General features: G+C 62.4%; 52 protein-coding genes (2 of these 52 running past the window's edge). 19 read left to right on the top strand and 33 right to left on the bottom strand.

Going from position 1 to position 57,057, the window contains the following annotated elements; translation table 11 throughout:
* From HX803_RS08705 to HX803_RS08695, 3 genes are all read right to left on the bottom strand, one after another.
* Positions 1 to 340: the 5' end (the start) of a thiazole synthase gene (locus tag HX803_RS08705; protein WP_105521099.1), read on the bottom strand. It extends 455 nt beyond the left edge of the window; the window shows 340 of its 795 coding nt (coding positions 1-340); its start codon is at positions 338 to 340; the stop codon falls past the left edge of the window.
* A gap of 52 nt (positions 341 to 392) precedes the next feature.
* Positions 393 to 593, bottom strand: a complete 201-nt coding sequence (gene thiS / locus HX803_RS08700) for a sulfur carrier protein ThiS (protein WP_025859525.1) — start codon at positions 591 to 593, stop codon at positions 393 to 395.
* Positions 594 to 664: 71 nt separating this feature from the next.
* A complete protein-coding gene (locus HX803_RS08695) occupies positions 665 to 1,042 on the bottom strand; it encodes a DUF423 domain-containing protein (protein ID WP_178920034.1) in 378 nt (125 codons plus the stop codon).
* Positions 1,043 to 1,116: 74 nt separating this feature from the next.
* Between HX803_RS08695 and mtgA the strand changes: the two genes are divergently transcribed.
* Positions 1,117 to 1,839, top strand: a complete 723-nt coding sequence (mtgA, locus tag HX803_RS08690) for a monofunctional biosynthetic peptidoglycan transglycosylase (protein ID WP_176996775.1) — start codon at positions 1,117 to 1,119, stop codon at positions 1,837 to 1,839.
* Between the two features lie 179 nt (positions 1,840 to 2,018).
* Here mtgA and rpoH read toward each other — a convergent pair whose 3' ends face one another.
* The 4 genes from rpoH to ftsY all read right to left on the bottom strand — a co-directional run bounded on the left by rpoH (position 2,019) and on the right by ftsY (position 6,054).
* Complete coding sequence (gene rpoH, locus HX803_RS08685) at positions 2,019 to 2,873, bottom strand: RNA polymerase sigma factor RpoH (protein WP_016972967.1); 855 nt, start codon at positions 2,871 to 2,873, stop codon at positions 2,019 to 2,021.
* 129 nt (positions 2,874 to 3,002) lie between these two features.
* Positions 3,003 to 4,028, bottom strand: a complete 1,026-nt coding sequence (gene ftsX / locus HX803_RS08680) for a permease-like cell division protein FtsX (protein WP_178920033.1) — start codon at positions 4,026 to 4,028, stop codon at positions 3,003 to 3,005.
* Entirely contained in the window at positions 4,025 to 4,696 is a 672-nt protein-coding gene (gene ftsE / locus HX803_RS08675) for a cell division ATP-binding protein FtsE (RefSeq protein WP_003234627.1), read from the bottom strand. The genes ftsX and ftsE overlap by 4 nt, the downstream gene beginning before the upstream one ends.
* Complete coding sequence (gene ftsY, locus HX803_RS08670) at positions 4,693 to 6,054, bottom strand: signal recognition particle-docking protein FtsY (protein ID WP_178920032.1); 1,362 nt, start codon at positions 6,052 to 6,054, stop codon at positions 4,693 to 4,695. Before ftsY ends, ftsE begins: the two co-directional genes overlap by 4 nt.
* Before the next feature lie 232 nt (positions 6,055 to 6,286).
* Between ftsY and HX803_RS08665 the strand changes: the two genes are divergently transcribed.
* The 4 genes from HX803_RS08665 (at position 6,287) to HX803_RS08650 (ending at position 10,886) form a co-directional block, all read left to right on the top strand.
* Positions 6,287 to 7,642 (top strand): pitrilysin family protein, encoded by a 1,356-nt coding sequence (locus HX803_RS08665; protein WP_178920031.1) that lies wholly within the window; start codon positions 6,287 to 6,289, stop codon positions 7,640 to 7,642.
* Entirely contained in the window at positions 7,635 to 9,125 is a 1,491-nt protein-coding gene (locus HX803_RS08660) for a pitrilysin family protein (RefSeq protein WP_178920030.1), read from the top strand. The genes HX803_RS08665 and HX803_RS08660 overlap by 8 nt, the downstream gene beginning before the upstream one ends.
* Positions 9,125 to 9,730 (top strand): 16S rRNA (guanine(966)-N(2))-methyltransferase RsmD, encoded by a 606-nt coding sequence (gene rsmD, locus HX803_RS08655; protein WP_178920029.1) that lies wholly within the window; start codon positions 9,125 to 9,127, stop codon positions 9,728 to 9,730. Before HX803_RS08660 ends, rsmD begins: the two co-directional genes overlap by 1 nt.
* A gap of 160 nt (positions 9,731 to 9,890) precedes the next feature.
* Positions 9,891 to 10,886: a hydrolase gene (locus HX803_RS08650; RefSeq protein WP_178920028.1), complete on the top strand. Its 996-nt coding sequence runs from the start codon at positions 9,891 to 9,893 to the stop codon at positions 10,884 to 10,886.
* A gap of 120 nt (positions 10,887 to 11,006) precedes the next feature.
* On the opposite strand, the gene HX803_RS08645 is transcribed toward HX803_RS08650, so the two are convergent.
* On the bottom strand, positions 11,007 to 11,861 hold the full coding sequence (locus HX803_RS08645) for a sulfurtransferase (protein WP_178920027.1): 855 nt from the start codon (positions 11,859 to 11,861) through the stop codon (positions 11,007 to 11,009).
* A 33-nt stretch (positions 11,862 to 11,894) separates the two neighbouring features.
* Entirely contained in the window at positions 11,895 to 12,566 is a 672-nt protein-coding gene (locus tag HX803_RS08640; RefSeq protein ID WP_178920026.1) for a TetR/AcrR family transcriptional regulator, read from the bottom strand.
* A gap of 146 nt (positions 12,567 to 12,712) precedes the next feature.
* Here HX803_RS08640 and HX803_RS08635 point away from each other — a divergent pair, with 146 nt between their 5' ends.
* From HX803_RS08635 to HX803_RS08615, 5 genes are all read left to right on the top strand, one after another.
* Positions 12,713 to 14,140, top strand: coding sequence for a coniferyl aldehyde dehydrogenase (locus HX803_RS08635; protein ID WP_178920025.1), 1,428 nt, complete (start codon positions 12,713 to 12,715; stop codon positions 14,138 to 14,140).
* 28 nt (positions 14,141 to 14,168) lie between these two features.
* Positions 14,169 to 14,714 carry a twin-arginine translocation pathway signal protein gene (locus tag HX803_RS08630; RefSeq protein ID WP_178920024.1) on the top strand — a complete coding sequence of 182 codons (546 nt, stop codon included), beginning with the start codon at positions 14,169 to 14,171 and terminating at the stop codon, positions 14,712 to 14,714.
* 118 nt (positions 14,715 to 14,832) lie between these two features.
* Entirely contained in the window at positions 14,833 to 16,428 is a 1,596-nt protein-coding gene (locus tag HX803_RS08625; protein WP_178920023.1) for a GMC family oxidoreductase, read from the top strand.
* A 103-nt stretch (positions 16,429 to 16,531) separates the two neighbouring features.
* Positions 16,532 to 17,011, top strand: coding sequence for a pantetheine-phosphate adenylyltransferase (coaD, locus tag HX803_RS08620; protein ID WP_003176711.1), 480 nt, complete (start codon positions 16,532 to 16,534; stop codon positions 17,009 to 17,011).
* A 215-nt stretch (positions 17,012 to 17,226) separates the two neighbouring features.
* A complete protein-coding gene (locus tag HX803_RS08615) occupies positions 17,227 to 17,478 on the top strand; it encodes a YfhL family 4Fe-4S dicluster ferredoxin (protein ID WP_017139475.1) in 252 nt (83 codons plus the stop codon).
* Positions 17,479 to 17,610: 132 nt separating this feature from the next.
* Here HX803_RS08615 and mutM read toward each other — a convergent pair whose 3' ends face one another.
* A complete protein-coding gene (mutM, locus tag HX803_RS08610) occupies positions 17,611 to 18,423 on the bottom strand; it encodes a bifunctional DNA-formamidopyrimidine glycosylase/DNA-(apurinic or apyrimidinic site) lyase (RefSeq protein WP_178920022.1) in 813 nt (270 codons plus the stop codon).
* 21 nt (positions 18,424 to 18,444) lie between these two features.
* Positions 18,445 to 19,257 (bottom strand): HDOD domain-containing protein, encoded by an 813-nt coding sequence (locus HX803_RS08605; RefSeq protein WP_178920099.1) that lies wholly within the window; start codon positions 19,255 to 19,257, stop codon positions 18,445 to 18,447.
* A gap of 279 nt (positions 19,258 to 19,536) precedes the next feature.
* Here HX803_RS08605 and HX803_RS08600 point away from each other — a divergent pair, with 279 nt between their 5' ends.
* The 3 genes from HX803_RS08600 (at position 19,537) to ilvD (ending at position 24,242) form a co-directional block, all read left to right on the top strand.
* Positions 19,537 to 20,733 (top strand): class I SAM-dependent rRNA methyltransferase, encoded by a 1,197-nt coding sequence (locus HX803_RS08600; RefSeq protein ID WP_003195152.1) that lies wholly within the window; start codon positions 19,537 to 19,539, stop codon positions 20,731 to 20,733.
* A gap of 242 nt (positions 20,734 to 20,975) precedes the next feature.
* The gene (locus tag HX803_RS08595) at positions 20,976 to 22,163 is read left to right on the top strand and encodes a Bcr/CflA family efflux MFS transporter (RefSeq protein ID WP_178920021.1); all 1,188 of its coding nucleotides are present in this window, start codon (positions 20,976 to 20,978) and stop codon (positions 22,161 to 22,163) included.
* Positions 22,164 to 22,400: 237 nt separating this feature from the next.
* Positions 22,401 to 24,242, top strand: a complete 1,842-nt coding sequence (gene ilvD / locus HX803_RS08590; RefSeq protein WP_178920020.1) for a dihydroxy-acid dehydratase — start codon at positions 22,401 to 22,403, stop codon at positions 24,240 to 24,242.
* Between the two features lie 188 nt (positions 24,243 to 24,430).
* On the opposite strand, the gene HX803_RS08585 is transcribed toward ilvD, so the two are convergent.
* From HX803_RS08585 to HX803_RS08570, 4 genes are all read right to left on the bottom strand, one after another.
* Positions 24,431 to 26,878 carry a TonB-dependent siderophore receptor gene (locus tag HX803_RS08585; RefSeq protein ID WP_178920019.1) on the bottom strand — a complete coding sequence of 816 codons (2,448 nt, stop codon included), beginning with the start codon at positions 26,876 to 26,878 and terminating at the stop codon, positions 24,431 to 24,433.
* A gap of 132 nt (positions 26,879 to 27,010) precedes the next feature.
* Positions 27,011 to 27,958, bottom strand: coding sequence for a FecR family protein (locus HX803_RS08580; protein WP_178920018.1), 948 nt, complete (start codon positions 27,956 to 27,958; stop codon positions 27,011 to 27,013).
* Positions 27,955 to 28,488 (bottom strand): RNA polymerase sigma factor, encoded by a 534-nt coding sequence (locus HX803_RS08575; protein WP_178920017.1) that lies wholly within the window; start codon positions 28,486 to 28,488, stop codon positions 27,955 to 27,957. The genes HX803_RS08580 and HX803_RS08575 overlap by 4 nt, the downstream gene beginning before the upstream one ends.
* Positions 28,489 to 28,703: 215 nt before the next feature.
* The gene (locus HX803_RS08570; protein WP_256349846.1) at positions 28,704 to 29,765 is read right to left on the bottom strand and encodes a haloacid dehalogenase-like hydrolase; all 1,062 of its coding nucleotides are present in this window, start codon (positions 29,763 to 29,765) and stop codon (positions 28,704 to 28,706) included.
* Positions 29,766 to 30,006: 241 nt separating this feature from the next.
* Between HX803_RS08570 and HX803_RS08565 the strand changes: the two genes are divergently transcribed.
* Positions 30,007 to 31,398 carry an L-cystine transporter gene (locus HX803_RS08565; RefSeq protein ID WP_178920016.1) on the top strand — a complete coding sequence of 464 codons (1,392 nt, stop codon included), beginning with the start codon at positions 30,007 to 30,009 and terminating at the stop codon, positions 31,396 to 31,398.
* Between the two features lie 96 nt (positions 31,399 to 31,494).
* On the opposite strand, the gene HX803_RS08560 is transcribed toward HX803_RS08565, so the two are convergent.
* Entirely contained in the window at positions 31,495 to 32,007 is a 513-nt protein-coding gene (locus tag HX803_RS08560; protein ID WP_178920015.1) for a dihydrofolate reductase, read from the bottom strand.
* A gap of 69 nt (positions 32,008 to 32,076) precedes the next feature.
* Here HX803_RS08560 and HX803_RS08555 point away from each other — a divergent pair, with 69 nt between their 5' ends.
* The gene (locus tag HX803_RS08555; RefSeq protein ID WP_178920014.1) at positions 32,077 to 33,456 is read left to right on the top strand and encodes a DUF2868 domain-containing protein; all 1,380 of its coding nucleotides are present in this window, start codon (positions 32,077 to 32,079) and stop codon (positions 33,454 to 33,456) included.
* Positions 33,449 to 34,816, top strand: coding sequence for a DUF3482 domain-containing protein (locus tag HX803_RS08550; RefSeq protein ID WP_178920013.1), 1,368 nt, complete (start codon positions 33,449 to 33,451; stop codon positions 34,814 to 34,816). Before HX803_RS08555 ends, HX803_RS08550 begins: the two co-directional genes overlap by 8 nt.
* 5 nt (positions 34,817 to 34,821) lie before the next feature.
* Here the strand turns inward: HX803_RS08550 and HX803_RS08545 are convergent, their stop codons facing one another.
* From HX803_RS08545 to HX803_RS08510, 8 genes are all read right to left on the bottom strand, one after another.
* Positions 34,822 to 35,355, bottom strand: a complete 534-nt coding sequence (locus tag HX803_RS08545; RefSeq protein WP_178920012.1) for a hypothetical protein — start codon at positions 35,353 to 35,355, stop codon at positions 34,822 to 34,824.
* Between the two features lie 91 nt (positions 35,356 to 35,446).
* Positions 35,447 to 36,001 (bottom strand): phosphonate degradation HD-domain oxygenase, encoded by a 555-nt coding sequence (locus HX803_RS08540; RefSeq protein ID WP_178920011.1) that lies wholly within the window; start codon positions 35,999 to 36,001, stop codon positions 35,447 to 35,449.
* A complete protein-coding gene (locus HX803_RS08535; RefSeq protein ID WP_178920010.1) occupies positions 36,001 to 37,134 on the bottom strand; it encodes a TIGR03364 family FAD-dependent oxidoreductase in 1,134 nt (377 codons plus the stop codon). The genes HX803_RS08540 and HX803_RS08535 overlap by 1 nt, the downstream gene beginning before the upstream one ends.
* 127 nt (positions 37,135 to 37,261) lie before the next feature.
* Positions 37,262 to 38,284, bottom strand: a complete 1,023-nt coding sequence (locus tag HX803_RS08530; protein WP_178920009.1) for a putative 2-aminoethylphosphonate ABC transporter substrate-binding protein — start codon at positions 38,282 to 38,284, stop codon at positions 37,262 to 37,264.
* Positions 38,285 to 38,303: 19 nt separating this feature from the next.
* Positions 38,304 to 40,010, bottom strand: a complete 1,707-nt coding sequence (locus tag HX803_RS08525; protein WP_178920008.1) for a putative 2-aminoethylphosphonate ABC transporter permease subunit — start codon at positions 40,008 to 40,010, stop codon at positions 38,304 to 38,306.
* 1 nt (position 40,011) lies between these two features.
* Positions 40,012 to 41,076, bottom strand: a complete 1,065-nt coding sequence (locus tag HX803_RS08520) for a putative 2-aminoethylphosphonate ABC transporter ATP-binding protein (RefSeq protein ID WP_178920007.1) — start codon at positions 41,074 to 41,076, stop codon at positions 40,012 to 40,014.
* Positions 41,077 to 41,183: 107 nt separating this feature from the next.
* Positions 41,184 to 42,023 (bottom strand): LysR family transcriptional regulator, encoded by an 840-nt coding sequence (locus tag HX803_RS08515; protein ID WP_178920006.1) that lies wholly within the window; start codon positions 42,021 to 42,023, stop codon positions 41,184 to 41,186.
* Between the two features lie 16 nt (positions 42,024 to 42,039).
* Positions 42,040 to 44,304, bottom strand: coding sequence for a heavy metal translocating P-type ATPase (locus tag HX803_RS08510; protein ID WP_178920005.1), 2,265 nt, complete (start codon positions 44,302 to 44,304; stop codon positions 42,040 to 42,042).
* 85 nt (positions 44,305 to 44,389) lie between these two features.
* On the opposite strand from HX803_RS08510, the gene cadR reads away from it, so the two are divergent.
* Complete coding sequence (gene cadR, locus HX803_RS08505) at positions 44,390 to 44,830, top strand: Cd(II)/Pb(II)-responsive transcriptional regulator (RefSeq protein ID WP_178920004.1); 441 nt, start codon at positions 44,390 to 44,392, stop codon at positions 44,828 to 44,830.
* Between the two features lie 144 nt (positions 44,831 to 44,974).
* Here the strand turns inward: cadR and HX803_RS08500 are convergent, their stop codons facing one another.
* The 9 genes from HX803_RS08500 to HX803_RS08460 form a co-directional block, all read right to left on the bottom strand.
* Positions 44,975 to 46,495 carry an aldehyde dehydrogenase (NADP(+)) gene (locus HX803_RS08500; protein ID WP_178920003.1) on the bottom strand — a complete coding sequence of 507 codons (1,521 nt, stop codon included), beginning with the start codon at positions 46,493 to 46,495 and terminating at the stop codon, positions 44,975 to 44,977.
* A gap of 25 nt (positions 46,496 to 46,520) precedes the next feature.
* Complete coding sequence (locus HX803_RS08495) at positions 46,521 to 47,519, bottom strand: ABC transporter permease (protein WP_178920002.1); 999 nt, start codon at positions 47,517 to 47,519, stop codon at positions 46,521 to 46,523.
* A 26-nt stretch (positions 47,520 to 47,545) separates the two neighbouring features.
* On the bottom strand, positions 47,546 to 49,054 hold the full coding sequence (locus tag HX803_RS08490; RefSeq protein ID WP_256732829.1) for a sugar ABC transporter ATP-binding protein: 1,509 nt from the start codon (positions 49,052 to 49,054) through the stop codon (positions 47,546 to 47,548).
* A gap of 71 nt (positions 49,055 to 49,125) precedes the next feature.
* Entirely contained in the window at positions 49,126 to 50,214 is a 1,089-nt protein-coding gene (locus HX803_RS08485; protein ID WP_016972997.1) for a sugar ABC transporter substrate-binding protein, read from the bottom strand.
* An 88-nt stretch (positions 50,215 to 50,302) separates the two neighbouring features.
* On the bottom strand, positions 50,303 to 51,013 hold the full coding sequence (gene rpiA / locus HX803_RS08480) for a ribose 5-phosphate isomerase A (protein ID WP_178920000.1): 711 nt from the start codon (positions 51,011 to 51,013) through the stop codon (positions 50,303 to 50,305).
* Between the two features lie 22 nt (positions 51,014 to 51,035).
* Positions 51,036 to 51,875, bottom strand: coding sequence for a MurR/RpiR family transcriptional regulator (locus HX803_RS08475; protein WP_178919999.1), 840 nt, complete (start codon positions 51,873 to 51,875; stop codon positions 51,036 to 51,038).
* Positions 51,872 to 52,546, bottom strand: a complete 675-nt coding sequence (locus HX803_RS08470; RefSeq protein WP_178919998.1) for an HAD family hydrolase — start codon at positions 52,544 to 52,546, stop codon at positions 51,872 to 51,874. The genes HX803_RS08475 and HX803_RS08470 overlap by 4 nt, the downstream gene beginning before the upstream one ends.
* Positions 52,547 to 52,556: 10 nt before the next feature.
* Positions 52,557 to 54,056 (bottom strand): xylulokinase, encoded by a 1,500-nt coding sequence (gene xylB, locus HX803_RS08465; protein WP_178919997.1) that lies wholly within the window; start codon positions 54,054 to 54,056, stop codon positions 52,557 to 52,559.
* A gap of 3 nt (positions 54,057 to 54,059) precedes the next feature.
* Positions 54,060 to 55,544 carry an aldehyde dehydrogenase gene (locus HX803_RS08460; RefSeq protein ID WP_178919996.1) on the bottom strand — a complete coding sequence of 495 codons (1,485 nt, stop codon included), beginning with the start codon at positions 55,542 to 55,544 and terminating at the stop codon, positions 54,060 to 54,062.
* A gap of 288 nt (positions 55,545 to 55,832) precedes the next feature.
* Between HX803_RS08460 and HX803_RS08455 the strand changes: the two genes are divergently transcribed.
* Positions 55,833 to 56,975: a fumarylacetoacetate hydrolase family protein gene (locus tag HX803_RS08455; RefSeq protein WP_178919995.1), complete on the top strand. Its 1,143-nt coding sequence runs from the start codon at positions 55,833 to 55,835 to the stop codon at positions 56,973 to 56,975.
* A protein-coding gene (locus HX803_RS08450) for a C-terminal binding protein (protein ID WP_178919994.1) crosses the window boundary here: on the top strand, positions 56,972 to 57,057 show its 5' end (the start). Its footprint extends 871 nt past the window's final position; only the first 86 of its 957 coding nucleotides appear in the window; it begins with the start codon at positions 56,972 to 56,974; the stop codon falls past the right edge of the window. Before HX803_RS08455 ends, HX803_RS08450 begins: the two co-directional genes overlap by 4 nt.

The following is a 57,057-nucleotide window of genomic DNA, read 5'->3' as shown; positions in this document are numbered from 1 at the left end:
TCTGGTCGGCCAGCACTTCCAGCTTCACCAGGTTGTGGCCGTCGAGCAGCTCACGGGCCAGGCGGCAGGTACGCACGGCTTCGATGGCGTCATAGCAGCCGGCAGTGTTCGGCAGGAAGGTGTAGCGATCTGGCGACAGCACTTCGAGCAGGTTCGGCTCGCCTTCGATCTGGCCCAGGTTGGTGCGGCGCACGGCGAAGGTGACGATCTCGGCGCCGGAGGCCTCGATGGCCAGGCGGGTTTCTTCCATGTCGCGGTACTTGCCAGTGCCGACCAGCAAACGGGACTGGTAGGTACGACCGGCCAGGACGAAGGGCTTGTCGCTACGAACGATGCTCATGGGAAATCCTCGAAATGGGGTGAGGTTCTGCAGAATTCAGAAAGCTGCGCGACTAACCGCCGCCGATGGCGTGGACCACTTCGACCTGATCACCGTCGGTGAGCGCGGTCTCGGCGTGCTGGCTACGCGGGACGATATCCAGGTTGAGTTCCACTGCGACGCGACGCCCGGTCAGGTCCAGACGGGTCAGCAGGGCCGCAACGGTTTCACCGTCGGGCAGTTCAAAAGATTCGCCGTTCAACTGAATGCGCATGCCACGGGCCGCCATCGTTTTTAGGGGCCCGCATTCTAGCCCGATTGGGGTTGCTGGCCCAAGTCCCTTGGTCAGGCCGCTTGCAGGCGCCACGCCGCCAAGCCGAGGAAGAACCAGCCCAGCAGGAACGCCAAGCCACCAAACGGCGTGATGATCCCCAGCTTGCTGAAACCTGTCAGCGTCAGCACATACAGGCTACCGGAGAACAGCAGGATGCCGACGGTAAACGAGATACCCGCCCAGCTGACCAATCGGCCAGGAATATGCGCCGCCAGCAACGCCACACCGAACAATGCCAAGGTGTGTATCAGTTGATAGGTCACGCCGGTATGGAAGATCGCCAGGTACTCGGCGCTCAGGCGGTTTTTCAGGCCGTGGGCGGCGAAGGCGCCAAGGGCGACACCGGTGAAGCCGAAAAAGGCAGCCAACATCAGAAAGCCACGCAACATGAGGAACTCCAGTCAGACGCAAAGGGCCGGGTCTGTATAATGGCCCGCTCAACGGGTTCGGCCAAGCCATCTCTATGCTGCGTCTCCTCTTCAAACGTTTTCTCAAAGTCGTGAAATGGTTTGCCATCGGCAGTGTACTGCTGGTGCTGCTGTTCCGTGTCGTCCCGCCGCCCGGCACTGCGCTGATGGTGGAGCGCAAGGTGGAGTCCTGGGTCGACGGCGAGCCGATTGACCTGCAGCGCACCTGGGTGCCGTGGGACGAGATCTCCGACGACCTCAAAGTGGCGGTGATGGCTGGTGAAGACCAGCGCTTCCCGCAGCACTGGGGTTTCGACTTTGGCGCGATCCAGGCGGCGATCCTGCACAACGAGCGCGGTGGCTCGATCCGTGGCGCCAGTACCTTGAGCCAGCAAGTGTCGAAGAACCTGTTCCTGTGGGCCGGTCGCAGTTATCTGCGCAAGGGCCTGGAGGCGTGGTTTACCGGGCTGATCGAAGTGCTGTGGCCCAAGCAGCGCATACTTGAGGTGTACCTCAACAGCGTGGAATGGGATGAAGGGGTGTTTGGCGCGGAGGCCGCGGCCCGGCATCACTTTGGGGTGAGTGCCAAGGCGCTTTCGCGGCAGCAGGCCAGTTATCTGGCGGCGGTGTTGCCTAATCCGAGGGTGTGGAGTGCCAGCCATCCGACGGCGTATGTGGCAAGGCGGGCGGCGTGGATTCGGCAGCAGATGAGCCAGTTGGGTGGGGATGGCTATTTGGTCGAGCTGAACAATTCCCGAAAAGCGCCTTGGTCTGACTGACACACTGCCCCCCCTGTGGGAGCTGGCTTGCCTGCGATAGCGGTGTATCACCTTGCCCATAAGTTGGCTGACAGGGCCCCATCGCAGGCAAGCCAGCTCCCACAGAGACCGCGTTGATTCTGAAGACAAACAAAAATGCCCTGATCTTTCGATCAGGGCATTTTTTTTATCGCTGCGTGTTAGGCGGCGATCGACAATTTAAGCTTGTTCATCGCGCTCTTCTCAAGCTGACGAATCCGCTCGGCCGACACGTTGTACTTCTGCGCCAGGTCGTGCAGCGTGGCTTTGTCTTCTGCCAGCCAACGCTGGTAGAGGATGTCACGGCTGCGGTCGTCCAGCACTTCCAGCGCTTCGTGCAGGTTGTGGTTGGAGTTGTCGCTCCAGTCCGCATCCTCCAGCTGACGCGCCGGGTCGTACCGGTGGTCTTCCAGATAGTTGGCCGGCGATTGGAAGGCGCTGTCGTCGTCTGCTTCAGCAGCAGGGTCGAAGGCCATGTCATGTCCGGTCAGGCGACTTTCCATCTCGCGCACTTCACGCGGTTCCACACCGAGGCTTTCGGCCACGCGGTGGACTTCCTCGTTGTTCAGCCACGCCAGGCGCTTCTTCTGGCTGCGCAGGTTGAAGAACAGCTTGCGCTGGGCCTTGGTGGTCGCGACTTTCACAATGCGCCAGTTGCGCAGGATGAACTCGTGGATTTCCGCCTTGATCCAGTGCACGGCGAACGACACCAGGCGCACACCCATTTCAGGGTTGAAGCGTTTCACAGCCTTCATCAGGCCGACGTTGCCTTCCTGGATCAGGTCAGCCTGGGCCAGGCCGTAGCCGCTGTAGCTACGGGCGATATGTACGACAAAACGCAGGTGGGCGAGCACCATCTGCCGAGCCGCCCCCAAATCCTGCTCATAGTAGAGACTCTCGGCCAGTTCACGCTCCTGCTCGGGCGTCAGCAATGGAATGCTGTTGACCGTGTGCACATAGGCTTCCAGGTTCGCACCCGGGACCAAGGCATAAGCAGGTTGCAAAGAAGTGGTCATACGAAAAAACCTCCGACTCACATAACTCGTGCAGTGAAGCACTGCGAAAATTGACCGGGAACCGTAGGACAAGTTCCCTAAACCACCAATACGGTCAATACAAACGAAACCACATTAATCTGACATTAACTACTTCGGTGCCAACTCACGTAAGTGACGGGCGACCGCAATCCAAGCACCGATATACCCCAACAAGACCGCGCCAAGCAAGAGACTCAGACCATCGGCTACCGGCACGCCCGCCAGGGCGAAATCACTGCCGTACAAGCCAGCCAGCCCGATCACCGCGTCGTTCAGCCAGTCAAGACCAAACGCCAGCACTCCCCAGGACAAAATCCCGGCACCAAAGCCATAAAGCGCGCCCATGTACAGAAAAGGACGACGCACATAGCTGTCTGTGCCGCCGACCAGTTTAATCACTTCTATCTCGGTGCGACGGTTTTCAATATGAAGACGAATGGTATTACCTATCACCAAAAGTAATGCAGACACCAACAACACCGTCAGGCCGAACACAAAGCGGTCGCCCAGCTTGAGAATCGCCGCCAGGCGCTCCACCCAGACTAGATCAAGCTGCGCCTGCTGTACCTTGGGCATCTCTGCGAGTTTTTGTCGCAGGGCTTCCAGCGCGGGCTTGTCCACTTCATTTGGCGTGACCAGCACCACGCCCGGCAGCGGGTTCTGCGGCAGCTCTTTCAGCGCTTCGCCCAGGCCGGACTGTTGCTGGAACTCTTCCAGGGCCTGGTCGCGGCTGATGTACTCGGCGTCTGCCACACCGGGCAGGTTTTTGATGTCGTCGCGCAGGGCCTCGCCCTCTTTGGCGCTGGCATCGATATTCAGGTACAGGGAAATCTGCGCGGCGCGCTGCCAGGAACCGCCCAGGCGCTCCACATTATTAAGCAGCAACGACAAACCCATTGGCAGGCTCAAGGCCACAGCCATTACCAGGCAGGTAAAGAAGCTGCCGATCGGTTGCTTGCCCAGACGACGCAGGCTGTCCAGCAGGCTGGCGCGATGGCTTTCGATCCAAGCGCGCAGCAGCGTGCCGAAGTCCGGGCCGTCGTCATCGTCGTGTTTTTTCTTTTTCTGCGGTTGCGGGTCGGCGGCTTTGGGCGCCACGCGCTCGGAAACCTTGGGGCTACGGGTCGCACTCATACGCCAGCCTCCCCGTCACCGATCAAGCGGCCGCGTTGCAGGGTCAGCATGCGATGGCGCATGCGGGCGATCAGCGCCAGGTCGTGGCTGGCGATCAGCACGCTGGTGCCCAGGCGGTTGATGTCTTCGAACACGCCCATGATCTCGGCCGCCAGGCGCGGGTCGAGGTTACCGGTGGGTTCGTCCGCCAGCAGCAGGGCTGGGCGATGGACGATAGCACGGGCGATGCCGACGCGTTGTTGCTGGCCGGTGGACAGGTCGCCCGGGTAGAGATCGGTCTTGTCCGACAGTGCCACACGCTCCAGGGCCGAATCCACGCGCTTGACGATCTCGGCCTTGGACAGCCCGAGAATCTGCAGCGGCAGCGCCACGTTATTGAACACGGTGCGATCGAACAGCAATTGGTGGTTCTGGAACACCACGCCGATCTGGCGGCGCAGGAACGGAATCTGCGCATTGCTGATGGTGGCCAGGTCCTGACCAGCTAGCAGCAGCTTGCCGGTGGTCGGGCGCTCCATGGCCAGCAGCAGGCGCAGCAATGTACTTTTGCCGGCACCGGAGTGGCCGGTTACAAACAGAAACTCGCCGCGACGCACTCGAAAGCTCAGCTCATGCAAGCCCACATGCCCGTTGGCATAGCGTTTACCGACCTGTTCGAATCGAATCATGAACGCTCCCGCTCGGCAAAGAGTGCCTGTACAAAGGGTTCGGCTTCAAAGGTGCGCAGGTCGTCGATGCCTTCACCGACGCCGATATAACGAATCGGCAACCCGAACTGTTTGGCCAGGGCGAAAATCACGCCGCCCTTGGCCGTGCCGTCGAGCTTAGTCAATGCCAGGCCGGTCAGTTGCACCGTCTGGTTGAATTGCTTGGCCTGGCTGATGGCGTTCTGGCCGGTGCCGGCGTCAAGTACCAGCAATACTTCGTGGGGAGCGTCTGCGTCGAGCTTGCCGATCACGCGGCGCACCTTCTTCAGTTCTTCCATCAGGTTGTCTTTGGTGTGCAGGCGGCCGGCGGTGTCGGCGATCAGCACATCGATGTTACGGGCCTTGGCGGCCTGCACAGCGTCGAAGATCACGGAGGCGGAATCGGCGCCAGTGTGCTGGGCAATCACCGGGATCTTGTTGCGCTCACCCCAGACTTGCAGTTGCTCTACGGCGGCGGCACGGAAGGTGTCACCGGCCGCCAGCATGACTTTCTTGCCCTCGGACTGCAGCTTCTTGGCCAGCTTGCCGATCGTGGTGGTCTTGCCCGCGCCGTTCACGCCCACGACGAGGATCACGAACGGCTTGTTCGGCTTGATCACCAGCGGTGCTTCCACGGGCTTGAGCATCGCGGCCAGCTCGGCCTGCAAGGACTTGTAGAGGGCGTCGGCGTCGGTCAACTGCTTACGCGCGACCTTCTGGGTCAGGCTCTGGATGATCACGGCGGTGGCTTCGACACCCACGTCGGCGGTGAGCAGGCGGGTCTCGATGTCTTCGAGCAGCTCGTCATCAATGACTTTCTTGCCCAGGAACAGGCTGGCCATGCCTTCGCCGATGCTGGCGCTGGTCTTGCTCAGGCCTTGCTTGAGGCGGGCAAAGAAGCCGGTTTTGCTGGTTTCGGGCGCTGCAACGACAGGTTCCGGTTCGACGACGGCTGGCGCAGCCGCTTCGACGACGACGGCAACCGGCTCGACCACCGCGGGAATCGGCGGCGTGATGTGTTCGGCCTGCACGTCTACTACCAGGGCCACCGGTTCTTCAGCGACCGGCAGTTCCAGCCAGGGCTTGGGCTCTGGCTCTGGCTCTGGCTCCGGTGCAGCTTCAACCACGGGCTGCAACACCGGTTCAGCCATCGGCAGTACCACTGGCGCCGGGGTTTCTACGGCCGGTTGGGCTTCTACGATTGGCTCAGGGGTAGGTTCAGGCTGAACCTGCGGCTGTTCGTCGACGGTTTCCTGCGGCTTTTTGCGCAGCCATCCGAACAGGCCTTTTTTCTCGCCAGCCGCAGCTGGGGTCTTCTTGTCGTCGTTGGAACCAAACATGGAGACGGCTATCTCAAGGTAGCGACGCGCCAGCAGGCGCGTCGGTAAATAAAATTCGATGCGTAACAGACTGTTTTTTAGCCAGCTCGTTCATGCGCAACATTTTGTAAGGCCTAAATAGAGCCTTAACGGGACAGCCGCAGTGGCCGTCACTAAGTCGGATCAGTATCCTAGCACCTCCTCGCCCGCCGACGCTAAGACCAAGCGGGCAGCCCAACAGGTTTAAAAACGAATGAATGCTCTAGCCCGCCATGCCGCAGGCCTGCTGTTCAGCACAGTTTGTCTGCCTCTCTCAGCCTTGGCTGCCGACCCACAACCCACCCACGAATTCACCCTGGATAACGGCCTCAAGGTGGTCGTGCGCGAAGACCATCGCGCGCCGGTGGTGGTTTCCCAGGTCTGGTACAAGGTCGGTTCGAGCTACGAAACCCCGGGCCAGACCGGTTTGTCCCACGCCCTGGAGCACATGATGTTCAAGGGCAGCGCCAAGATCGGCCCTGGCGAAGCCTCGCTGATCCTGCGCGACCTGGGCGCCGAAGAAAACGCCTTTACCAGCGACGACTACACCGCCTACTACCAGGTACTGGCCCGTGACCGCCTGGGTGTCGCCTTCGAACTGGAAGCCGACCGCATGGCCAGCCTGCGCCTGCCGGCCGACGAGTTCAGCCGCGAGATCGAGGTGATCAAGGAAGAACGCCGCCTGCGCACCGACGACAACCCCATGTCCAAGGCTTACGAGCGCTTCAAGGCCATGGCGTACCCGGCCAGTGGCTATCACACGCCGACCATCGGTTGGATGGCTGACCTGGAACGCATGAAGGTCGAAGAACTGCGCCACTGGTACCAATCCTGGTACGTGCCGAACAATGCCACCCTGGTGGTCGTGGGCGATGTCACCCCGGATGAGGTGAAGAAACTGGCCCAGCGCTACTTCGGCCCGATCCCCAAGCGCGACGTGCCACCGGCCAAGGTCCCGCTGGAGCTGGCTGAACCCGGCGAGCGCCTGCTGACCATGCACGTGCAGACCCAACTGCCGAGCGTCATCCTCGGCTTTAATGTGCCCGGACTGGCCACCGCCGAGGACAAACGTTCGGTGCAAGCCTTGCGCCTGCTCTCGGCCCTGTTGGATGGCGGCTACAGCGCACGCATTTCGGAACAACTGGAGCGTGGTGAAGAGCTGGTCTCGGCCGCGTCCACCAGCTACGACGCCTACACCCGTGGCGACAGCCTGTTCACCTTGACCGCCACGCCGAACCAGCAGAAGAAAAAGACCATCGCCCAAGCCGAAGCCGGCCTGTGGCGCCTGCTGGATGAATTGAAAGCCAAACCGCCGACCACCGAAGAACTGGAGCGCATCCGCGCCCAGGTCATTGCCGGCGTGGTTTACCAGCGCGATTCCATCACCAGCCAGGCCACGGCCATCGGCTCCCTGGAAACCGTCGGCCTATCCTGGAAACTCATGGACACCGAACTGGCTGACCTGCAAAGCGTGACCCCGGAAGACATCCAGAAAGCTGCGCGCACCTATTTCACCCGCGAACGCCTCAGCGTCGCCCATGTCCTGCCTGAGGAGACCGCTCATGAGTGATCGCAAAAGCAGCCGCTTGATCTTCCCCGGCCTGATCGTGGTCACCCTGATCGCGGCGAGCGCCGTGTATTTCCTGCGCCCGAGCGAATCCGTCGCCAGCCCGGCGCTGGAAAAAGCCCAATCGGCCAACAAACTGCAATCCCTGGCAGAGCTGGACGGCAAGGCGCCGACCAACCGCAAGCTCGACGTGCAGACCTGGACCACCGCCGAGGGCGCCAAGGTGCTGTTCGTCGAGGCCCACGAACTGCCGATGTTCGACATGCGCATCCTGTTCGCGGCCGGCAGCAGCCAGGACGGCAACGTCCCGGGCCTGGCGCTGATGACCAACGCCATGCTCAACGAAGGTGTGCCGGGCAAGGATGTGAGCCAGATCGCCAGTGGCTTTGAGGGCCTGGGTGCCGATTTTGGCAATGGCGCCTACCGCGACATGGCGCTGGTGTCCCTGCGCAGCCTGAGCGACAGCGACAAGCGCGAGGCCGCGCTGGCGCTGTTTGGCCAGGTGATCGGCAAACCGACGTTCCCGGCCGACTCCCTGGCGCGGATCAAGAACCAGATCCTGGCGGGTTTCGAGTACCAGAAACAGAACCCTGGCAAGCTGGCGAGCCTGGAGCTGTTCAAGCGCCTGTATGGCGACCACCCTTATGCTCACCCGAGCGAAGGCACGCCCCAGAGCGTTCCCGCGATTACCCTGGCGCAGTTGCAGGCGTTCCACGCCAAGGCCTATGCCGCCGGCAACGCCGTGATCGCCGTGGTCGGCGACCTCACCCGTGCCGAAGCCGAAGCCATGACCGCCAAGGTCTCCGCCTCGCTGCCCAAAGGCCCGGCCCTGGCGAAGATTGCCCAGCCTGCCGAGCCCAAGGCCGGCCTGAGCCATATCGAGTTCCCGTCCAAGCAGACTCACCTGCTGTTCGCCCAACTGGGCATCGACCGCGCCGATCCGGACTACGCGGCCCTTTCCTTGGGCAACCAGATCCTCGGTGGCGGCGGCTTCGGCACCCGCTTGATGAGCGAAGTGCGCGAAAAACGCGGCCTGACCTACGGCGTGTACTCCGGCTTCTCGCCGATGCAGGTACGCGGCCCGTTCATGATCCAGCTGCAGACCCGCGCCGAAATGAGCGGCGGCACCCTGCGCCTGGTGGAGGACGTGCTGGCCGACTACCTCAAGAACGGCCCGACCCAGAAGGAACTGGACGACGCCAAACGCGAGCTGGCAGGTAGCTTCCCGCTGTCCACCGCCAGCAATGCCGACATCGTCGGGCAGTTGGGCGCCATGGGTTTCTATAACCTGCCGCTGAGCTATCTTGAGGATTTCATGAAACAATCCCAGGCCCTGACCGTAGAGCAGGTCAAGGCTGCAATGAATAAACACTTGAGCGCCGACAAGATGGTCATCGTGACCGCCGGCCCGACGATTGCGCAAAAGCCACTACCGCCCCCCACTGATAAACCCGCCGAGCAGCCGCTCGGGGTTCCGGAGCATTAATGGCCAGTTCATCTCGCCCGAAAAAACCCGTCCACAACGTGCATAACGGTGTGGGCCAGCTGCGCATCATCGGCGGCGAATGGCGCAGCCGCAAGCTGAGCTTCCCCGACGTGGTGGGCCTGCGCCCCACGCCGGACCGCGTGCGCGAAACCCTGTTCAACTGGCTCGCGCCGTACATTGCGGGCGCCAAAGTGCTGGACCCGTTCGCGGGCAGCGGCGCGCTGTTCCTGGAGGCGCTGTCCCGTGGGGCCGCCCTGGGCCAGGCGCTGGACGCCAGCAATGTGGCGGTTTCCAGCCTCAAGGAACACCTGGGCACCCTGCGCTGCACCACCGGCCAGGTACAGACCGCCGACGCCCTGCGCTACCTGGAAACCCAGCCGGCCAGCGAGTTCGACGTGGTGTTCCTCGACCCGCCGTTCAACCAGAACCTGCTGCCGACCGTGTGCGCGCTGCTGGAAGAACGCCAATGGCTGGCGCCGGATTCGTGGATCTACACTGAAAGCGAGGCGGCGCCTTCGACCCTGGGCTTGCCCGGAACCTGGCGTTTGCACCGCGAGCAGAAGTCCGGCCGCGTCTACTACGCGTTGTGGCAACGCAGCGTATAAATCTGTAATGACGGGCTTGTTGTGGCGAGGGAGCTTGCTCCCGCTGGGCTGCGAAGCGGCCCCTAAACCTGCAATCGTGTTCTGACTGACCAAGCGCGGCGTTTTAAATGGGGCTGCTACGCGCCCAGCGCGAGCAAGCTCGCTCGCCACAGAGAGTTTCATGACAGCCTCTTTCGACCTGTTCAAACCCGCCTTTGGCCTCGGCAACCCTCACCTGCAAACCTTGTGGGGACCGTTGTGGCGCCCCACCACCCACATTGAACGCCTGCGCGAACGCCTGTGGCTGGACGACGGCGACTTCCTCGACCTCGACTGGCACGGCCCCCACGACGCGCAAGCGCCGTTGGTGCTGGTGTTGCACGGTCTGACCGGCTCGGCCAATTCGCCCTACGTGGCCGGGCTGCAAAAAGCCTTGGCCACTCAAGGCTGGGCCAGTGCCGCGTTGAACTGGCGCGGTTGCTCGGGTGAGCCCAACCTGTTGGCGCGCAGCTATCACTCGGGCGCCAGCGAAGACCTGGCCGCTGCGATTGCCCATCTGCGCGCCAAGCGGCCATTGGCGCCGTTGTATGCCGTCGGCTATTCCCTGGGCGGCAACGTGCTGCTCAAGCATCTGGGGGAGACGGGCGAAGCGTCCGGGTTGCAAGGCGCGGCGGCGGTGTCGGTGCCGTTTCGCCTGGACCAGTGCGCCGATCGCATCGGGCTGGGCTTTTCGCGGGTGTACCAGAAGCACTTCATGCGCGAAATGCTGGCGTACATCCGCGTCAAGCAGAGCCGCTTTCAGCAGGATGGCCGGGCGGACGGGCTCAAGGCCCTGGAGGCCCTTGGCTCACTGGAGAAGATGCGCACGTTCTGGGATTTCGATGGCCGGGTCACCGCGCCGCTGCACGGTTTCCTGAGTGCCGAGGACTATTACCGCCGCGCGTCAAGCCGTTATTACCTGGGGGCGATTCGTACGCCGACCCTGATTATCCAGGCAGCAGATGACCCGTTCGTGTTTGCCCACAGCTTGCCCGAGGCGAGCGAATTGTCGGCGTGCACCGAGTTTGAGCTGCTGGCCAAGGGTGGGCATGTGGGGTTTGTCGACGGTTCGCTCAAACGCCCCGGTTATTACCTGGAACGCCGTATTCCTGCCTGGCTACTGACGCAACACGGTTAAAACATGTGGGAGCTGGCTTGCCTGCGATAGCGGTGTGCCAGCCAATAATAAGATTGCTGACACGCCGTCATCGCAGACAAGCCAGCTCCCACAGTTGATCGGGTTTACACCTCCGTCGATTTAGTCACCCGTAGCAATTTCACGCTGCGGGTCGGTAATCCACTCGCTCCATGACCCCGCATACAACTTGCCCAACGGGTAACCCGCCAGGCTCAGGGCGAACAGGTTGTGGCAAGCCGTGACGCCCGATCCGCAATAGGCCACCAGCTCATCCGGCGAGCGCCCCTGCAGTTGCGCGGCAAAGCGCTGCTTGAGTTGTTCAGCCGGCAGGAAACGCCCATCGCTGCCCAGGTTTTCAGTGAACGCCGCACACTGCGCGCCCGGAATATGCCCGGCGACCGGGTCGATCGGTTCCACATCACCACGAAACCGCGCCTGGGCACGGGCATCGATCAGGGTCAGGCCCGGTTGGCCCAGGCGCTTTTGCAGGTGTTCGGCATCCAGCACCAGGCGAGAATCAGGCGTGCCGGCAAATGTACCGGGCTCGACCACCGGCGCATCCAGGCTCAGGGGAAACCCAGCGCTGTGCCAGGCCTTGAGGCCACCGTCCAGCACAAACACGCCGTCGCGCTTGCCCAGCCAGGCCAGTAACCACCAGGCGCGGGCGGCATAGGCGCCGGGGCCGTCGTCATACAGCACGATGTCGGTGTCGGCGCTGATGCCCCAGGCCCGCAACTGACGCACCAGGGCATCAGCCCCCGGCAGCGGGTGACGACCGGTCACCCCCTTGGTCACCGGGCCACTCAGGTGGCGCTCCAAGTCAGCATACTGCGCGCCGTCGATATGCCCTTCGGCATAGCTGCACAGCCCGTAGTCCGGGTCTTCCAGGGCAAAGCGGCAGTCGAGGATCACCAATCCGCCGGCCTTCTGGCGCTCGGCCAGTTGCTGGGGGCTGATCAATTGGGCAAGCGGCATGACGGACTCCTGTGAACAGATTCGGGAAAGGTCCTACTTCACTTCTTCCAGTGCCTGGTTCAACGGCACGTAAAACTCTTTGAACAGCGCATCCACCGCCTCTTTCGCCTGGGGCGTGACGAAACCTGCTTCCAATACCAGCACCTGATACACCCCGCGCTTGATCGCCTCAGCGCTCAACTGGGTGGAATTTTCGTTGGTGGTGCACAAGAAACGCACCCAGGAGGTGAGGATGATCCAGGCATTGAGGGTCAAGGCCTCGGTTTGCACCGGGTCCATATTGAGGATGCCCGCGTCGACAAACCCTTGATAGATAGCACCGCCTTGGGTCAGGCAGCGCTGGGAAAAACGCCGGTAGCCGGTGGCCAGTTCCGGGTCGCTCTCCAGCAGGTGTTCGAGATCACGGTGCAGGAAACGGTAGCGCCACATGCCGGCCAATACGGCTTGCAGGTAGAAACGCTTGTCTTCGACGGTGACGGCACGGCCCTGGGGCGGGCGCAGGAAGCTGTCCACCAAGGCTTCGTATTCACGAAACAGCACGGCGATGATCGCCTGCTTGTTGGGGAAGTGGTAGTACAGGTTGCCCGGGGAAATTTCCATATGGGCGGCGATGTGGTTGGTGCTGACACTGCGCTCGCCCTGCTGGTTAAAAAGCTCCAGGCTGGTTTGCACAATGCGCTCGCTGGTCTTTACTCGTGGTGCCATAGGGAATCAGCTTCTGTACACGTGAAGGGGCATCTTACGGCCTATCCTTGCCAGGATAAATCCACATGTTGCTGCAATGTTATTTGACAATTTAGAGCAATGACTCTAATAAATGAACCATTCAAATAACAATCGGGAACTGTGCCATGTCTGCCAACGTTGCCTACCTGCAAGATTCCCAGGCGCTGGATCAACTCCAGGACCTGTTCGACGCCCAACGTCGTGCCTACGCGGCCAACCCGATGCCGCCCGCCGCGCAACGCCAGCAATGGCTCAAGGCCCTGCGCGACCTGCTCAGTGATGAGCGCCAGGCACTGATCAACGCGATCAGCCAGGACTTCAGCCATCGCAGCGCCGACGAGACCCTGTTCGCCGAGCTGATGCCGAGCCTGCATGGCATTCACTACGCCAGCAAACACCTCAAGCGCTGGATGAAACCTTCCCGCCGCGCCGTGGGCATTGCCTTTCAACCGGCGTCAGCCAAAGTCATTTATCAGCCACTGGGGGTGGTTGGGGTGATCGTGCCCTGGAACTACCCGCTGTACCTGGCCATCGGGCCGCTGGTGGGCGCGTTGGCCGCCGGCAACCGGGTGATGCTCAAGCTTAGTGAGTCCACCCCTGCCACCGGCGAATTGCTCAAGGCTTTATTGGCGAAAATATTCCCCGAGGACCTGGTGTGCGTGGTGCTGGGTGAAGCCGAGGTCGGCATGGCGTTTTCCAAGCTGCCCTTCGATCACCTGCTGTTCACCGGCGCTACCAGCATCGGCAAACACGTGATGCGCGCTGCCGCCGAACACCTGACCCCGGTCACTCTGGAGCTGGGCGGCAAGTCCCCTGCCATCGTGTCCGCCGATGTACCGCTAAAAGATGCCGCCGAACGTATTGCCTTCGGCAAAGCCCTGAACGCCGGGCAAACCTGTGTGGCCCCCGACTACGTGCTGGTTCCAGAGGATCGGGTAGACGGCTTCGTCGAGGCCTACACCCAGGCCATTCGCGGGTTTTATCCGACGCTGGCTGACAACCCGGACTACACCGCCATCATCAACGAACGGCAACTGGCTCGGCTCAATGCCTACGTCAAGGACGCCACCGACAAGGGCGCGACCCTCATCCCTCTTTATGACCAAGGCCAGGCCCGGCGCATGGCTCACAGCCTGCTACTGAATGTCAGCGACGAGATGACGGTGATGCAGGATGAAATCTTCGGTCCGGTGCTACCGATCGTGCCGTATCGCGGCCTCGACCAGGCATTTGCCTACATCAATGGGCGCCCTCGCCCACTGGCCCTGTATTACTTCGGCTACAACAAAGCCGAGCAAAACCGCGTGCTCCACGAAACCCACTCCGGCGGCGTGTGCCTGAACGACACCCTGCTGCATGTGGCCCAGGACGACATGCCGTTTGGCGGCATCGGCCCTTCCGGCATGGGCCATTACCACGGCCATGAGGGCTTCCTCACGTTCAGCAAGGCCAAGGGTGTGCTGGTGAAACAGCGCTTGAACGCGGCGAAGCTGATCTACCCGCCGTATGGCAAATCGATCCAGAAGTTGATCCAGAAACTGTTCGTGCGCTGAAACCACCACCTTCGGGATAACAATAACAATGAACCCAAGCCTGACTGAAACCCCCGCGCTGTCGCGGCGCGGCGTCCTGAAAATCGGCCTGTGCGCCAGCGCCTTCCTGGCCACGGCCGGGCTGGGTGCCAGCCTCAGCGGCTGCTCCAGCAGCACCCCGGCCAGCGGCTTTGCCATGTTGCGCAGCAGTGACCTGCCGTTCCTGCGGGCGGTCATTCCGGTGCTGCTGGAAGGTGCCGCCAGCGCCGAGCAAGTGCTCGCTGGTATCGAAGACACCCTGAAAAAGCTTGATTACAGCCTGCAGCACCTGTCGCCGGAGATGTTCAAGCTCACCCAGCAACTGTTCGACGTGCTGGGCATGGGCATCACCCGTGGTCCGCTGACCGGCATCTGGGGCAGCTGGGAAAACGCCAGTGCCGAACAGATCCGCAATTTCCTGCACCGCTGGGAAAACAGCTACCTGAACCTGCTGCGCATGGGCCAGGGCTCGTTGCTCAAGCTGGTGATCATGGCCTGGTATTTCCGACCGGCGTCCTGGGCCCATTGCGGCTACCCCGGCCCGCCGAAGATCTGACACCCCCCGTAGGAGCCGGCTTGCCCGCGATAGCGGTGCGCCTGACGCACCGCATCGACCGGATCGCCGGCAAGCCGGCTCCTACAAAGGTTCACTACAACAATAAGAGTGCATGTTTATGCCCGTACCCGATCTGTTCCGCGAGGGCCTGGCCCGTGGCTGGAAAACCCACAATGGCGCCGCCCTTGAAAGCGACCTGACCTTGGAAGCCGACGTGGCCATCATCGGCAGCGGCGCCGGTGGCGGCACCACCGCCGAGATCCTCAGCGCTGCCGGCTACAAAGTGTTGCTGATCGAAGAAGGCCCGCTCAAGACCAGCAGCGACTTCAAGCTGCTTGAGGACGAGGCCTACGCCAGCCTGTACCAGGAAGGCATCGGCCGCATGAGCAAGGATGGCGCGATCACCATCCTGCAAGGCCGGGCCGTCGGCGGCACCACCTTGATCAACTGGACCTCGAGCTTTCGCACCCCGGACGCCACCCTCGCCCACTGGGCCAGTGAATACGCGGTCAAAGGCCACAGCAGTGCCGAGATGGCGCCCTGGTTCGAAAAAATGGAGCAGCGCCTGGGCATTGCGCCCTGGGCCATCCCGCCGAACGCCAACAATGATGTGATCCGCAAAGGCTGCGAACAGCTCGGCTACAGCTGGCACGTGATCCCGCGCAATGTGCGCGGCTGCTTCAACCTGGGTTACTGCGGCATGGGCTGTCCGGTCAACGCCAAGCAATCGATGTTGGTGACCACCATCCCATCCACCCTGGAAAAAGGCGGTGAGCTGCTGTACCTGGCCCGGGCCGAACGCCTCAAGTACAGCGGCGACAGCATCAGCAGCCTGGAATGCGTTGCCATGGATGAGCGCTGCGTGGCGCCCACCGGGCGCAAGATCACGGTGAAGGCCAGGCATTACGTGCTGTCCGGTGGCGGTATCAACAGCCCGGCATTGCTGATGCGCTCGGACGCCCCCGACCCGCATTCGCGGCTCGGCAAGCGCACCTTCCTGCACCTGGTGAATTTCTCTGCGGGGCTGTTCGACGAGGTGATCAACCCGTTCTACGGCGCGCCACAGTCCATTTACTCCGACCATTTCCAATGGCAGGACGGCACCACCGGCAAAATGTCCTACAAGCTGGAAGCTCCACCCTTACATCCAGGACTGGCCAGCACCTTGTTCGGCGGCTACGGCGGGCAGAATGCCCTGGAGATGAGCCAACTGCCCCACACCCACGCGATGCTGGCGCTGCTGCGCGACGGCTTCCACCCCGACAGCCAGGGCGGCACGGTGGATTTGCGCGGCGACGGCACGCCCGTGCTCGACTATCAGGTCTCGCCCTACGCCTGGGACGGCCTGCGCCGGGCTTTCCACAGCATGGCCGAGATCCAGTTCGCGGCCGGTGCCAAGTCGGTCAAACCGTTGCACCACGACGCGCGTTACGTGACGACCTTGGCCGAGGCACGCAGTGTGATTGACGGGTTGAACCTTGAATTGCACCGCACAACCCTGGGCAGTGCTCACGTGATGGGCGGCTGTGCGATGGGCGAAGACCCTAAAAATGCCGTGACCGACAGCCTGGGTCGGCATCACCAACTGCGCAACCTGTCGATCCATGACGGCTCGCTGTTCCCCACCAGCATTGGGGCCAACCCCCAATTGTCGGTATATGGATTGACCGCCCAACTGGCGACAGCATTGGCCGAACGTCTGAAAACGGCGTGAAAAAACACGGTCTATCGGGCTTTCTTCTACATAAGTTGACTTGGCCGACCGGGATGGCTGCGATACCATCCGGTTCCCCAACGGACTCCGCCAGGACGACGCGATGAACCGAGTGTTGTACCCAGGTACCTTCGACCCGATTACCAAAGGCCATGGCGATCTGGTCGAACGTGCCTCTCGCCTGTTCGACCATGTGATCATCGCGGTCGCGGCCAGCCCCAAGAAAAACCCGCTGTTTCCCCTGGAACAGCGCGTGGAGCTGGCGCGTGAGGTCACCAAGCACCTGCCCAACGTGGAAGTGGTGGGCTTTTCCACCTTGCTGGCGCATTTCGCCAAAGAGCAGAACGCCAATGTGTTCCTGCGTGGCCTGCGTGCGGTGTCGGACTTCGAATACGAATTCCAGCTGGCCAACATGAACCGCCAACTGGCGCCGGACGTGGAAAGCCTGTTCCTCACGCCGTCGGAACGTTATTCGTTCATTTCCTCGACGTTGGTCCGTGAAATCGCGGCGTTGGGCGGTGATATCACCAAGTTCGTCCACCCCGCCGTGGCCGATGCGCTGACCCTGCGCTTCAAGAAGTAAGGCTCTCTGTGGCGAGGGAGCTTGCTCCCGCTGGGGCGCGAAGCGGCCCCGCTCTGCTTGAAAAGATTGGGACTGCTGCGCAGTCCAGCGGGAGCAAGCTCCCTCGCCACAGGTAGTAGTGCTTGCCACAGGCTCGCACTGCGGGCGCCAATGCGGCACAATTGCGCGCATTAGTTTTTCAGATGCCTTGGCTGACGGCCCTGGCAGGAGTTTCCATGTCCCTGATCATCACCGACGATTGCATCAATTGCGACGTCTGCGAACCCGAGTGCCCGAACGCTGCGATTTCCCAAGGCGAAGAGATCTACGTGATCGACCCGAACCTGTGCACCCAGTGTGTCGGCCACTACGACGAACCCCAGTGCCAGCAGGTGTGCCCGGTGGATTGCATTCCATTGGATGAAGCCCATCCGGAGACGGAAGAGCAGTTGATGGCCAAGTATCGGTTGATTACCGGTAAGGCGTGAGGCTCAACAGCGCCTGCCAGGGCCTCTTCGCGAGCAAGCCCGCTCCCACATTCGACCGCATTCTCATGTTGGAACCCGGTTAACTGTGGGAGCGGGCTTGCTCGCGAAGGCGGCTTCAGCCATCACACAGAATCAGCGCTGACACTTAGGGCAAAACACACTCGCCCGCTGCCCCAGCACCACATTGCGCAGTTCCGTCCCGCACACCTTGCACGCCTCGCCGCCTCGGCCGTAGACGAACAGCTCCTGCTGGAAATACCCCGGCTGCCCGTCCCCACCGATAAAATCGCGCAACGTCGTGCCGCCGCGCTCGATGGCAGCCGCCAGTACCCGCTTGATCTCGATCGCCAGCTTCAAATACCGCGCCCGCGAAATGCCGCCTGCCTCGCGACGTGGATCAATGCCCGCCGCGAACAGCGCTTCGGTCGCATAGATATTGCCCACACCCACCACCACCGCGTTGTCCATGATGAACGGCTTCACCGCCATCGAACGCCCACGGGACAGCTGGAACAGGCGATCACCGTCAAACAGGTCGGTCAACGGCTCCGGCCCCAGGCGAATCAGCAGCTCATGGTTGTGCGGGTCCTGGCTCCACAGCATCGCGCCAAAACGCCGAGGGTCGGTGTAGCGCAGGGCCAGGCCCGACTCCAGTTCGATGTCCACATGCTCATGCTTGGCCGCCGGCATTCCCACTTCCACCAGCCGCAGGTTGCCCGACATGCCCAAGTGGCTGATCAAAGTGCCCACTTCGGCGTTGATCAGCAGGTACTTGGCCCGTCGCTCCACCAGCACGATGCGCTGCCCAGACAGGCGCACATCGAGGTCTTCCGGGATCGGCCAGCGCAACCGGCGCTCACGCACCACCACGCGGCTGACCCGCTGGCCTTCCAGGTGCGGTGCGATGCCGCGCCGGGTGGTTTCGACTTCTGGTAACTCGGGCATGCGTACCTCGTGAAGAACGGTTTAGTGGGCGCCCAGCTCGCGGATCGACAGCTTCATGCTTTCGAAGTCGTAGTCCGACAGCCCCACGTAGTCGAGCACCAGGTGGCCGATGGCATTCCATTCATGGTCCACCGACTGGTTGCCCAGCACGCGGTAGGACGAGCCGATGTGCTCGGCCATCTTGAGGATCGCCAGCAGGTTTTTCAGTTGGGAGTTGCGCGAGGACTCATCGCTGAAGATCGCCAGGGCGTTGTGGTGGTTGGCGATGGCGTCGGTCACATGCTGGGGCAGGCGCCAGGATTTGGCGGTGTAGTAGCCCACCACCGCGTGGTTGGTGTTGAACGCGTTGTTCTCGGTGTCGACCACGCGGCAATCAGGGCCGGCGTTGGCGTAGGCCTCTTCCAGCACGGTCATGTAATTGGGGAAGCGCTTGAGCATCAGCGGCACGCCACAATCGTGGAACAGGCCCAGGGCGTAGGCTTCGTCCACCGCCTGGGCGCCGGTGCGCTTGGCCAGGGTGAGGCAGGTCATGGCCACGTCCTGGGCGGTGTCCCAGAAACGGTTGAGGGTGACGATGGTGTCGTCGCTCATCTCGCCTCTGATCGACAGCGCGTTGATCAAGTTGATGATCGAGCGGCTGCCCAGCAGGTTCACTGCGCGCTGGATCGAGGCGATCTTGTTGCTCAGGCCGAAATACGACGAGTTGACGATTTTCAGCAGTGCGCCGGACAAGCCTGGGTCCTGGGAGATCAACCGTGCAATCACTTCCAGGTCCGGATCGGGCATGTACTGCTCCATCTGCAAATCCACCATGATTTGCGGTTGGGGCGGCACGCTGATGCCTTGCAGGGCCTGTTGGATCTGTTCGGCGGAAAGCTCTTGGGACATAAGTACTTACTCTGGGCTAGGCGGGGATTCTAACCTCTATGGGAACCTGACTGACACCTCAATAACCTGAATGCAAACCCAATCAAATGTGGGAGCTGGCTTGCCTGCGATGGCCTCACCGCCGTACGTCAGATACACCGCGCCGTCCGCATCGCAGGCAAGCCAGCTCCCACATGAACAGCGCCGCAACAGGTATACTCCCGCTCTTTTTTCCGGAGCGACGTCATGTCCCTGCCAAGCCTGCGTCTCAAAGCCAACGCCGATCGTCGTTTGCGCAACGGCCACCTGTGGGTCTACAGCAACGAAATCGATGTGGCCGCCACCCCACTCCACGGCTTCCAGGCAGGCGACCAGGCTATCCTGGAAGCGGCCGGCGGCAAGACCCTGGGCATCGTGGCCATGAGCCCGAACAACCTGATCTGCGCCCGCCTGCTGTCGCGCGACATCAAGTTGCCTTTGGACAAGTCGCTGCTGGTGCACCGCCTGAACGTCGCCCTGTCGCTGCGTGACCGCCTGTTCGACAAGCCGTTCTACCGCCTGGTGTACGGCGATTCCGACCTGTTGCCAGGCCTGGTGGTCGACCGTTTCGGCGACATCCTGGTGGTGCAGATCGCCTCGGCGACCATGGAAGCGCATAAAGAAGACGTGATCGCTGCACTGACCCAAGTGCTCAAGCCAAGCGGCATCCTGTTCAAGAACGACTCCGCCGCGCGCGACGCCGAAGGCCTCAACCGCTACGTCGAGACCGTGTTTGGCCTGGTGCCGGAGTGGGTGGCGCTGGAAGAAAACGGCGTGAAATTCGAAGCCCCGGTGATCCAGGGCCAGAAGACCGGGTGGTTCTACGACCACCGCATGAACCGCGCACGCCTGGCCCCGTATGCCAAAGGCAAGCGCGTACTCGACCTGTACAGCTACATCGGCGGTTGGGGCGTGCAAGCTGCGGCCTTCGGCGCCAGCGAAGTGTTCTGCGTCGACGCCTCCGCCTTCGCCCTCGACGGCGTGGAGCGCAATGCCGCGCTGAACGGCTTTGCCGAGAAGATGACCTGCATCGAAGGCGACGTGTTCGAAGCCCTGAAAGAGCTGAAAGCCAGTGAAGAGCGCTTCGACGTGATCGTCGCCGACCCACCGGCCTTCATCAAACGCAAGAAAGACATGAAGAACGGTGAAGGCGCCTACCGCCGCCTGAACGAGCAAGCCATGCGCCTGCTCAGCAAGGACGGCATCCTGGTCAGCGCCTCGTGCTCCATGCACTTGCCGGAAGACGACCTGCAAAACATCCTGCTGACCAGCGCCCGCCACCTGGACCGCAATATCCAGATGCTCGAACGCGGCGGCCAGGGCCCGGACCATCCGGTGCACCCGGCGATTGCCGAGACGCGCTACATCAAGAGCATCACGTGCCGGTTGTTGCCTAACAGCTAAACCCTAGCGCGAATCAAAATGTGGGAGCGGCGGTGCGACGATTCGACTTGCCCGCGATGGCGGTGTATCAGGTACAGATTTTTAACCTGTTAAATCGCTATCGCAGGCAAGTCGAATCGTCGCACCGCAGCTCCCACATTGTTTTGTGTTGTGTCATAGCTAGTTCCTAAGCTTCTGAGCATTGACTTTCCCCCTCATCAAATCAATTCTGCGTCCTCGCTCAAGGACTGAGTTTTGACCCGATGACCACCCTCTCCACCCCCGCCCGCAAGACTGCCGCCATCTTTCTGCTGATGACGATGACGGTCCTCGGCGTGTTCCCACTCGATGTAATCCTCCCCTCATTCCCGTCCATGGCGACACACTTCGGCACGTCGGTGGCCGACATCGCGCTCTCCGTCAGCCTGTTTTCCATCGGTCTTTCCTTGTCGCTGCTGCTGGTCGGCCCACTGTCCGACAACCTGGGGCGTAAACGGCTGCTGATGATCGGCATGACCGTTGCCGTCATAGGCTCAGCAGGCTGCGCGATAGCAGACGACTTCACTACGTTTCTGTTGTTCAGGGTGGTGCAGGCAGTCGGGTGCGGCAGCTTTGTGCTGTCACAGGCGCTGGTTCAGGATCTGTTTGTGGGCAAGGAGCAGGAGCGGCTGCGGATCGCGATTGTCACTGCGGGCGGGATCTGCATTTCAGTCTCGCCCTTGTTCGGCAGTTGGCTGCAAACCTGGCTGGACTGGCGCGGCAGTTTCCAGGTGTTTGGAGTCATTGGCCTGGTATTGGTCTTCAAGGCCTGGTTACTGCTGGAAAGCCCAAGCACCGCGCCATCAGTCCGCATTCCCATTCTGAAAGCCTATCGTCAGGTGTTGTCCGACCGGCGTTTTGTCGGCTACTGGCTGATCTCGGCGCTGGCCTTCACCTGCCACTTCGCCTTTATCGTGGTGTCGCCGATCATCCTGATGGAACAACTGGCCCTCACGCCTTACCAATTCTCCCTGGCGCTGCTGCTCTATGGTGCGGCGTATGTGCTGGGTGGCATGGGCGCGGGCTGGATGAACCGACGAATGGAAGGCCACACTCAAATCGTCACCGGCCTACGGCTGATCGCGTTGGCGGGCGTGCTGATGCTGGTGCTTCATAACGTGTGGGGCCTGAGCGTGATAACGGTGATGCTGCCGATGATCCTGTGCACCGCCGGCACCACCATCACCCGGCCGATAGCCACATCCCGGGCCATGGGGCTGTTTCCACACAGCGCCGGGACGTCAGCCTCGGCCGGCAACGTGATCATTTTCGTCAGCGGCGGCTTGATCAGCGGGCTGGTCAGCCAGGCCGGCATGCAGGTCATGACCGTACTGCCAATGACCTTCCTGATCCTGAGCGCAATCGGTATGGGCCTCAATGCCCTGGTGCAAAGGCCGGCGCACGTCTCGTAAGCGCTAACTTCACACTGGCGGCCATTCCCTCCCGCCGCCAGCGGTGTAGAATCGACGCTATTCATCGCCAGTCATCCCCCGGCGGGTTTATGAGCTCGAGGCCCAAGCAAGCGGCGATCCCGCGACGCGAGTGGCAACTTTTGGACACACGGCCATTTTCTGAGTGTTCCAGACGTCAATAGAAGCTCACTCCCCTTTGCACCTGATTAGTAAGTGATTAGCCGCCCGGAGTGCTCCATGCCAGATTACCGCTCGAAAACATCCACCCACGGCCGCAACATGGCCGGCGCGCGCGCACTGTGGCGTGCCACGGGGATGAAAGATGACGACTTCAAAAAGCCGATCATCGCGATTGCCAACTCGTTCACCCAGTTCGTACCGGGCCACGTCCACCTCAAAGACCTGGGCCAACTGGTCGCCCGCGAGATTGAACGCGCCGGCGGTGTAGCGAAAGAATTCAACACCATCGCCGTGGATGACGGCATCGCCATGGGCCATGACGGCATGCTGTATTCCCTGCCGAGCCGCGAGATCATTGCCGACTCCGTGGAATACATGGTCAACGCCCACTGCGCCGACGCCATTGTGTGCATCTCCAACTGCGACAAGATCACCCCCGGCATGCTGATGGCCGCCCTGCGCCTGAACATCCCGGTGATCTTCGTCTCCGGCGGCCCGATGGAAGCCGGCAAGACCAAGCTCGCCTCCCACGGCCTGGACCTGGTCGACGCCATGGTCATCGCCGCCGATTCCAGCGCTTCTGACGAGAAGGTCGCGGAATACGAGCGCAGCGCCTGCCCGACCTGCGGTTCGTGCTCCGGCATGTTCACCGCCAACTCGATGAACTGCCTGGTGGAAGCCCTGGGCCTGGCCTTGCCGGGCAACGGCTCCACCCTGGCCACCCACAGCGACCGTGAGCAGCTGTTCCTGCAGGCCGGCCGCACCATCGTCGAGCTGTGCAAGCGCTACTACGGCGAGAACGATGAGTCGGTGTTGCCGCGCAACATCGCCAACTTCAAGGCGTTCGAAAACGCCATGACCCTGGACATCGCCATGGGCGGTTCCACCAACACCATCCTGCACCTGCTGGCCGCGGCCCAGGAAGCCGAGATCGATTTCGACCTGCGCGACATCGACCGCCTGTCCCGTCACGTGCCGCAACTGTGCAAGGTCGCGCCGAACATCCAGAAGTACCACATGGAAGACGTGCACCGCGCCGGCGGGATCTTCTCGATCCTCGGTTCGCTGGCCCGTGGCGGCCTGCTGCACACCGACCTGCCGACCGTGCACAGCACGTCCATTGCCGAAGGCATCGCCAAGTGGGACATCACCCAGACGGACGACGAAGCCGTGCACACCTTTTTCAAGGCAGGTCCGGCCGGCATCCCGACGCAAACCGCGTTCAGCCAGTCGACCCGTTGGGACACCCTGGACGACGACCGTGAAAACGGCTGCATCCGCAGTGTCGAGCACGCCTACTCCAAAGAAGGCGGCCTGGCCGTGCTGTACGGCAACATCGCCCTGGACGGCTGTGTGGTGAAAACCGCCGGCGTGGATGAGTCCATCCATGTGTTCGAAGGCAACGCCAAGATCTTCGAAAGCCAGGACAGCGCCGTGCGCGGCATCCTCGCCGACGAAGTAAAAGAAGGCGACATTGTGATCATCCGCTACGAAGGCCCCAAAGGCGGCCCAGGTATGCAGGAGATGCTGTACCCGACGTCCTACCTGAAATCCAAGGGCCTGGGCAAAGCCTGCGCCTTGCTCACCGACGGCCGTTTCTCTGGCGGCACTTCGGGCCTGTCCATCGGCCACGCTTCGCCAGAAGCCGCAGCCGGTGGCGCGATTGGCCTGGTGCAGGATGGCGACAAGGTACTGATCGACATTCCGAACCGTTCGATCAACCTGTTGATCAGCGATGAAGCACTGGCCGCGCGCCGGGTCGAGCAGGACAAGAAAGGCTGGAAGCCGGTGGAGAAGCGCCCGCGCAAAGTCACCACCGCGCTGAAGGCTTACGCCCTGCTGGCCACCAGTGCCGACAAGGGTGCTGTGCGTAACAAGGCGATGCTTGACGGTCTGTAAGCTGCGCCCCTAGAAAATGCCCCGCCAGGTGCGGGGCATTTTTTTGCCTGGCCAACCCCCTCCAGGACACTGGAGATCATACTGTGGGAGCGGGCTTGCTCGCGAAGGCGGAGTGTCAGTCAACACATGCATGACTGATGTCCCGCATTCGCGAGCAAGCCCGCTCCCACAGGGGTTATATGTAGGGCTTAAAACTGCGGGGTGTAGGTCATGGTGAACATCACATTGCGCGGATCACCGTAGTAGTTGCTGCCCCAGTTCGCGTTGTACGCCGGGATGTAGTACTTCTTGTCGAACATATTGTTCAGGTTCGCCGCAACGGTGAATTCCTGGTTGATCTTGTAGGCCACCCGCGAATCCCATAACGCATTGCCCGGCACACTGAAGGTGCGGTCATAGGCAACAGTGCTGCTTTGCGCCGTCACACCGGCACCGACGCTGAACTTCTGCCAATCCCCCGGCAACTGGTAATCACCCCAGACCTTGAGCAAGTGCTTGGGCGTCCAGGTGCTGAAAACCTTGCCTTCGTAAGTGTCGTCCTTGAGGAATTGGGTGGTGTTGTAGGTGTAGCTGGAGGCCAGTTGCAGGCCAGGCAGCACTTCACCGCCCAAGGTCGCTTCAAAACCCTGGCTGCGGACTTTGCCCGAGGCCACCGAGCAGTACCAGCCATTGCAGTTCATCGGCCCTTGCAGGTCCTGAACGCCACGGTTTTCCTGGTCGTAGCGAAAGATCGCAAACGAGGTGTTGAGTCGGCCATCGGCCAGTTCTCCCTTGATGCCCAGCTCATAGTTCTTGCCCTCAATGGGCTTGAGCAATGAACCGGAGGTGGTCAGGTTGGTTTGCGGTTCGAATGCATCGGCGTAGCTGGCATAGGCCGACCACTCATCGTTCAGGGCGTATACCAGGCCGGCATACGGCGTGACCTTGCCAGAGGTTTGCGTAGTGCTTTCTTCCGGCGCGCTGTACACACCCTGGCGACCGCTCTGGCCGATATACGAATACTCATACCAACTGGTGCGTGCGCCGAGGATCAGGGTCAGGGGGTCCAGCACCTTGACGCGCCAGGTGCCATAGAGGCCTTTCTGGCGAATGTCATACCAGCTCTTGGAGGCGTTACCCGCCTGGAACAGCTGGTATTTGTCGCGTTGCACACGGTTGTGGTCGATGTTGAAAATATCCGCGCCATTCGTTGCCGCGCGTGCCCACTGGTCGTCGGTAGTGAGTTTGGAATAGTTGGCGCCCAGCACCACTTCCTGTTGGAAGCCCAGCCCATCGAACTTGCCGTTGACATACACATCCGCACCGCGGCTTTTGGTATTGAAGTCGGTGACCCAGTCGATGTAGCGCACATTGCCCGTGTCGCCAGGGTTGGGAACGGTATCCCACGTCGCCTGGTAGGTTGCGTCGTTATGCTCGTCCATGGCCACCAGCGCAGCCTTCACTTTCCAGTCATCGTTGAAACGATGCTCCAGGTCGGCGAACACCTGGGTCTGGTTGTTGACGGCGCGGTTCCAACTGGCACCGACAAAGGTCGAACGCGGCAGGCCGATATCACTGCCATTGGCGTAGCGGGGCAACGACATGAAGTTGGGGCGTGAGTGGCCTTTCTGGTTGCTGATGCCGACACCGACGGTAGTGTCGGGCGTGAAATCGTAGTCCACTGCCCCATAGACCGTCTGATTCCAGCCGCCGACATAATCGACAAAGGAGTTGGTCGTGTCGTAATCCGCCACAAACCGCCCCCGCAGCGTGCCTTCAGGATTGAGCGGGCCACCCGCGTCCACTTGAGTGCCGTAATGGTCCCAGGAGCCGGCCTTGGCGGTGACGGTTACCGTGGGCGCCTGCTGGCCGCGTTTGCGCACCAGGTTCATGGTACCGCCAGGGCTGTTGGCGCCTTGCAACAGGGCAGCCGGGCCGCGCAGGGTTTCGACGCGGTCGTAGATCGCCATGTTTTCGGTGAGGTAGCTGCCCAGCGTGTAGGTGTTGCGCGCAATGCCCACACCGTCGTATTGCAGCGTGCCGACTTCGAAGCCACGGGAGAAGATGAACATGCCAGGGCCAGGAGATTTGGTCGCCGTCAGGCCAGGCGTGCGCTTAACCACTTCGGACAGTTTGGTGGTGTTCTGGTCATCCATTTGCTTGCGGGTCATGACGCTGACCGACTGCGGAATGTCCTTGAGCTTCTGCTCGCCCTTGCCCAGGGTTACGGCGCCTGTGGTGTAGGAACCCGTACCTTCGGTGGTGACCCCAAGGCGTTCGGCGCTGATGGTGGTGGCGCCGACTTCAAGGGCGGTGCCTGTGCCCAAGCGCTTTTCCAGGGTGACCGTATCCGCGTTGATAAACGCTGCGCTCAACCCTGTGCCGCCCAACAATTGGCCCAGGGCTTCGCGTTGCCCCAGGTTGCCCTTGACGCCCGGCGACACCACCCCTTGGGTCAATTCCCCGGAAACCAGCACCTGAACCCGCGTCACTGCCGAAAACGCCGCCAGCGCACCGTCCAGGCTTTGCCCCGGAATATCAAAACGATAGGTCTGGGCCTGGGTGGTCTCGGCGGCCTGCAAGTACAGCGGTGCAGTGCCGCAGGCCAAGGAAATGGCCAGTGCCAGCAAGGGCCGTGCGGCGTGTCGGTGTGCCATGGATGGTGCTCCCCGGTGCAAAAAGTCAGTGATCGGCGCCGCACTACTTGAGAGTGCTTACTATTTGCGCCTCAGTGATCAAGGACGATGCCTTGCGGAGAAACCCTGAAAGTTTTTGAAAAAAAGTGCCGGCTAGGACGCTTTGCCTTCGCGCAGCACCAGCAAATACGGGGTGTAGTGCTCGGCGTGCAGGTTGAGGGTGTATTCCAGTGCCTTGATCACGGCGTCGGGTTTGTCGATCTCGAACACCCCGGACACCACGCGATTACGCAGCGCGTCCCCCAGCACCAGGGTCTTGCCGGGCCAGTAGCGGTTCAACTCGCTGACCACGTCCGCCAACGGTTGCTGACGAAATACCAGTTGCCGCTGGCGCCAGGCGAAGCCACTGGCCGGGTCGAAACCATGGGCGTCATTGAGCTGCTGGCCCTGATACTCCACGGCCCGCCCCGGCTCCAGATAAACCGGCGCCCCCTTGCCCGCACTGACCTGCACCTTGCCTTGCGCCACCTGTACCCGTGTCTGCGCATCACGCCGGGCCACGCTGAACTGGGTGCCCACCACCTTCACCCAGCCATCGCCGGACTGCACCACGAAAGGCCGCGCCGGGTCTTTGGTCACGCTGAAAAACCCTTCACCGCGCAGCAAGCGTACTTGGCGCTCACCGCCGCTCATGCGCACTTGCACCGCGCTGTCGGTGTTGAGTTGCAACTGAGAGCCGTCCGCCAACTCGACGGTGCGCGATTCGCCGGTGCGAGTGGCGTAATCGGCCCGCAGGCGGTCCAGCCAAGGGGTGTTCTGCACGGTCAGCCCCACCGCCAGCAATACCGCGGCGGCATAGGCCCAGCGCCGGGCGGGTTTGCGCCAGGCCGCCTGTTCGGCGCGACGGATGACCCGCGCCGGTTCGCGCAAGCCGCCCAGCATCGCCTGGACTTCCTGCCACGCATCGTCCTGGGCCTGGCCCTGTCCGAGCCAGGCGGCAAAGGCCTCCATTTCGGCCGGGGTCACGTCCTCGGCCTGCAGGCGGAAATACCAGCCTGAAGCTTGCTCGAACAACGCATCGGCAGTGTGTGCAGCGGTCATGGCCGACGTCCTTGTGTGTCGCAGGCGAGCCGCGTCTTGATGTAGGCACGGCATTCGATCAGGGCACGGCGCAGTTGGTATTCCACGCTGCGCGGGGTGATCGACAGGCGTTCGCCAATCTCGCGGTAGGAAAGTTCGTCGACATGATAAAGCAGGAAGATCTGCCGAGTCGCTTCGGGCAACGCCAGGATCGCGTCCTGCATCAGTTGTTCCTGCTGGTAGGCGGCCAATTGCTCATCGGCGCCCGGGTTGCTGCACGGCAATTCTTCACTGGGTTCGCCGGCGTCCAGGCGCTCACGGCGGATGGCCTGGCGCTGGTGATCGCGCACCAGGTTGCTGGCGATGGTGAAGAGAAAGGCCGGGAGGTTGTCGATCTTCTCGCCGCAGTCCATGCGGGCCAGGCGTAGGAACGATTCCTGGGTCAGGTCGGCGGCCACCTGGGCGCTGCCGGTGCGGCGGGTGACGAAGGCTTCGAGGGCTTTCTTCTGCTCCGCGAACAGGCGCGCGATCTGCGAATTCCAGGAGGGCACAGCACTACCTTGAGAAGAACGAGGGGTTCAGGGAGTGCGCACGCTAGCAGAAGATGAGATTTGTTCGCAATTGATATCTATTTTTGCTGCAAGGTCCGTGGTGTTCTTGGGATCGCTATCGCAGGCAAGCCAGCTCCCACAGGTTGACCGCATTCTCCTGTTGGAACTCGGTCAACTGTGGGAGCTGGCTTGCCTGCGATGCAGACGACTCGGTCTTACTGGATTTCGTCCGGCTTGACGATCACCCAGTTCTTGTCCGCCGTCACCGGCAGCCCTTCTTTGGCCTGGGCTGCTGCATGCTTGGCCATCATGCCGTTCAGCTGGGTCATGTATTTGTCTTTGCGGTTGACCCACAGGTGAATGCCGCCCTTGGCCACGTCCACATCGTGGAACAGCATGTAGCCGTCACTGCTGGGCGTGTCGCCGCCCACGATCACTGGTTTTTTCCATTCGTCGATGTAGGTGAGGATCGCCGCATGCTTACCCGCCATCCAGGTGGCCGGGGTCCACAGGTACGGGGTGAGTTCGAGGCCGAGGTTGGCCTTCTCGTCATACTTGCCGGCCGCAATCTGCTTGCGTGCGGTGGTCAGCTCGCCAGTCTTGCGGTCCTTGAGCAAGGTGCTCACGCCGATGACGTTCTCGGGTTTGACGTTATAGCCATACTTGGGATCGGCCGCGACCATGCGCACCAGCTCTTCCGAGGCGGCGGTCATCACGTACACCTCGATGCCGTTTTCCATCAGCTTGTTGTACAGCTCAGCCTGGCCGGTGAAGACTTTCGGCGGCTGCACTTCGGAGTTCTTCACCACGTCGCCTTCGTAATAGGTCACGGGCACCGGCTTGCCGGAAGCCATCAGCTCATCCACATAGCCCTTGAGTTCCTTGAGGGTGAAGCCGGAGAAGATTTGCGCAACCCACGGGTAGCAGACCATGTCGTCCACTTCGCACAGGCGGTAGTAGTAACTGAACAGGCTTTCCTTGTGGTCGGCGGTGTCCTTGAACGGGATCAGTTTCAGGGACGGGTCCATGGTGTCGCGGGTGATCAGGCCCTTGTTTTCCAGGTAAGGCAGCAAGGACTCTTCGAGGTCGTAGCGGTAGCTGGTGTTGTCCATGTCGAATACCGCGAAGTTACCTTTGTTGGCATTCGCAGCGATCATTTCGTTCAGTTGCTTGGCCGCAGGCGCTGGCCAATGCTTCAACTCGGTGGCGGCAAAGGCCTGGCTGGCGAGGCCAAGGCAGAAGGCGGCAGAGACCAGTAGTTTCGGCGCAAGCTTCATAAGCGTTTTCTCCCTGAGTGAAAGACATCGACGCTAACAAATCTGTATGACAGTTATCGCCCGAGCACGACCGCTTGCATCGTGATTGCGCCAACGGCATGTGCCTGAGCGTCAAACGCTTATTCCAAAAACGACAGTCAACATTCCATATCGGTATTAAATCAATATATTTCAAGCTGTTAGGCTTTCCGGTTCGCAATCGCAGGCTCACGCGATTGGCTGCCTTCTCAACGGAGCTTCAATGAATCTGCCCCTGATTCTCAACTTACTGGTGTTCGTGGTCCTGTTGCTGGGCCTGGCACAAACCCGTCGCACAAACTGGAGCCTCGCCAAGAAGGTGCTGTTCGCCCTCGCCCTCGGCGTGGTGTTCGGGACGGCCCTGCACACGATCTACGGTGACGGCAATCCAGTGCTCAAGGCCTCCATCGGCTGGTTCGACCTGGTCGGCAACGGCTACGTGCAACTGCTGCAGATGATCGTGATTCCATTGGTGTTCGCCTCGATCCTCAGCGCCGTGGCGCGCCTGCACAACGCCTCGTCCCTGGGCAAGATCAGCTTCCTGACCATCGGCACGCTGCTGTTCACCACCGCCATTGCGGCGCTGATCGGTATCGGCCTGACCAACCTGTTCGGCCTCACCGCCGAAGGCCTGGTGGCCGGCACCCAGGAAATGGCGCGCCTGCAAGTGATCCAGAGTGATTACGCGGGCAAGGTCGCCGACCTGAATATTCCGCAACTGCTGCTGTCCTTCGTGCCCGCCAACCCGTTCGCCGACCTGGCCCGGGCCAAGCCCACGTCGATCATCAGCGTGGTGATCTTTGCCGCGTTCCTGGGAGTTGCCGCGCTGCAACTGCTCAAGGATGACGTGGAAAAAGGCCAGAAAGTGCTCAACGCCATCGACACCCTGCAAGCCTGGGTGATGCGCCTGGTGCGCCTGGTGATGAAGCTCACGCCCTACGGCGTACTGGCGCTGATGACCAAGGTAGTCGCCGGCTCCAACCTGCAAGACATCATCAAGCTCGGCAGTTTCGTGGTGGTGTCGTACCTGGCCCTGGGCCTGATGTTCGTGGTGCACGGCCTGCTGCTGTCCCTGGCTGGGATCAACCCGCTGCGTTTCTTCCGCAAAGTGTGGCCGGTGCTGACCTTTGCCTTTACCAGCCGCTCCAGTGCCGCCGCGATTCCGCTGAGCATCGAAGCCCAGACCCGCCGCCTGGGCATCCCGCAGTCCATCGCCGGTTTCGCCGCCTCGTTTGGCGCGACCATCGGCCAGAACGGTTGCGCCGGTCTCTATCCAGCGATGTTGGCAGTGATGGTGGCGCCAACCGTGGGCATCAACCCGTTGGACCCGCTGTGGATCGCGACCCTGGTGGCGATTGTGACCTTGAGTTCGGCAGGCGTTGCCGGCGTGGGCGGTGGTGCAACCTTTGCCGCGCTGATCGTGCTGCCGGCCATGGGCTTGCCGGTGTCACTGGTGGCGCTGCTGATTTCCGTGGAGCCGCTGATCGACATGGGCCGTACGGCGTTGAACGTGAACGGTTCGATGACGGCCGGCGCGATTACCAGCCAAGTGATGGGGCAGACAGACAAAGCGCTGTTGAATGCCGATGAGCATGCCGAGTTAGCGCAAGCCTGATAGACCGCTATCGCGGGCAAGCCTGCTCCCACATTTGACCGAGTTTTCCTGAAGAAACCGGATCAAACTGTGGGAGCTGGCTTGCCTGGGATGCTTTTAGGCTTTTTCCCAGACTTCGAAGTTGTACGCAGGCTTGTCGCCTTCCGGCGCATTCTTCACGTTCGACACCAGCTTCCACTGGCCCGCATCAAACTCCGGAAACCACGCATCCCCTTCCGGGCTCAACACCACCCGCGTCAGATACAGGCGATCCGCCTGCTCCAGCCCCTGCGCATACAACTGCGCACCACCAATCAGCATCAGCTCATCCGCGCCTTGCTCCAGCGCCCACGCCTCGGCACGTTCCACGGCGGCGTCCAGCGACGGAAAAACTTCCGCACCTTCCAGCGCCAGATCGGTCTGACGGCTGACCACAAGGTTCAAGCGCCCCGGCAACGGTCGGCCCAGGGAGTCCCAGGTCTTGCGCCCCATGATGATCGGCTTGCCGAGCGTGGTGGCCTTGAAATATTTGAAATCCCCCGGCAAATGCCAGGGCATGCTGTTGTCGACGCCGATCACACGGTTTTCACCGAGGGCTGCGATCAGGCTTAAAGGGAGAGTTTTTTTCATGGCGACGAGAATACCAGAGGTACGAGCCAGCGGTTATGCTCAGACCTCACTGGCTCAACAGGATGGCGCGTGACTGCACTGAACCCGCTGCACACACTCTGGCTGACAGAAACCGTGCGCCTGCGCGAAGAACACGCAGGCCCACTGGAAGACCTGGAAGCCAACCGCCTGGCCCGCACGGCCGGTGGCGACCTGCCGACGCGCATCCAGCACCGCGCCCTGCACCTGGCCGAGCGCGACGGCCTGGCCACCGCCCTTACCCGCTGGCTGCAAGGGGCACGCCTGGCGCTGGTGTTGCTGGCTATCGTCGCCGTCATCAGCGGCGCCGGCTTGGCCTTTGCCGCATTGGGTAACGGCCTGACCCCGGTGAACGTGTTCTGGGCGCTGGGCAGTTTGCTCGGCTTGAACCTGATCCTGCTGATCAGTTGGGCCCTAGGCCTGCTGTTTGCCGGTGAACACAGCGCCAGCCTGGGGCGATTGTGGTTGTGGCTCAGCGAAAAACTCGCCCGGGATGCCAAGGCCGCGCAATTGGCGCCCGCGCTGTTGCTGTTGCTGCAACGGCAGAAACTCAATCGCTGGGCCGTGGGCGTGCTGGTCAACAGTTTATGGCTGCTGGCGTTGCTCAGTGCCCTGGTGATTCTTCTTACGCTGCTCGCCACCCGTCGCTACGGCTTCGTGTGGGAAACCACCATCCTCGGTGCCGACACCTTTGTCGCCGTCACCCAAGCCCTGGGCAGCCTGCCCGCCCTGCTGGGCTTCAACGTGCCCACCGTCGACATGATCCGCGCCAGCGGCGATGCCGCCCTGAATATCGAAAGCGCCCGCCAGGCCTGGGCCGCGTGGCTGGTGGGTGTACTGCTGGTGTACGGCCTGCTGCCAAGGTTGATCCTCGCCCTGCTGTGCCTGTGGCGTTGGAAACGCGGGCGTGCGGCCCTGCGCCTGGACCTCAACCTACCCGGCTACAGCCAACTGCGCGAACGCCTGATGCCCAGCAGCGAACGCCTCGGCGTCAACGATGCCGCGCCCGAGCAACTGCACCACGTCAGCGGGGGCGTCAGTGAAGTGGAAAGCGACGGCGCCCTGCTGGTGGCCATCGAACTGGACGACCAGCATCCCTGGCCACCCAAACTGCCCGCCAGCGTGAAGAACGCCGGCATCCTCGACAGCCGCGAGTCGCGCCACACACTGCTGGAGCAACTCACCCGCTTCCCGCCTGCCCGACTGGCCATCGCCTGCGACCCACGCCGCTCGCCCGACCGTGGCAGCCTGGCGCTGATCGCCGAACTCGCCCGCAGCGCCACCGCCACCCGCGTCTGGCTGCTGCAAGCGCCGCCCGGCCAGGCCCTGGACGCCGAGCGCCTGGGCGACTGGCACGCCGCGTTGGAGCAACTTGAGCTGCCGTTCGCCGACTGTGCGCCGCTGAACTGGCTGGAGACCGGTCATGACTAAACCGCTGAAACTCGCCGTGGTCGGCCACACCAACGTCGGTAAGACTTCACTGCTGCGCACGTTGACCCGTGACGTGGGCTTCGGCGAAGTCTCCCATCGCCCCAGCACCACGCGGCATGTCGAAGGCGCGCGCTTGTCGGTGGAGGGCGAGGCGCTGCTGGAACTCTACGACACCCCCGGCCTTGAAGACGCCATCGCCCTGCTCGACTACCTGGAGCGTCTGGATCGTCCCGGCGAACGCCTCGATGGCCCGGCTCGCCTGGCGCGCTTCCTGGAAGGCAGCGAAGCGCGCCAGCGTTTCGAACAGGAAGCCAAGGTGCTGCGCCAACTGCTGGCCTCGGACGCCGGGCTGTATGTGATTGACGCCCGCGAACCGGTGCTGGCCAAGTACCGCGACGAACTGCAAGTGCTGGCCAGTTGTGGCAAGCCGTTGTTGCCGGTGCTCAACTTTGTCAGCAGCAGCGACCACCGCGAGCCGGACTGGCGCGAAGCCCTGGCCCGCCTTGGCCTGCATGCGCTGGTGCGTTTCGACAGCGTCGCGCCGCCGGAGGACGGCGAGCGGCGCTTGTACGAAAGCCTCGCCCTGCTGTTGGAAAACGCCCGGCCGCAATTGGAACGCCTGATCCTGGACCAGGAGGCCCAGCGCCAGGCCCTCCAGCAAAGCGCGGCACGCTTGATCGCCGAGTTGCTGATCGACTGCGCCGCCTGCCGTCGCAGCGTGGTCACTGAAGATGAACCGCAAGCCATCGGCGACCTGCGCAAAGCCGTGCGCCAGCGCGAGCAAAAATGTGTGGAGGCTCTGCTCAAACTCTTCGGCTTCCGCCCGCAGGATGCCGCCGCCAGCGACCTGCCGTTGCTCGACGGCCGCTGGGGCGATGACCTGTTCAACCCCGAAACCCTCAAGCAACTCGGCGTACGCGTAGGGGGCGGGATTGCCGCCGGTGCAGCCGCCGGTGCGGGCGTGGATCTGCTGGTCGGAGGATTAACCCTGGGCGCCGCCGCCCTGGCCGGGGCGATTGCCGGTGGCGCGCTGCAAACCGCACGCAGCTACGGCAGCCGTTTGCTGGGCAAGATCAAGGGTCAGCGCGAACTGACCGTGGACGACAGCGTGCTGCGCCTGCTCGCCCTGCGCCAGCGCCAACTGCTCAAGGCCTTGAACCTGCGCGGCCATGCCGCGATGCACAGCATCAAGGTCGACACGCCCCAGGACAAAACCTGGCGCGAAGGCAAGTTGCCAGACGCCCTGCACAAGGCCCGCGCCCACCCGCAATGGTCGTCCCTCAACCCCCACGCCAAACTCAGCCAGGCCGAGCGCCAGGAACAGATCGAAGCACTGGCTACCCGGCTCGACGAGGCGTAAACCGCTTACACCTCATACCAGTTCAAGGCCAGGAAGGTCGTGCATAGCGAGCGGATCAGTTCCTTGTCCGCCTTGTCAGCCGCGCCATTGCGGTCAACGTCACTGTTGGTGAACGACTCCAGTACGCCGTCGCTGTCGCCGTCATAGGCCGCCACCTTATAGATCAGTGGAGCACCAGCCCCAGAGGCACCAGGTTCGTGGAAGTCCAGCTTGACTGCGTTCGGCTGACCCGTTTTGCCGAAATGGTCGACGTACATGATCAATGTACGCTGCCACTGTCTAGCCGAATTGAACCAATTCAGCTTCAAGAAGCTGTCAGCGAAACTCACCAACTGAGGTTTGTCCACAACCAGACAGTCAGGCAGAGGTTCTCCCGCCAGTTGCAGATCGACCTTGCCATCCACTGTCATATCCAAGCCGACGGTTTCGTAGATCAGCGCGTCGGGGGCACCCGGTTGCTGTTGATAAAAATGCAGAATCACCGCATCGGCGCGACCATTCCCGCACAAGTCCTGGGCGGTGGCTTTCAAATAACGCATCGCATTGCTCCTTTAAGTAAAGAAGCAAGCACCTTAGTAACGTGCCGATAGTGACTCTAGGCGGCGTGTCTGCGTTATGCGTAAGGCCACTCTACACAGCGAGTAGCCGTACAGCCTTGGCCTTGAGCAACTGCAGATCCATCACCGGCACATGCATTTCCTTGGCCTGTTCGTCCCAATGACGCATGCGCAGGCTGACCGCGCACAGCGGGTCCTGCTCGAACGCCCGAGCTTCCTCGGCACTCATCACACCGCCCTGGTAACCCAGGGTGCGGCGGCTGGCTTCGCTGAGGCGAGCGTAGTAGTCCGGTTGGCTGAACGTCAGGTAACGCTTGGCCTGCACGTGGTACTCCACCAGTTTGGCCATGCGCTCGCTGAACCCTGCACGGCGCAAGTAGTCCGCGCCCAAGCGCTCGTGGCTGACCACGCCATAACCGCCCATATTCTCGCCACCTTGGCCGCAAATGTGCCCGATGTCGTGGAAAAACGCCGCCAGCACCACTTCATCGTCAAAGCCCTCGGCCATCGCCAGCTGCGCGGCCTGGGACATGTGCTCGATTTGCGACACGGGCTCGCCGATGTAATCCGCCGCGCCGTGCGTTTCGTACAAGCCGAAGACGTCGGCAATTACCTGTTCCGGGTTCATCACGCCGCTCCCCACAATGCTGTGATATTTCGCTCGGCCATCGCCGGCCCCACGCTCATGCCCACGCCGGTGTGCATCAACGCCGCACTCACCCCCGGCGCCGCACGCACGAATGAAAACGGTCCCGGCCCGCGCGAGCCGTACACGCCCTGCCAACGCTCCACCACCTGGATCTTGCACCCCAGGGTTTGCTCGGCCAGCTCGATCATCCAGTCGTCCACTTGCTCGGCGTTGAACGGCGAGGCATCGCTGCCGTAATCGTGGGAGTCGCCGATGATCAGTTCGCCATGGGGCGTCGGGCTGATCAGCAGGTGAATCCCGTGCTCGTGCAAATGCGGTTCGTCACGCAGGATCTGCGCCTGCACCGGCGCCGCTTCCGGCAGATCGGCAAAGGCGCCGTAGTGCACGCAACTCAAGCCCGTGAGCAAAGCGTGTTGCAGGTTCAGGTTCACCGTTGGCCGGGCACGCAGCATTTGCAGGCGGCAGATACTCGGGTTGAGCTCGGCCAGCGCCTCGGCCAGCAGGGTTTGGTAGTCATGGCCGGAACACACGATGATCTGCTCACCGCGAAAGCTGCCCGCCGTACTGTGCAACTTGCCCGGCTCGACGTCGCGCACCAGGGTGGAGAAGTAGAACTCCACGTTCAGTTCCTGCGCCAGGTAGTTGATCAGCGCCGGGATCGCTTCGCGCGAATACAGCTGCTGGTCGTCCTTGCCATGCAGTGCGGCGCGCTGATGGCGAAACTGGCCGCCGTACAGGTCCTTCATGACCGAGCCTTGCAGCAGCTCGACGTTGTAGCCGTGTTCCCGCGCGCGGCCGGCGCAGAAGGCTTCCAGCAGGTGTTCTTCGGCTTCGGTGCGGGCGAACAGGTACGCGCCGTTGCGTTTGAGTTGCAGGCCGGCGACTTGAGCCCAATGGCCCCAGATGTCGCGGCTTTGCCGCGCCAGGTCGAGCATCGGGCCGGGCGGCTGGCCGGTGACCAGGGCTTGGCCGAAGTTGCGCACCGAGGCGCCCAGTGGCGTGGCGCTGCGTTCGAAAACCTTGACCTTGAGGCCGCGCTTGGCGGCGGCGTAGGCGTGGGACAGGCCGAGGATGCCGGCGCCCACGATCAGCAGATCCGTGTGGTGTGTCATGGAGAGATGTCCTGAATTTGAAGCCGCCTTCGCAGGCAAGCCAGCTCCCACATTTTTGATTTGTGAACACATTCAAATGTGGGAGCTGGCTTGCCTGCGAAGAGGCCATCAGCCCTAACGAAAAACCTTACTGACCGGCCACCTTCTCCGACTTGCCGTCATAGCGCTTGCGCCACTCAGTCAGGATGCTGTCGCGGTTCTTCGACGCCCAGGCAAAGTCGTTCTTGATCAAACGCTGCTCGTAGTCAGCCGGTAATTCGGTCTGCGGCTTGGCAATGCCCGGTTGGGCGAGCACGGCGAAGTTGTCTTTGTACAGGTCCATGGCCGCGCTGCTGGCAGAGAAGTCCGCGAGCTTTTTGGCGGCGTCCGCATGGGCGGTGCCCTTGATCACGGCGGTGGCTTCAATGTCCCAGCCCAGGCCTTCTTTCGGCAGGATGATGTCCAGCGGCGCACCCTGGCGTTTGAGCTGCACGGCCGGGTATTCGAAGGAGATTCCGATCGGGAACTCACCCGAAGCCGCTAGCTTGCACGGCTTGGAACCGGAATGAACGTATTGGCCGATGTTCTGGTGCAGGTCGTCCATGTACTGCCAGCCCTGCTTCTCGCCGAAGGTCTGCAACCAGGCGCTGACGTCCAGGAAACCGGTGCCGGAAGACGCAGGGTTCGGCATCACGATCTTGCCCTTGTACTCAGGCTTGGTCAGGTCCTGCCAGCTCACCGGCTTGGTCAGGCCCTGTTTCTCGGCTTCTACAGTGTTGAAGCAGATGGTTGCCGCCCAGACGTCCATGCCCACCCAGGCCGGTGGGTTGGCCGGGTCGCGGTAGTGTTTGCCGATCTTGTCCAGATCTTTTGGCGCGTAGTTGTCCAGCATGCCCTGCTGGTCGAGGATCGCCAGGCTCGACGCGGCCAGGCCCCACACCACGTCGGCTTGCGGACGGTCTTTCTCGGCCAGCAGCTTGGCAGTGATGATGCCGGTGGAGTCACGTACCCACTTGATCTCGACGTCAGGGTTGGCCTTTTCGAACGCCTGCTTGTAGGTCTTCAACTGCTCGGCTTCGAGGGCCGTGTACACGGTGAGCTCGGTCTTGGCGAAGGCATTCAGGCTGAATGCAGTGAGTACGGCAGCGACCAGCGCCAGGGGCTTGAACATGCAACACCTCCTATCGGGATTATTGGCCGGGCGCGGTCTGGCGCCAGGCTTGGGAGCGACGCAGTGCGCCACGTGAAGCCCACGCCAGCAGCAGCGAGACGCCGGCTGAAGTGAACAGGATCAGGGTCGACATGGCCGCCGCACCGCCCACGTTGCCGGCATCGTCCATGTTCAACACGGCGACAGCGGCGAGGATGGTGTCGGGGCTGTAGAGGAAGATCGCGGCCGACACAGTGGTCATGGCCGATACAAACAGGTAGCGCACGATGTCCAGCAACGCCGGCAGGCAGATCGGCACGGTCACGCGCAGGTAGTGGCGGTACAGCGGCGCCTTGAGGGACAGCGCGGCGGCTTCGAACTCGGCGTCCAGCTGTCGCAAGGCCGTGGTGGCGGTCATCTGTGCAGTGGTCAAATAGTGCGCAATGGTGCACACCACCAACAGCGTCATGGTCCCGTAGAACACATGCAGCGGGTTGCCATTGAGGTTGAAAAAGAACACGTAGCCCAGGCCCAGCACCAGGCCCGGCACAGCCATCGGTACGAAGCTGAGCATGCGCAGCGCCAGGTTGAGGCCTTTCTGGCCCTTGGTCTTTTCCATCAGGTAAGCACCGGTGAAGATCAGCACGCTGCCGATCAACGCCGTGCACAGCGCCAGGGTCAAGCTGTTGCGATAGGCCAGCCAACCGCCGCCCGCGGTGTCTTCGAACTGGTAGTGGTTGAGGGACAGCGACAGGTTGTACGGCCAGAACTTCACCAGCGAGGAATACACCGCCATGCCGAACACCAGCAGCAACACCGCGCAAATCAGCAACACGATGGCCAGGTAGCAACCGTCGCGCAGCCGCGAGGGCGCCGGCTGGAACACCTGGGCACGGCCGCTCATCGAGTCGCCATGACGGCGGCGCAGCCAGGCGTCCACCCCAAAGCTGAACAGCGCCGGCAACAGCAACACCATGCCGATCAGCGCACCACGCCCGAACTGTTGCTGGCCGACCACCGCCTTGTAGGCTTCCAGCGCCAGCACTTGATAATCCCCGCCGACGACAACGGGCACGCCAAAATCGGTGATGGTCAGGGTGAACACCAGGCAGAACGCAGCGAACACCGCCTGGCGCGTCGCCGGCCAAGTGATGCTGCGAAACGCCCGCGCCGGACTGGCGCCCATGCTGGAGGCAGCGTCGAACAGGCGCGCATCCGCCAAAGACAGCGCCGACAGCAGGATCATCAAGGCGTGTGGGAAGGTGTAGATCACTTCGCCGAGAACAATGCCCCAGAAGCCGTAGATATTGTCCGAGAGCAAGCCACGCAGCATGCCCTGGTTACCGAACAGGTAGACCAGCGCAATGCCTGGCAACATCGACGGGGCCATCAGTGGTAGCAGCGACATGCCACGCCAGATCGCCTTGCCGGGAATCAGCGTGCGTTGCAGGGCGTAGGCAAACAGGTAGGCCAGCGGTACGACAATCGCCGCCACGCTGAGGGAGACTTTCAGGCTATTGCCCAGCAGCCAGTGGAAGTTGTCGCTGGTCACCAGTTCCCGCGCCGCCACCAAGCCACCGCCCTGCCCGGCTTGGCTGCTGAAACCGCGCCAGAAGATCGCCAGCAAGGGCAGCAACACGGCGATGCCCAGCAGCACCAGCCACAGCAGTTTGCCGCCGACCACGAAAATACGGTCGCCGGTTTCGGCACGGGTCACCTGTCGTGGCTGCGTCATGACAGTGGCCATCTCAGGCAAACACCTGCAGGCTGCGTGGCGGCAAGGCCACCCAGATATCCTGCGCACCCAGGCGCGGCATGGCTTCCGGCGCCAACTCGGCCAGCAATGGGTGGCCGGGCAACTGCTCCAGCTCAAAGCTCATGCGGCAACGATTGCCGAGGAAGGTGATCTCGCGGACCTTGGCCGGGAACAGGTTCTCTTCATGCACCGGCGGGTTGACGCTGATCGCTTCCGGGCGGCAGAACAGGCGGCCGGACTTGGCCACGCCGGCGTCGTCGGCCAAGCGCATGTTCATCCCACCCACCTGGGCGTGGCTGGCACTGTTGCGGCTGAACGGCAGCCAGTTGCCCTGGCCCACAAACTCCGCCACGAACGGCGTGGCCGGGCGGTCGTAGATTTCCTGGGGAGTGGCGTACTGCTCGACCTTGCCGTTGTTCATCACGGCAATGCGGTCGGCCATCAGCATGGCCTCGTCCTGGTTGTGGGTGACCATCAACGTGGTGATGCCCAGGCGGCGCTGCAGTTGGCGCAATTCGGTGCACAAATGCTCGCGGACGCGGGCGTCGAGGGCCGACATCGGTTCATCCAGCAACAACAACGAAGGGGCCGGCGCCAACGCACGGGCCAGGGCCACGCGTTGCTGCTGGCCGCCAGAGAGTTGGCCGGGGTATTTCTTTTCACTGCCGACCAGGCCGACCAGCTCCAGCATCTGCCCGACGCGCTTGCGCACTTCATCGCGGCCGCTGCCAGTGAGGCCGTAGCCGATATTCGCTTCGACGGTGAGGTTGGGAAACAGCGCGTAAGACTGGAACAGAATGCCGTAGTCCCGCGCCTGGGGCGGCAGCAGGGACACGTCGCGGTTGCCCAGGCGCAGCTCACCGCTGTCCTGGCGCTCCAGGCCGGCAATGCAGCGCAGCAAGGTGGTCTTGCCACAGCCGGACGGGCCCAGTAGGCACACCAGTTCGCCCGCAGCGACGTCCAGAGAAACGTTGTCCAGGGCGGTGAAGGCGCCGAAACGCTTCTGGATACCGCGCACCGTCATCGGCGCGCCGGGGTTAGTCAGGGCTGTGTTCATGGTGGCACCTCATCAAACGGATGAAGGCCATGCTAGGAGGGCAATGCGTCCCTGATGTGGCAGGAAGGCAAAATGGGGCGATAGTGGTATTGGTAGATTTGGGTTGTCTAGGCGGACGTCATCGCCGGCAACCGTGCGCCTTTGCGCTCCTTGAGGCAGTACAGATACTCCGGAATCTGCGGCGCATGCTCGATGGTCAGCACCCGCAACTGCGGGTCATGGGGCACTTCCTGGCGTGCAATGATGCTGATGCCGATATTGCGCAGCACCGCCTCGCGGATCGACTCGCGGCTGCCGATCTCCAGCAGCGGCCCATAACTCACACCGGCGCCCTGCAACATTTCTTCGGTCAGTCGTCGCGTGGTGGAGCCGGCCTCGCGCATCAACAAGGTGTGCCCGGCCAACGCACTGAGCGGCACATGGTCGAGCTTGGCCAGCGGGTGGTTGCGATGCACCGCCAGCACCAGCGGGTCGGTGCCGAGCACGCGGCGGATCAGACGCGGGTCTTCGAGCAATTGTGAGGAGGCGGCGACGTCGACGCGGTAATCGTCCAGTGCTTCGAGGACCTGCTGTGAGTTGCCGATCTCCACCGATACCTCCACGTGGGGCAGGCGTTCGCGGAAGGCTTTGACCAGGTCGAGGATGTAATACGGCGCCGTCGCGGCAATCCTCAATGCGCCCTGCACCTGGCCGGTGTTGCGCAGGAAAAACTCGATATCCGCTTCCTGCTGCAACAACGTCTTGACCATCGGCAGCAGCCGCGCACCGTCGTCACTGACGGTGAGGCGGCGCCCGCCACGGTAGAACAGCTCAACGCCGTATTGGCTTTCCAGGTTGCGGATCTGGGTGGTGACCGTGGGCTGGCTCAAGCCGAGTTTTTTCGCCGCCTGGGTGATGCTGCCCAGGCGCGCGACCATGAAAAAAGCCTTCAGCTCGGCACTCAGCACACCACCCTCTCATCGTTTATTTGCGCAACAGGCGCAGGCCATTGAACACCACCAGCAGGCTCACGCCCATGTCGGCGAACACCGCCATCCACATAGTGGCCATGCCCAGGAAGGTGACCGCCAGGAAGATCGCCTTGATCACCAGCGCCAGGGCGATGTTTTGCTTGAGGATACTCGACGTTTGCCGCGAGAGCCGAATGAAAGCCGGAATCTTGCGCAAATCATCGTCCATCAACGCCACGTCGGCGGTCTCGATGGCGGTGTCGGTGCCCGCCGCGGCCATGGCAAAGCCGATCTCGGAACGGGCCAGGGCCGGCGCGTCGTTGATGCCGTCGCCGACCATGCCCACGCGGTGGCCTTGGCCGTAGAGGGTTTCAATGGCTTGCAGTTTGTCGGTGGGCAACAGATCGCCCTGGGCCTGATCGATGCCGACCTGGGCTCCAATTGCCTGGGCAGTGTGGGTGTTGTCGCCGGTGAGCATCAGGGTCTTGATGCCCAATTCATGCAATTGCTGGATGGCTTCGCGGCTGCTGTCTTTGACGGTGTCGGCCACGGCGAACAGCGCCATCGGGCCGGACTTGTCGAGCAGCAACACCACGGACTTGCCTTGTTTTTCCAGGGCGAAGAGTTTTTCTTCCAGGGCCGGCGAGCACAGGCCGAGGTCTTCCACCAGGCGATGGTTGCCCAGGTGGTAGGTCTGGCCATTGATATCGCCGCGCACACCCCGCCCGGCCAGGGCTTCAAAGTTATCCACAACGTGCGTCGGCAGGTTTTTATCCACAGCCGCGTTGGCGATGGCCAGGGACACCGGGTGGTCGGACCGCCCGGCCAAACTGGCGGCCAGGGCCGGCGCGCTGCCCTCGACGTTGGGGAACAGTGGCAAGTAGTCGGTTTGCACCGGCTTGCCGTGGGTGATGGTGCCGGTCTTGTCGAGGGCCAGATAATCAAGCTTGTAACCGCCCTCCAGGTACACGCCGCCCTTGATCAGAATGCCTTTGCGCGCCGCTGCCGCAAGACCGCTGACGATGGTCACCGGGGTGGAAATCACCAGTGCACAAGGGCACGCGACCACCAGCAGCACGAGGGCGCGGTAGATCCAGTCAAACCAGGCGCCGGCCATGAACAGCGGCGGGATCACTGCCACGCCCAGGGCAAACAGGAACACGGCCGGGGTGTAGACCTTCGAGAAGCTGTCGACAAAGCGCTGGGTCGGCGCCCTTGCGCCTTGGGCCTGCTCCACGGCGTGGATGATGCGCGCCAGGGTGGAGTTGTTGGCCGCAGCCGTCACCTCGTATTCCAGGGAGCCGGCCTGGTTGATGGTGCCGGCGAAGACTTTATCGCCCACGGTCTTTTCAATCGGCAGGCTTTCGCCGGTGATCGGCGCCTGGTCGATGGTGGACTGGCCAGCGGTGACTTCACCGTCCAGGCCGATGCGTTCGCCGGGTTTTACCCTCACGATCGCGCCAATCTCAATACTTTTGACGTCCTGTTCAGCCCACGAACCGTCCGCCTGCCGAACTGTGGCCTGCTCGGGTGTCATCTGCATCAAGCCGCTGATGGCGTTGCGTGCACGGTCCAGGGACTTGGCTTCGATCAGCTCGGCCACGGTAAACAGGAACATCACCATGGCCGCTTCCGGCCACTGGCCAATCAGCACGGCGCCGGTGACGGCGATGCTCATCAGGGCATTGATGTTCAGGTTGAGGTTTTTCAGGGCGATCCAGCCCTTTTTGTAGGTGGTGAGACCGCCGCTGAGGATCGACACCAGCGCCACCACTGCAATCACCCATGTCGGCGCGGCGTTGGTGAAGTGCAGCACTTCGGCGCCTAACGCGCCGACGCCAGACACCGCCAGCGGCCACCCGTGTTTCTTGGCAGGCGGCTCGGCGGCCGGGGTGCCTTCCTCGATAGGGTCAGCCTGCATGCCGAGGGATTTGATCGCGTCGATGATCGGCGCTGTAGTCGGCAGGTCATGGGTGACGCCGAGGATGCGGTTGATCAGGTTGAATTCCAGTTGCTGCACGCCGGCCAGCTTGCCCAGTTTGTTCTGGATCAGCGTCTGCTCGGTGGGGCAGTCCATGGCTTCGATGCGGAAGGTGCTCAGGCGCGAGCCGGCGGTGGGGGCTTCGCTCAGCTGCACCACCGCAGGGGCTGGCGTGCCGGAACAGCAGGAACCGCCGTGGCCATGGTTGTGCACAGGCGTGAGTTTCTTCGGGGCATGATCGTGGTCATGGTCATGACCGTGGTCGTGCTTGTGTGGGGTGTGGAGGGAATCGCTCATTCTGTCGCGTCCGTAAAGGTGCCTGTTGCCAAGTAAAGACCCTGTAGCCACTATAGGGTCAAGCACCCATTTGGAGATTGCTGCGATGAAGATCGGCGAACTGGCCAAACTGACCGACTGTCAGGTGGAAACCATCCGGTATTACGAGAAAGAAGGCCTGCTGCCACCGCCAGCCCGCACAGACGCCAACTACCGCGTGTACACCCAGGCGCACACCGAACGGCTGATCTTTATCCGCAACTGCCGCAGCCTCGACATGACCCTGGAAGAAATCCGCAGCCTGCTGGGCCTGCGCGACAGCCCCCAGGACCAGTGCGAAAGCGTGAATGCGTTGATCGACGAGCACATCCACCACGTGAAAGCGCGGATTGATGGGCTGCTGGCGTTGCAGGAACAATTGCTCGACCTGCGCCAACGCTGCGGCGGCGGGCCGGAATGCGGGATTCTGCAGCGTCTGGAAGTCAGCGGGAGTGTCGCGGCCAGCGAGGCCGAGCACTCACATGTGGGCCGTAGCCACGGGCACTAACCCAGATGGATGGCGCCCCACAGGGGACTTGTGCAGCGACGGAGATCCACTGTAGGAGCTGGCTTGCCTGCGATGGCGACGGCACAGCCAATAGAGAGGTCGCCTGACCCACCGCTATCGCCGGCAAGCCAGCTCCCACAGTGATTAGTGTTGCTGCAAGTCTTCGGGCAATAGAGCCTCGGGGATGTTCTGGTAACTCACCGGCCGCAGGAACCGGCGGATCGCCATCGTGCCCACCGACGTCGCGCCAAAGTTGGTCGACGCCGGATACGGCCCGCCATGCACCATGGCCTCGCTCACTTCCACACCGGTCGGGAAGCCATTGGCAAGAATGCGCCCGGCCTTGCGCTCCAGAATCGGCAGCAAGCGGCTGACCTCGGCGCTGTCCGCTGCATCCAGATGAACCGTGCAAGTCAGCTGGCCTTCCAGCGAACGCGCAACCTCCAGCATCTCCTCGCCATCCTTGACCGTCACCACCAGCCCCAACGGGCCGAACACTTCATGACCCAATGACGCATTGGCCAGCCATTCGCGGCCCGTGGTGGCGAACAGATACGGCATCGCCTGGCGCGGCTCGCAGGTGTTGGACAGCACTTCACGCACACCCACGGCATTGGCCACACGTTCACGGCCATCGCGATACGCGGCGGCAATGCCTTCGGTCAGCATCACCTGGGCGCCGACCGGCGCCAACGCGGTGACCGCCGCGTCGATAAACGCATTGGCCGCCTCACCTTCAGCCAACACCGCCACGCCAGGGTTGGTGCAGAACTGCCCCGCGCCCATGGTCAATGAACCGGCCCAACCCTTGGCAATCTCCACCCCGCGCGCTGCCACCGCATGGGGCATCAGGAACATCGGGTTCACCGAACCCAACTCGCCAAAAAACGGAATCGGCTCGAATCGCTTGGCACACAGATCAAACAACGCCCTGCCCGCCCCCAGCGAACCGGTGAAACCCACCGCCTTGATCAGCGGATGCTGCACCAGCCGTTGCCCCACCGCCCGCGAACCGCCGTGCACCAGGCTGAAGACGCCCGGGTGAACGTCGCACTGCTTGATCGCCGCATGAATCGCCTCGGCCACGATCTCGCTGGTGCCAGGGTGCGCCTCGTGCCCCTTCACCACCACCGGGCAACCGGCAGCCAACGCCGACGCCACGTCACCGCCTGCGGTGGAAAACGCCAGCGGGAAGTTCGACGCCCCAAACACCGCCACCGGCCCGATCGGGCGCTGGATCAAGCGAATGTCCGGGCGCGGCAGCGGCTGGCGATCGGGCAACGGCACATCGCGGCGACGGTCCAGGTAATCCCCCGCCAGAATATGCGACGCAAACAATCGCAACTGCCCCACGGTGCGCCCACGCTCACCTTGCAAGCGCCCTTCCGGCAGGCCGGTTTCCAGCGCGCCCACGGTGGTGATGATCGCGGCACGCGCTTCGATTTCATCAGCGATGGCGTTCAACAATTCGGCCCGCGCCTCCCGGCTCGAATAACCGAAGCTCCAGAACGCCGCTTCCGCTGCCTCGCAGGCGCGGTTCACCAGTTCGATGCTGCCTGCCGAAAACCACTGGGCCGGGCCCTGGGTCGGTGCGTTGGAAAAGGTGCTGTCGCCGGCGACCCAAACGCCTGCGATCAGGTGCTTGCCGTGGGGTGTAAAAGACATGGGCGTTTCCCGAAGTTGAAATGGATTAACCGAAATAGCGCACGCGGATAGCGTCAATGGCCACGGCGATAAAGATCATCACGCCACCGATCATGCCGACATAAAACGACGGCACATTCACAATCGCCAGGCCGACCTGGATCACCGTCAGCAACAATACGCCGCCCAGTACGCCTTTGACGTTACCGCGCCCGCCGAACACGCTGACGCCACCGATGATCGGCGCGGCAATCGCATACAACAGGTAGCTGGAACCCTGGCTGGAGGTGATCGCCATCTGCCAGGACGCCAGCAGAAAGCCCGCCGCCGCCGCGAGAAAACCGGAGATGGTGTAGGTGATGATCTTGACCCGGTCCACGCGGATACCCGCCGAGTTCGACGCAATCGGGTTGCCGCCCACTGCGTAGATCGAGCGACCCAGCACCGTGCGGCGCAGCACCACGCCCATTACCACCAGCGCGACCAGGAACACCACCGGCATCAGCGGCCAGCCACCGAGGGTGACTTGGCCGATCCAGATGTAGCCGTCAGCCATGTTGGTCAGCGTGGTGCCCTGGGTCAGCGCCAGCAGCGCGCCTTGCAGAATGATCATCATCGCCAGGGTTTCGATCAGCGAGACCATTTTCAGCCGGGTGATGCACAGCCCGTTGAAGAAGCCGATCGCAGTGCCCACCAGCAAGCCGATGATCACGGCCAGGTACCACGGCAACCCCCAGCTGGAATAGGCCAGTGCGCCCACCGCCGAAGAGAACCCGGCATTGGCCGGGATCGACAAATCGATCTCCGCCACCAGCAACGGCAGCGCCACCGCGAGCCCCAACATACCGAGCACCGTGGCTTGCACCATCACGTTCTGCAGGTTGAACAGGGTGAAGAAGAATTCGTTGAACAGGCCGAAGCCCGCCACCAGCGCGATCAGCCAGATCCACACCACGTTGTGCAGCACCCAGCCCAGCACGGCCGGGCCGTTGATTTTGGTTGCGGCAGGCGCTACCCCGTTGCCGGGTTTCACTAAAGTACTCATACCCGTGTCTCCACTCTTTTTCTTATTCAACTGCTGGATCCTTGTACGGATGCGCGGATGCGCTCGACGCTGATGTCCTCTCCCGTCAATGTTTCCTTGATCGTGCCCTGATCGAAGATGCACACCCGGTCCACCGCGCGCACCAGTTCATCGGTGTCGCTGGACACGATGATTACCGCCACGCCGGCATCACTGAGTTCGTCGATGATGCGCAACACGTCCTGCTTCACGCCCATGTCGATACCCCGCGTTGGCTCGTCCACCATCAACAGGCGTGGCTGGGTCGCCAGCACCCGGCCCAGGCAGACCTTTTGCTGGTTGCCGCCGCTGAGGGTGTTCACCGAGTAGTCCGGATTGGGCGATTTCACGCCCATCGCCGCGAAGTAGTGATTGATCACCGAGGCTTCGGCGTCGGCGTCGATAAACCCCAACCGGCTGCGCGTGGCGAGGGACGACATGGCGATGTTGCTGCCAATCGACATCTGCCCCACGGCGCCGTCCTTGCGGCGGTCGTCGGAGAGGTAGGCAATGCCCGCCTCGAACGCCGCATTGGGGGAACGTGGCAGTGGGCGCACGTCTTCGCCGTTCATCGCCAGGGTGCCGATGGCCGGGTGCAGGCCGAAAATCGCCCGGGCCATTTCCTTCGCGCCGGCACCGGGCAACCCGGTAAACCCGACCACCTCACCTGGCGCGATGTCCAGGCTGTCGAGCGCCAACCACTTGCCACGCACACCGCGCAGGGAAATCGCCGGCGCCTTGCCGTTGTGGTCACGGCGCTTGCGCTGGAACAGCTGCACGCCGTGGCCGATCACCAGTTCGGTGAGCTGCTCGGAGGTCAGCCCGGTGATGTCCGAACGCGTACCCGCCAGGGCGCCGTCGCGCAGCACGGTGACCGCGTCGCAGATTTCGAGGATCTCGTCGTTGTAGTGGGAGATGAAGATGAAGGTCACGCCCTCGCCTTTGAGGCGCAGCATGAAGTCGAACAACTGGCGCCGGTCGACCACGGTCAGTGACGCGGTTGGCTCATCGAGGATGATGACCTTGCCTCCGGAAAACATCGCCCGCAGGATGTTCAGCTTGCGCCGCGCCACGGCGTCGAGCTGACCCGCGAGCGCCTTGGGGTCGATGCCGGAGCCGTCGAGCATGCGCGCCGCGTCCGCGTTCAACTGCTTCCAATCGACCAGGCCATTGCGCGTCGGCCAGATACCGAGCATCAGGTTTTCCGCGGCGGTGAGGTTGCCGATGATCATCGGCTCCTGGGTCACCAGGAACACCCCGGCCTGCTCCATCACCTTGACGTCCACCTGCTTGAGCGGCTGCCCGTTCATGAGGATCTGCCCGGAGGTGGGGATGACCTGCCCGGAAATAATCCCCACCAGCGTGGATTTGCCCGCACCGTTTTCCCCCAGCAGCCCATGGATCGAGCCGCGACGGATTTGCGTGGTCACCCCGCGCAAGGCGCGGACCGGGCCATAGCTTTTGGCGACATTCTCGATGCTCAGGATCGTGTCGTCGGGCGTTGGGTGTAAGGTCATTTTGTTGTTCTCACCATCACCTTGTCGGATAAACATCGCGCCAGCCGTTGCTCACGCCGCGCGACGGCCCATCACTTGGAGGCCACGCCCCACACCTTCTCCGCGACGTAGCCCCAGTGGCGTTTATCGTCGGCGTTTTCAGGGGTGATCATGAACGCCGGGATCACCAGCGCCGGGCCCGTCTTGCCCTGCACGATCTCGCCGGTTTCCCAGAAATAATCCTTGTTCTGGTAGGTACCCAGCGGCACGGCCTGGCCGTTGAGGGCGTACTTGGTGATCATTTCCACGGCGATCTGGCCGTAGGCAACCGGGTCCTGGGACACGCAGCCGTCCATGTAGCCGTCCTTGATCCAGTCCAGCGCCACGGGTTCGCCGTCGATATTGATGAAGATGACGTGGCCTTTTTCGCCGACTTTTTTCCAGCGGTCCTTCTGCTTCAGCGCGGCGGCGATCCCCCGTGACGGCGAATCCGACGGGGCGTGCACGGCGTCCAGGTCAGGGAACTCCGAGAGGGTCGAGAGCGTGACCGACTGCATCTTGTCCAACTGGCCTTCGGTGGGCCGTGCGAGGTATTTGATCTCGGGGTATTTGGCGAATACCGAGTCCATGCCCTCTTTGCGCAGGCGCCACGCCACCGAGGCCAGGGCGCCGAAGCAGTTGAGCACGGTGCCTTTGGGGCTGCCGTATTTGGCCACCAGGCGTTTGACGATTTCTTCAGCGGCCATCACGCCGCCCTTGAAGTTGTCGAAGCTCACGGTGATCGCCACGTCGCCGCCGTCGGCCGGGGTGTCGATAATGCCCACCGGGATCTTGCGTTGGTTATAGCGCTTGATCGCCGAAACGATGGCCTGGCTGTCGATGGGGTCGGAGATGATCGCCGACGGCTGGGACAGCATCAGGCTTTGCCATTGGCCCAGCTGGGTGGTGGTGTCGAAGCTGGCATTGGTCGCCTGGAACTTGCCGGACTGGGCCAGCACCGCACGCTTGACCGACTCTTCCTGGATCACGAAGAAGTAGTAATCCAGGCTCTTGTTCGAATAGGCCACCGACAGCGGGGTCTGCGCCATGGCCGTGCGCCCCAGCAGCGAACCCAGCCCCAGTACCACACCGCCTGCCAGGACACTGCGGCGGCTCACGCTCGAAAAATCGACTTTTTTCATGGAAGTGACTCCGACTTATTATTGTTGGTTGAGTACGTCTTTCCTTTCTTCACGCGTCGTGCGGTATAGCTCCAGACAAATCGGGAAATCAGCGCATCTGTACGTAGGACGTGCCGTCAAAACAGCCCACTACCATGCCCACCGCTTCGCGGGTGAACAGGCCGTTTTCCACCACGCCCGGGATTCGGTTCAGCTCGATTTCCAGGGGCGCCGGGTCGGTGAGCACCGGGCCGCAATGGCAGTCGAGAATGAAGTTGCCGCTGTCGGTCACCACAGTCTCGCCGTTGCGTTCGCGGCGGATGATCTGCACCTCGCGGATGCCATGTTCGGCCAGCACGCGCTGGACCAGGCGCTCGGTCTGCTTCCAGCCGAACTGCACCACTTCCACCGGCAGCGGGAAGGCGCCCAGGCGGTCGACGATCTTGGTTTCGTCGGTCACGCAGATCATGCGTTTGGAGGCGTGGGCGATGATCTTTTCCCACAGCAGGCAAGCGCCGCCGCCCTTGATCATGTTGAACTGGCGGTCGATCTCGTCGGGGCCATCGACGGTCAGGTCCAGCTCGCCGATCTCGTTGGGGTCGGTGATTTCGATGCCGACTTCCCGCGCCACGTCATTGGTGGAGCGCGAGGTGGTGGTGCAGGTCAGTTTCAAGCCGTTGGCCACGTGCTTGCCCAGCTCGCGAACGAAGAAATGCGAGGTGGTCCCGGAGCCCAGGCCCAGCTGCATGCCATCGCGCACAAATTCCTCGATCACCCGGCGGGCGGCGACCTTCTTGGCTTCGTTCTGTTGATTACTCATTACCTGCTCCACGGATCGGTGTTTAAATTTTGTCGGTACGCCAGGAATCGAGAGCGGTCAGTTGATCGGGGAACTGACTGCCGCTGGCGATGGCAATCGCCGCCACCAGCATGTTGGTGACCAAATGGTGGTTGAGCCGTGATGCCAAGGGCGTCATCAGCTCGGTGTGTTCGTAGGGCTTCACGGCGATCAGCACGTCCGAGACTTTCGCCAGCGGGCTGTCATCGGCGGCAATCGACACCACCTTGGCCCCGGCTTTGCGCGCGGCAATGGCCATGTCGACCATCTGCCGGGTGTGCCCCGACTGCGAAAAGATCAGCGCGACTTCACCGCTGCGTGCGCCTTCGGCGTGCATTTCCTGGCGCTTGCCGCCGAGCAAGGCCTGACAGCGCATGCCCAGGCGCTGGAACTTGTGCTCGGCGTCCAGCGCGTTGACCACCGAAATGCCGGTGGCGTAGATGCCTACCCAGCTCGCGGCCTGCAACAGCTGCGCGGCCTCGGCGACTTTTTCCGGTTTCAGGTCTTCTTCCAAACGCTGGATCGCGTTCAACGAATTGCGGCAGGTCTTGCGCACAATGTTGTCGATGCTGTCATCCGGGATGATCTGCTCGTAGGCAAACGGCGCCGACGGCACCAGGCTCTGCACCAGGTGCAGCTTCAATTCCTGATAGCTCTCGAAACCGAAACGCCGGCAGAAACGCATCACGGTCGGGTCGCTGACCGAACAGGTTTCCGACAACTTGGCCATGCTCATCTGCAGCACTTTGGACGGTGATGTGGAGACGAAATTGGCCACCCGGCGCTCGGCGCGGTGCATGTTCTTGCTTTCATCAATAATGCGTTGCAGCAAACTGTCGCTCATATCCGCTCCTTGGCGATTGGTGGGCTGCGTTGTAACAGATCAGCCAAACGGTTCAAGCGCTGCGCCGGGGAAATCTCCACCAGTGGGCCACCGCCCCACGGCACCACAAAAAACATGACACCAGCGGCCTGCGCGGTTTGCTGGTCAACCCGGGTATCGCCCACATAGGCCCAAGTGTGGTCGGCCAGCGCCATGGCATCGGCCACGGCAAGCAAGTGGCCGGGGTCCGGTTTGCAGGCCGGCACGGCGTCGGCGCCAATCGCGGCATCGAACAGATCCGCCAGGCCCAGTTGCTGCAGCACCTTGCCGGTGACGGCGTGGTTCTTGTTGGTGCAGATGCCCAGGCGGATACCGGCTTCGCGCAGCGCCACCAGGTCTTCGCGCACATGGGGGTAGAACCGCGTGCGCCCGGCCGGGTCGTCCATATAGGCCTGCAAGTAGCCTTCAAACGCGCGCTGCACCTGGGCCTCGGTGTAGGGAATATCCAGGTCTTCGAGGATGTCGACGATCAAGCGCCGAGGCCCGTTGCCCAGGAATGTCTCCACGTGGTCCGGGGCCAGTTCCGGCCAGCCGTTGAGCGTGAAGCCAACATTCAGGGCCTTCGCGATATCGCAGGCGCTGTCGATCAGCGTCCCGTCGAGATCAAAAATCAGCGCGTTATAGACGGCCATGAAAAGACTCCTAATCGAAAAGAGGGGCGCCGAGCTCAACAAAGGTTTCCCTGAGCGTCGGGTACAAATGGCGATAGATGCGATGGGCCTGAGCGTGAACCTCGGCCGTGGCGCCGTCTGGCGCCTGGCGGGTCATTGCACGGCAGCTGGCGGCGGCACTCGCTGCGTCGGGCCATACGTTGACCGCCAGCCCGGCCACCAGCGCCGCGCCGAATGCTGCCCCCTCGGCCGCGCCTTCGGTGGTCACCACGTCGCAGCCGAAAATATCTGCCTGCAACTGGCGCCACAGCACCGAGCGCGCACCGCCACCAGACGCCTTGATCACCTGCCCGGCAATGCCCAGCGGGCGCATCAACGCGTACATATCGGCGAGGGCATAGACCGAGCCTTCCATCACGGCGCGGGCCATATCACCGCGTTGATGGCGACCGGTGAGGCCGATAAAGGCAGCCCGCAGAACCGGGTCCGGATAAGGGCAGCGTTCGCCATTGAGGTAGGGCAAAAACAGCAGGCCATGGGCGCCGGGCGGGCTGTCGGCAGCTTCGGCAGCGATCTGCTCGAAGGGCACGCCGGCGCAGAAGGTGTCGCGAAACCAGTTCATCGAACCACCGGCGTTCAGCGACACGCCCATGCAATGCCACTTGTCGGCGGCGACGTTGCAGAAGATCTGCAGGCGGCCGTCCGGGTTGTCCTGGGGGGTGTCCAGCGCCGCCGCGAGGATGCCGGCGGTGCCGATGGTGGTTTGCAATTCGCCCGGCGCAATCACACCGGAGCCGAGGGTCTGGATCACCGAATCACCACCGCCACCCGCCACGGGCGTGCCCACGGGCAGGCCAAACAGCTGGGCGCCCTGGGCGCTGACCCGGCCGGAAATCACTTGGGATTCAAACACCGGTGGCAACAACGCGGGGTCAATCCCCAACGTCTCGACCAGCCCCGTCGCCCACTGCCGCGAGCGCACATTGAACAGGCCGGTCCCCGACGCATCGGACACTTCGCTGGCGACTTCACCGGTCAGGCGCAGGCGCAAATAGTCCTTAGGGTTGAGCACCGTGGCCAGGCGTGCGAACAGCTCGGGTTCATGGCGCTGCATCCACACGATCTTGCCGCCGGTGTAACCCACCAGCATGCGGTTGTCGGTGGCCGCCAGCAGGCCTTCAAGGCCACCGGCTGCCTGGGTGATCCACTCGCATTCGGCGGCGTTGCGCTGGTCGTTCCACAGGATCGCCGGGCGCAGGACGTTGTGTGTGGCGTCCAACGGCACCAGCCCGTGCATCTGGCCGGACAAACCCACCGCCAGCAATTCCACGCCGGGCGCCTTGGCCAGTACCCCGGCAATCGCACGGCGGGCGCCATCGATCCACAGTTCAGGGTCTTGTTCGGTCCAGCCGGGCCGCGGTTGGGACAGCGGATACGTCGCCGTGTCGGCGGCAATCACCGCGCCATGGGCGTCCAGCAGCAACGCCTTGCACCCGGAGGTGCCGATGTCGATACCAATAAGGGCCTGCATGGCTCAATTCCCGACGCCGTGGTGCAGGCGCACATGCTTGAAGTTGAAGTACTCCAGCAACCCTTCGCGCCCGTGCTCGTAACCCACGCCACTCTGTTTGCGGCCGCCATAGGGCGCATTCATGATCCCGGCGTCGACGTTATTGATCGCCACGTTGCCGTAGTCGAGTTGAGCCGACAGGGTGTGGATGTCCACCAGGTCCCGGGCGTACACATACGCGGCCAGCCCGTAAGGCGTGTCGTTGGCCAGGTGCACGGCTTCGGCCAGGTCATCGAAGGGCGCGACACCCACCAGCGGGCCGAAGGTTTCTTCGCTCATGACCAGCATCTGGTGGGTACAGTCGGCGACCACGGTGGGGCGGAAGAAATGCCCGTGGGCGAACTCCTCGCCTTCGGGCGCCTTACCGCCAGCGACCAGACGTGCGCCTTTGGCCAGTGCGTCTTCAAGGTGGGCGCGGGTTTTGTTCAGGGGCTCAGCGGAGGCCATGGCGCCCAAATCGGCGCCGGGGTTTTCCAGGCCGTTGCGCACCGTCAGCGCCTCGGCGGCGGCGCCCAGCTGGGTGACGAATGTTTCGTAGATCGAACGGTGCACATAGATGCGGTTGATCGCGATGCAGATCTGCCCGCAGTTACGGAAGCTGCGGCGCGTGGCGCCTTTGACGGCAGCGGCGATATCCGCGCTGGCGGTGACCACCATCGGGCAGTTGCCACCCAGTTCCAGGGACAGGCGCTTGACCTGCGGGCAACTGCGCTGGATATGCAGGCCCACGGCACTGGAACCGGTAAACGCGACTTTGCTGACGTCCGGGTGTTCGACCAGCGCCTGGCCGACCACCGAACCCTTGCCGGTCAACACATTGACCACGCCTGCGGGGATCCCGGCTTCGATGCATTTTTGCGCAATGGCCAGCGCGGTGAACGGCGTCAGCTCGGCAGGCTTGATCACGATGGTGCAACCAGCGGCCAGGCTCGCACAGAGCTTCCAGCCGACCAGCTCGGCCGGGTAGTTCCACGGCGTAATCGCAGCGACGACGCCAATCGGCTCGCGCACCACCAGGCTCTGGAAACCCGGTTGGTCGTTGGGCACGATCTCGCCGTGCACGCGGGTGGCTTCTTCTGCATAGAAGTGGCAGGCCTCGGCGAGCTTGAGCACTTCGCCACGGGCTTCATTGACGGGCTTGCCCTGCTCGGCGGTCATCACCTGTGCCAGGGTCTGCGCATCGGCGGCGATCAAGTCGCCCAAACGATGCAAGGCGCTGGCGCGGGTTTTCGGCAGTTCGCGGGACCACAGTAGAAAGGCACGGCGTGCAGCGGCCACGGTCTCGTTGATTTCTTGCGGCGTGGCAGCGGCGATATGCCCCAGCACCTCACCGGTCGCCGGGTTCTCCACCGGCAACTGAGCGCCGGCGCCTTTGCGCAGCTGACCCTCGATAAACAAAGCGCCTTGCAGCGCGGCAATCGTGTCGCCGTGAATCTTATTGTTATGCATCGAACTGCTCCGTCACCGGTCTTGGCGGTTGAACCACTCGCTTAATTCGAAAATATAGTATTGCTAGCTTTTTGCAATAGCCTGGCGAAAATTCACTCAACTTCGTTTTGCACCAAAACTGCTCACGAACGGCTGAAACACTTAATATTCGCCTTATTTTTCAGCAAATTAGTCTTAAAACGCGGTTTTTATCGCGAAAAATGCAGTTTCTTTCATACGAGAGCGCTTGACCGTGCTTAAAATCGAAACGTAGCATTACTAGATATCAAACAATAAAGGATCACCCTCATGCTGCCCATCTCACTCAAGCACGCCAAATTGGTCGGTCGGGTCTGGCTTCCCGGCAAGGGCCCCAGCGTGGTGATCCTGCGCGAAAACGTGCTGATCGACGTCACGCCGTCCGTGGTCTCCATGGCCGATTTTCTCGACAACAACCCTGCCGAACGCTTCGACACCCTGGCCGGTGAGCCGGTGGGCGACCTCGCAGACTTGATCCTTGAGCCTTCCGAGATGGGCTATCACTCGGACCGCCCTTGCCTGCTGGCACCGTGCGATTTCCAGGCGCTCAAGGCCTGCGGCGTGACCTTTGCCAGAAGTATGGTCGAACGCGTGATTGATGAGCGCACGGCGGGCGATCCCGGCCGGGCCAATGAACTGCGCGCGCTGATCGGTTCGTTGATCGGCGACAGCCTGTCCAATGTGCAGGCCGGTTCCGCCAAGGCGGCCGAGATCAAGGCTGCGCTGATAGCCGAAGGCCTGTGGTCGCAATACCTGGAAGTGGGCATCGGCCCGGACGCCGAGGTGTTCACCAAATCCCAGCCCATGGCGGCAGTCGGTTACGGCGCACAGGTGGGCATCAACCGTATTTCCGAGTGGAACAACCCCGAGCCCGAAGTGGTGCTGGCGGTGGACAGCCAGGGCAATATCCGTGGCGCCACCCTGGGCAATGACGTGAACCTGCGCGACGTGGAAGGCCGCTCGGCGCTGCTGCTGGGCAAGGCCAAGGACAACAACGCCTCGTGCTCCATCGGGCCGTTTATTCGCCTGTTCGACGAGCACTTCACCCTGACCGACATTGAAAACGCGACCCTCACCCTGTCGGTCAGCGGCCTCGACGGTTTTGAAATGTCCGGCGGTTCGAACATGGCCGAGATCAGCCGCAAGCCGGCGAACCTGGTCGAGCAGACCCGCAACAATTCGCACCAGTACCCGGACGGCTTCATGCTGTTCCTCGGCACCATGTTTGCGCCGACCCAGGACCGCGAGAAAAAGGGCTCGGGCTTTACCCATAAGGCCGGCGACCTGGTGGAAATTTCCACGCCGCTGCTGGGCACCTTGCGCAATACCGTCGTGTACTCCGACGAAGCCGCGCCCTGGACCTTCGGCACCCGCGCACTCATGCGCAACCTGGCAAAACGGGGGCTGCTATGAGCCAGAAGTTGGTCGTGACTGACCAGGCGTTTGGCAACACACGCCATGAACAGGCCGCCGCCGCACTGGTCGGCGCGCAGTT

The sequence above is a fragment of the Pseudomonas sp. P7548 genome (assembly GCF_013386585.1).
Classification (GTDB): Bacteria; Pseudomonadota; Gammaproteobacteria; order Pseudomonadales; family Pseudomonadaceae; genus Aquipseudomonas.
This window is presented reverse-complemented; position numbering and strand designations above follow the sequence as displayed.

Bases quoted from the DNA above. Each gene is read 5' to 3' on its own strand.
- HX803_RS08600 (WP_003195152.1), top strand. From the start codon at position 19,537: ATGTCCCTGCCAAGCCTGCGTCTCAAAGCCAACGCCGATCGTCGTTTG.
- HX803_RS08535 (WP_178920010.1), bottom strand. From the start codon at position 37,134: ATGACACACCACACGGATCTGCTGATCGTGGGCGCCGGCATCCTCGGC.
- HX803_RS08530 (WP_178920009.1), bottom strand. From the start codon at position 38,284: ATGTTCAAGCCCCTGGCGCTGGTCGCTGCCGTACTCACTGCATTCAGC.
- rpoH (WP_016972967.1), bottom strand. From the start codon at position 2,873: ATGACCACTTCTTTGCAACCTGCTTATGCCTTGGTCCCGGGTGCGAAC.
- cadR (WP_178920004.1), top strand. From the start codon at position 44,390: ATGAAGATCGGCGAACTGGCCAAACTGACCGACTGTCAGGTGGAAACC.
- HX803_RS08470 (WP_178919998.1), bottom strand. From the start codon at position 52,546: ATGGCCGTCTATAACGCGCTGATTTTTGATCTCGACGGGACGCTGATC.
- HX803_RS08490 (WP_256732829.1), bottom strand. From the start codon at position 49,054: ATGACCTTACACCCAACGCCCGACGACACGATCCTGAGCATCGAGAAT.
- HX803_RS08495 (WP_178920002.1), bottom strand. From the start codon at position 47,519: ATGAGTACTTTAGTGAAACCCGGCAACGGGGTAGCGCCTGCCGCAACC.
- HX803_RS08630 (WP_178920024.1), top strand. From the start codon at position 14,169: ATGAACCCAAGCCTGACTGAAACCCCCGCGCTGTCGCGGCGCGGCGTC.
- ftsY (WP_178920032.1), bottom strand. From the start codon at position 6,054: ATGTTTGGTTCCAACGACGACAAGAAGACCCCAGCTGCGGCTGGCGAG.
- HX803_RS08580 (WP_178920018.1), bottom strand. From the start codon at position 27,958: ATGACCGCTGCACACACTGCCGATGCGTTGTTCGAGCAAGCTTCAGGC.
- ilvD (WP_178920020.1), top strand. From the start codon at position 22,401: ATGCCAGATTACCGCTCGAAAACATCCACCCACGGCCGCAACATGGCC.
- HX803_RS08545 (WP_178920012.1), bottom strand. From the start codon at position 35,355: ATGCGTTATTTGAAAGCCACCGCCCAGGACTTGTGCGGGAATGGTCGC.
- HX803_RS08660 (WP_178920030.1), top strand. From the start codon at position 7,635: ATGAGTGATCGCAAAAGCAGCCGCTTGATCTTCCCCGGCCTGATCGTG.
- HX803_RS08510 (WP_178920005.1), bottom strand. From the start codon at position 44,304: ATGAGCGATTCCCTCCACACCCCACACAAGCACGACCACGGTCATGAC.
- HX803_RS08695 (WP_178920034.1), bottom strand. From the start codon at position 1,042: ATGTTGCGTGGCTTTCTGATGTTGGCTGCCTTTTTCGGCTTCACCGGT.
- HX803_RS08570 (WP_256349846.1), bottom strand. From the start codon at position 29,765: ATGAAGCTTGCGCCGAAACTACTGGTCTCTGCCGCCTTCTGCCTTGGC.
- HX803_RS08665 (WP_178920031.1), top strand. From the start codon at position 6,287: ATGAATGCTCTAGCCCGCCATGCCGCAGGCCTGCTGTTCAGCACAGTT.
- mutM (WP_178920022.1), bottom strand. From the start codon at position 18,423: ATGCCCGAGTTACCAGAAGTCGAAACCACCCGGCGCGGCATCGCACCG.
- rsmD (WP_178920029.1), top strand. From the start codon at position 9,125: ATGGCCAGTTCATCTCGCCCGAAAAAACCCGTCCACAACGTGCATAAC.
- HX803_RS08595 (WP_178920021.1), top strand. From the start codon at position 20,976: ATGACCACCCTCTCCACCCCCGCCCGCAAGACTGCCGCCATCTTTCTG.
- HX803_RS08485 (WP_016972997.1), bottom strand. From the start codon at position 50,214: ATGAAAAAAGTCGATTTTTCGAGCGTGAGCCGCCGCAGTGTCCTGGCA.
- HX803_RS08645 (WP_178920027.1), bottom strand. From the start codon at position 11,861: ATGCCGCTTGCCCAATTGATCAGCCCCCAGCAACTGGCCGAGCGCCAG.
- HX803_RS08565 (WP_178920016.1), top strand. From the start codon at position 30,007: ATGAATCTGCCCCTGATTCTCAACTTACTGGTGTTCGTGGTCCTGTTG.
- HX803_RS08560 (WP_178920015.1), bottom strand. From the start codon at position 32,007: ATGAAAAAAACTCTCCCTTTAAGCCTGATCGCAGCCCTCGGTGAAAAC.
- HX803_RS08615 (WP_017139475.1), top strand. From the start codon at position 17,227: ATGTCCCTGATCATCACCGACGATTGCATCAATTGCGACGTCTGCGAA.
- coaD (WP_003176711.1), top strand. From the start codon at position 16,532: ATGAACCGAGTGTTGTACCCAGGTACCTTCGACCCGATTACCAAAGGC.
- rpiA (WP_178920000.1), bottom strand. From the start codon at position 51,013: ATGAGTAATCAACAGAACGAAGCCAAGAAGGTCGCCGCCCGCCGGGTG.
- HX803_RS08500 (WP_178920003.1), bottom strand. From the start codon at position 46,495: ATGTCTTTTACACCCCACGGCAAGCACCTGATCGCAGGCGTTTGGGTC.
- thiS (WP_025859525.1), bottom strand. From the start codon at position 593: ATGCGCATTCAGTTGAACGGCGAATCTTTTGAACTGCCCGACGGTGAA.
- HX803_RS08540 (WP_178920011.1), bottom strand. From the start codon at position 36,001: ATGAACCCGGAACAGGTAATTGCCGACGTCTTCGGCTTGTACGAAACG.
- HX803_RS08475 (WP_178919999.1), bottom strand. From the start codon at position 51,875: ATGAGCGACAGTTTGCTGCAACGCATTATTGATGAAAGCAAGAACATG.
- ftsX (WP_178920033.1), bottom strand. From the start codon at position 4,028: ATGAGTGCGACCCGTAGCCCCAAGGTTTCCGAGCGCGTGGCGCCCAAA.
- HX803_RS08625 (WP_178920023.1), top strand. From the start codon at position 14,833: ATGCCCGTACCCGATCTGTTCCGCGAGGGCCTGGCCCGTGGCTGGAAA.
- HX803_RS08455 (WP_178919995.1), top strand. From the start codon at position 55,833: ATGCTGCCCATCTCACTCAAGCACGCCAAATTGGTCGGTCGGGTCTGG.
- ftsE (WP_003234627.1), bottom strand. From the start codon at position 4,696: ATGATTCGATTCGAACAGGTCGGTAAACGCTATGCCAACGGGCATGTG.
- HX803_RS08650 (WP_178920028.1), top strand. From the start codon at position 9,891: ATGACAGCCTCTTTCGACCTGTTCAAACCCGCCTTTGGCCTCGGCAAC.
- HX803_RS08525 (WP_178920008.1), bottom strand. From the start codon at position 40,010: ATGGCCACTGTCATGACGCAGCCACGACAGGTGACCCGTGCCGAAACC.
- HX803_RS08460 (WP_178919996.1), bottom strand. From the start codon at position 55,544: ATGCATAACAATAAGATTCACGGCGACACGATTGCCGCGCTGCAAGGC.
- HX803_RS08635 (WP_178920025.1), top strand. From the start codon at position 12,713: ATGTCTGCCAACGTTGCCTACCTGCAAGATTCCCAGGCGCTGGATCAA.
- HX803_RS08550 (WP_178920013.1), top strand. From the start codon at position 33,449: ATGACTAAACCGCTGAAACTCGCCGTGGTCGGCCACACCAACGTCGGT.
- xylB (WP_178919997.1), bottom strand. From the start codon at position 54,056: ATGCAGGCCCTTATTGGTATCGACATCGGCACCTCCGGGTGCAAGGCG.
- HX803_RS08640 (WP_178920026.1), bottom strand. From the start codon at position 12,566: ATGGCACCACGAGTAAAGACCAGCGAGCGCATTGTGCAAACCAGCCTG.
- HX803_RS08520 (WP_178920007.1), bottom strand. From the start codon at position 41,076: ATGAACACAGCCCTGACTAACCCCGGCGCGCCGATGACGGTGCGCGGT.
- HX803_RS08585 (WP_178920019.1), bottom strand. From the start codon at position 26,878: ATGGCACACCGACACGCCGCACGGCCCTTGCTGGCACTGGCCATTTCC.
- mtgA (WP_176996775.1), top strand. From the start codon at position 1,117: ATGCTGCGTCTCCTCTTCAAACGTTTTCTCAAAGTCGTGAAATGGTTT.